The sequence below is a fragment of the Corallococcus sp. CA047B genome, assembly GCF_003612065.1.
GTDB classification, from domain to species: Bacteria; Myxococcota; Myxococcia; order Myxococcales; family Myxococcaceae; genus Corallococcus; species Corallococcus praedator.
On the sequence record NZ_RAWD01000016.1, the window covers coordinates 1 to 57,108 of the forward strand.

The window sequence follows — 57,108 nt, forward strand, 5'->3', positions numbered from 1 at the left end:
CCCATGGCCCAGGCCGTGGCGCGTCCTCCGTCGGGGACTTTCGCCGCGGTCCAGCCCTCGGCCGCCCCCGCTGAACCCGCGCCCGGGCCCGTGGACGCGGAGTCGGAGGCCCGCCGCGCCGAGCGTCAGGCCCGGCTCGCGCGCCACCCGTACATGGCGCGCACGCACAAGCTCACGGAGCTCGTCGCCCGGGGCAGGGCGGCCACCGCGCGCGGGGACTTCGAGCGGGCCTACCAGGACTTCAACCACGTGCTGGGCCTGGATCCGAAGAACCGCGAGGTCGCCGCGCTGCTCGTGGACGCGCGCCGCAAGCACGACCTGCACCGCGCGCAGGCGGAGGTGGAGCGGGGCCAGCAGATGGAGATGGGCGGGGACTTCGCCGGGGCGCACGCGGCCTACAAGCTGGCCGTGTCGCTCAACGGGGACAACCCGGAGGCGGCCTTCCAGGCTGCTCGTGTGGGCCGCGAGCTGGCGCATGACGTCAACGAGGTGCGGGCGCTCGCGCAGCGCGCGGTGGAATTGAAACCGGGCCGCGCGGATTACCACCTGCTGCTGGCCCACCTGCTGCTGGCGGCGGGGCAGAAGAAGCAGTCCAAGCATCACTACGAGGAGGTCGTGCGCCTGGATCCGGACAACGCGGAGGCCCGTGCGGCCCTCAAGAAGTTGCGTTGGACGTTCACGTGAGGTGCATGCGTCCCCATGGCTGAGTCCGGACCGCTGATTGGCATCGACCTGGGCACGACGAACAGCCTCGTCGCGACCGTGCAGGACGGCCAGCCGCTCATCATCAAGAACCGCACCGGCGCGCCCCTCACCCCGTCCGTGGTGGCGGTGTCGAAGAACGGCAAGCGGCTGGTGGGCGGCATCGCCAAGCGGCAGGCCATCACCAACCCGCAGGAGACGGTGTCCGCGGCCAAGCGCCTCATCGGCCGCAAGTTCTCCTCGCACCCCGTCCAGGACGCGATGCGCGCCCTGACGTACCAGGTGGTGTGCGGCGCCCACGACGACGTGCGCATCCGGCTGGCGGGCCGCGACCTGGCCGTGCCGGAGGTCAGCGCGATGATATTGGCCGAACTGAAGGCGGACGCGGAGGCGCACTTCGGCCGGCCCGTCACCCAGGCGGTCATCACCGTGCCGGCCTACTTCAACGACGGCCAGCGGCAGGCCACCAAGGACGCGGGCCGCATCGCTGGGCTGGAGGTGCTGCGCATCATCAACGAGCCCACCGCGGCCGCCCTGGCGTACGGCTTCGGGCGCACGGTGAACGGGAAGATCGCCGTGTTGGACCTGGGCGGCGGCACCTTCGACGTGTCGGTGCTGGAGATCAACAACGGCATCTTCGACGTGGTGGCGACAGGCGGCGACACCTTCCTGGGCGGCGAGGACTGGGACCACCGCATCATCGAGTGGATGGTGTTCGGCTTCGCCAAGGAACACGGCATCGACCTGCGCAAGGACCGCATGGCGCTGCAGCGGCTGAAGGACGCCGCGGAGAAGGCCAAGGTGGAGCTGTCGTCGGTGAAGGAGACGCAGGTGCACCTGCCCTTCATCTGCACGCCGCCGGGCGGAGGCGCCGCGCTGCACCTGCAGGCCACGCTCACCCGCGAGAAGCTGGAGGACCTGACGGCGGACCTGGGCGAGCGCCTGGTGGGCATCACCTCCGAGGTGCTGGGGGAGGCGAAGGTGCGCCCCTCGGAGCTCAAGGAGGTCATCCTGGTGGGCGGCATGTCGCGCATGCCCCGCATCGTGGAGCAGGTGCGCCAGTACTTCCGCCGCGAGCCCTGCAAGGGCGTGCACGCCGAGGAGGTGGTGGCCCTGGGCGCCGCCATCCAGGCGCACGCGCTGGTGGCGCAGGAGAGCGAACTGCTGCTGCTGGACGTCACGCCGCAGAGCATGGGCGTGGCCATCGCGGGCGGCTACGTGCGCCGGCTGATTCCGCGCAACACCACCGTGCCCACGTCCGCGACGGAGGTGTTCGCCACGTCCAAGGACTTCCAGCGCACGGTGAAGATCATGGTGCTCCAGGGCGAGCACGAACTGGCGCACCACAACGAGCTCTTGGGCGAGTTCCTCCTCACCGGCCTGCGCGAGGCGCCGCGCGGCCAGGTGGAGATCGAGGTGACGTTCGACATCAACGCGGAGGGCATCGTGTCCGTCTCCGCGAGGGACCGCGACACGGGCCTGCGCCAGTCCATCACCGTCACCGCGTCCAGCGGCCTCACGGAGGACGAGCTGCGCCGCATCATGGAGGAACAGCGCGACTGGCTCGTCACCGCGCGCGCGTCGGAGGAGCTGAAGACCCGGCGCGTGGAGCTGGACATCCTGGCCCGCGACCTGGTGGACGCGCTCTCCCGCGTGCGGCTGCTGCCCGGTGCCGGAGGGCTGTCGCCCGACGTCGTGGCCCGCGCGGAGCAGGCCCTGGACCACGCGCGGCAGGTGCGCGGAGGCGAGGACGTGGGCGCGCTCACGCGGGCCTGCGAGGCGCTCTCCCAGAGCCTGCCGCAGTTGCGCGCGGCCAGCCCGCGCGGGACGCCGGGACGGTAGCCGCGCATGCCCGGCCTTCACGCTCCGCGAGGGAGTCCCCCATGAACACGCTCCGGGCCAGGCAACTGGTCGAAGCCGGGTTGCTGTTGCGACTGAGTGGCGACATTCCGGGCGCGGAGAAGCTCTTCGTCCGGGCGCTGGAGCTGGATCCCGCAAACGCGCGCGCGCGCCAGCTGCTGACCCCGGGGGGCGGCTCCACCGCGCCGGTGAACATCGCCGCGCCCGACATGGAGGGGGACTGGGGCGCCTGGGCGGATGCGTCCAGCCCCGGCCCCGCGGAGCCGCTGCCCGAGTCCGTGAACCTGCCGGAGGGGACGGGGACGCCGGGCGACGCGTTGGACCTCATCGCGGAGGCGCACCGCACGCAGGAGTTCGGCCTCCCGGAGAGCTACGCCGGGATGGGGCCGCTTCCCCAGGGCTCGGAGGTGGAGTGCCTGCTGAAGGGGGCGGAGGACCTCCTGACGCTGGACGACCACTCCGGCGCGGTGGACCTGCTGCGCCGGGCCCAGTCGCTGGCGCCGGAGGATCCGCGCGTGGAGGCCCTGCGCGACCGCAGCGAGCGCATCCTGGTGGCCATGCTGGAGGCCCGCCTGGGGGACCTGGACCGGATGCCCCGCGTGCGGTTGCAGCCGGATGACATCATCTGGCTCAACCTGGATCACCGCGCCGGCTTCGTGCTCGCGCAGATTGACGGCGCGGTGAGCTTCGACGACCTCTTCGCGCTGTCGGGGATGTCGCGGCTGGACACCGCGCGCATCCTGGCGCAGCTGCTGGACGAGGGCATCATCGCCCCCGGCGGATCGCCCGTCTCTACGCGGGGCGGATGACGGCCGTCCACACGCCGCGCACCACCGGCTCGCCGCGAGCGTTGAGCGTCTCCGTGCTGACGACGAGGAAGTCCATCCCGGCCTTGCGGTAGAGCTCCCGGATGTGGCCCGTGGTGGTGAGCACGTCCCCGGGGCGCATCACGCCCAGCAGCTCCAGCTCCTGCTCCCCGTGCACCAGGCGCACGCGGTCCACGCCCAGCTCCGGATCCGCGATGGCGGCGCTGAAGGGGCGGATGGCGAACACCACCGCGAAGCTGGGGAAGGCGATGACGTCGCCGTAGGGCCCCGCCTTCGCCACGTCGTCCGCGTAGAGCAGGGGACTGACGTGCGCGGGCGGCTCTCCGAAGGTGCCCGCGGAGGGGACGGAGCCGCCCAGGATGAGGGAGAACTCGCGCAGCTTCTCCCGGCCGATTTCGTAGGTGAAGGGGCCGTACGCGCGGCCGACGAACTTCGGGTCCAGGGGCATGGCTATCCGAGCGAGGTTTCGACGACGGCGCCCCGGAGGACGGGCTCGCCGCGTTGGTTGGTGGCGGTGACTTCCGTGCTCAGCCGGCCCTCCGCGATGGCGGTGACGCGGCCCTGGAAGGTGACGGTGTCCTCCGGCAGCACCGGCCGGGAGAAGCGCACCCGGACGCGGCGCACGAGGCCCGGGTCCCCCACGAAGACGGCAACGGCCTCCACGGCCCAGCCCAGCGTGCAGAGGCCCTGGAGGATGACGCCGTCGAAGCCGGCGAGCCTGCCCACCTCCGGGTCGATGTGGATGGGGTTGTAGTCCCCGGAAGCGCCCGCGTAATACACCGGCCGCAGCCGGTCGCACTGGCGGACGTGCGTGAAGGTGTCTCCCACCTGGAACGTGCGTGCCATGAGGCGGGCAAGCCTACCGCCCCCCGTGCACGGGTGTCCGGTGGAAAGAAGAGAGGGGCGGCTCCCGTGTCGGGAACCGCCCCTCATTTACTTCAGGGCTTCAGTGCGACCGAAGCCTGGGTGCCTTACGCCGACTTGCGACGGCGCAGCATGCCCATGGCCGCGAACAGCGCCATCAGCGGAGCCATCCCGCCCACGGAGCCGCCGGCGGACGAGCAGCCGCCGCCCTCTTCCTCGAACTTCGGCACGTTGACCTTCACCTCGGCGGTGCTGGTGGCACCGGCCGCGTCCGTCACCGTCACGGTGAAGGAGTAGGTCTCCGCGGTCTTCTTCTTCGCCGGCGTGAAGCTGGCTTCAGCCGCGTTGGCACCCGTCAGGCTCACGGAGGAGCCGCCGGTCTGCGCCCACGCGTACGTCAGCGTCTCGTGGTCCGGGTCGGTGGACGTCGAGGCGTCCACCTTCACCAGCTCACCGCCACGGACGCCGGAGATGACCCGGGCCTTGGCGACCGGCGCCTGGTTCACCTGCTTCACCGTCACGGTGTAGACGAACGGACCGGCCGTCGCGCCGTCCGCGTCCGTCACCACCAGGCTGAAGGCCACGGCCGTGTCGGCCTGGACCTGCGGCGCGGTGAACTTCAGCACGGCCGCGTTGGTCCCCGTGGCGGTCACCGAGGGGCCACCGACCTGGGTCCAGGCGTAGGTGAGCGCGTCACCGTCCGGATCCGTGATGCTGGAGGCGTCCAGCTCCACGTTGCTGCCCTCGTCCGCGCTCACCGCGGCCGGAGCCTCACCCACCGGGTGACGGTTCAGCTTGCGCACCGTGACGTTGACCAGGTCCGTGGTGGACTGGCCCCCGGAGGTCACCGTGAACTGGAAGGTCAGCTCGGTGGCGGTGTTGACGTCCGGCGCCGTGAAGCTCGCCGAGGCCGTGTCGGCCCCCGTCAGCGTGACGGACGGGCCCACGGTCTGCTCCCAGAGGTACGTCACCGCCGTGCCATCCGCGTCCGAGCCGGAGCCCGCCAGCGTCACGCTGGAGCGGGCGTCCGCCTCGAAGTCCGCGCCGGCGTTGGCCACCGGGGCGCGGTCCACGTTCTTCACCGTCACGGCGACGGCCTTCGTCGACACCGCCGCGCTGCCGTCCTTCACGGTGACCGTGAAGGTGAGCTGCGTGTCCGTCGTCACCTCGGGGGCCGTGAACGTGGCCTTGGAGGTGGCGGCACCGCTCAGCGTCACCTTGGGCGTGCTGCCCGTCTGCGTCCAGGCGAACGTCAGGTTGCGGTCCACGCGGTCCGCGTCGGTGGAGCCGGAGGCATCCAGCGCCACCCCGGGGGTGCCCTCGTCCACCGTCGCGGGCGCGGTGGCCGCGGCGACCGGCGGCTGGTTCACGTTGATGATCTCGATCTCCACCGTCTTCGGCACGCTCGTCTTGCCGGCCGCGTCGGTGACGACGAGCTGGAAGGCGAGGGTGTCGCTGTAGTCCACGTCCGCGAGGAAGCTGGGGGCCGCGGTGTCCGCGCCCGTCAGCGTCACCGGCGTGGCGCCGCCCGTCTGCGTCCAGGCGTAGGTGAGGGCGTCACCCGCGGCGGCGTCCGGATCAATGCTGCCCGTGCCGTTCAGGACGATGTTCGTGCGCGTGTAGACGCCACCGACGCGGGTGGCCTCGGCGACCGCCGCCAGGCCCACGCGGGACGGTCCCGCGTTGGCGATAGGACGGAGGTTGCAGGCGCCCGCTTCGGCCGACTGCGCCCTCTGCGTCGGGAACACGGGCGTGGCGCCCGTGAACGTCACGTCATCCACGTCCAGGCCGTACGCGCCCACCCCGAGGTCCGCGCCAACGCGGAAGCGGAAGCGGACGTTCTTGAGGCCCAGGTCCGGGAAGAACGTGCCGAAGTCGATGCTCGCGGACGTGAACGCCGGGAAGCCCGCGCTGGTCAGACCCATGGCCGGGCGACCTTCGATGGGGTTCAGGCCACCCGTGGGGATGAGGTGCGTGTAGCCCGGATCCGCGTCCACCACCGGGTACAGATCCCAGGGGTCGATCCAGTCGATGCCGTCGACCGTGAACTCCAGCACCGCGCCGTCGTAGGCCTGGGCCGGGGAGGAGGAGTAGTCCTGCTCGAAGGAGTGGCGGTAGTTGTAGCTGATGGTGAAGGCTTCCGCTTCGGCCACCGTCATCCAGGGGCTGGTGAGGGTGATCTCCGTCGCCACCGCCGGGTTGATGCCGTGCACGTAGCGGTTGGTATCCGGGCCGGCGATGTTGAAGTCACCGGAGGCCGACAGGTTGTCCGACAGCGTCCAGGCCGACAGGCCGGACTCGAAGGACTCCGCGGCGCTGACGGACGGCACGTCGTCGTAGTTGACGCGAGCATCGAAGTTCACCGTCTTCGACTCGTCGGGGATTGACGGGGCGTCGAAGTCGATCTTCAGGCCCGCGCGGGCGTTTTCGTCGGACACCGCGATGAGGTTCACCGGCAGGGAGACCGTGGCCTCCGCGCCGCGCGACAGCGCGGGCACGGCGAGCTGGTTGCCGTTCGGGAAGGCCAGGGTGGCCGTGGTGCTGGCGGTGCTGACCGTGCCGCTGAAGGCGCTCAGTTCGCCACCGCCCACGTTGCGCACGGTGATCTTGAGCGACCCCTGCTCGCCGACGTCGAGGACGCCGTCCTGGTCGCAGCCCGCCACGGTGTCATCCAGCTTGATGCTGGTGATCTCGATGTTGCCACCGGAGGCGAAGCTCTCCACCACGCCGATGTGGTCGGAGGAGTTGCGGTCCGGCGCCTTGGCGCCATGGCCGGCGCCGCGCTTGGCGAACGCCTCCACGAAGAGCTTGTAGTCCTCCGCATCCGACGCCGCGGCCACGGCCCACAGCGCGTCACGCGCCTCGATGAAGGTGGGAGCGTTGGGCGTCGCCTTGTAGGCGGCGACCAGGTACCGCTTCATGCGGTCCTGGGCCTCCTGGAACTGGTGCTCGTTCAGGAGGGCGGCGTAGCACTCCCACAGCATGGACGCCCACACCTCACCGCTGTTGTGGACCTCGCTGTTGGACGCGCCCGTCGCCGCACCCGCGACCTGGTCGGCCGGCAGCGGGGTGTAGTTCTGGATGTGCTTGAACGTCAGGCCGTTCTTCGTGATGTCCGTCGAATAGGGGATGCGACGGATGCCGAAGTAGTAGCCGTTGTTCTTGCCACCGCTGGAGGTGTAGCCGGCGGCGCTGTAGACGCCCTGGAACTTGTCGTTCTTGTAGTCGGTGCCGTGACTGACGAGCTTGTCGCTCTCACGCACCTGCATGAGCTGCGCGGTGAAGTCGCCCCAGCCCTCGCCCATCGAGCGGCCCTGGTTGTTGATGAGACCCGCGGCGTTACCGACGAGGCGGTTGCTGATGTAGTGGCCCCACTCGTGGGCGATGATGCCGTTGTCGAGCGTACCGTCGCGATCCAGGGCCGCCACGCGGCGCATCTTGGCGGTGACGGTCTCGGTGGCCAGCGCCGCCTTCCACTCGGTGGCGGCGGCCTGCGTGATGGACTGCGCGGGGATGGTCACGGCGGCGTTCGTGCCGCCCAGGCCCGGAGCCTCGCCCGAAGCGTTGTTGCCGATGACCGTCGCGATGGCGCCGGCGTTCTGGGCGTTCAGCGTCTTGGCGGCGAAGTCGCAGCCGCCGCGGTCGATGAGGGCGATCTTCCCCGCGAAGGTGTCCGCCGGGAAGGCCGCGCAGCCGTTGGTGGTGGCCGCGACGACGTCACCCGTCACGTCGAACACCTGCTTGCCGAACGACGCCGCACCGGAGTCGTAGATGCCCGCGAGCGCCGCCGGCGCCGTCACGCTGAGCTCCGGCGTGCCGTTGAACACGTACATCTGCATGCGCGGCGACGCACCGTCGGCCGGCGTGCTCATGTTCGCGTTGTTGCGGCTGAGGTAGTCCTGGCCCTGCGCCTGGATGGGGTCGCCATCCACGCCGCCACGGCCGTAGTTGAACGCCTGGGCGTTGCCGGAGGCCTCGTCGAAGCCGGCGTCGTAGAACCAGTCGTGAAGGAAGTTGTTCACGTAGAACAGGTTCACCACCGCCGCCTTGATCTGCGTGGCGTTGGCGTTGGGCGCCAGGGACTGGTCGAAGACGTGGCCGAAGGTGTTCTCCGCCGTCGTCTCCGCGCGCAGGTCCGCGCTGCCGGGCGTGAAGCCGTCCGGCGCCGCGAGGTCCGCGTACGCGTCCACGTTGTTACCGGTGGTCTGCGACGCGTTCGCCGGCAACCACGGGTCGTTCTGGCTGTACGGCGAGTTCGCGATGGTGATGTCGTTCTGCGGGCGGTTCAGGGGGATCTGGAAGCCGTCGCGCAGGCCCGTGGGGTGCGGGGTCGCGGCGTTGCCCTGGGGACCGTCCTCCGGGATGAACGGAGAGGCCTGGTCCGCCCAGACCTTGTAGGTGAAGGGCGTGCCCGCCGCGTCCACCGTCAGGTCGTTGCGGAAGAGCACTTTGCCGGTGGTCGCCGACACCACGTAGGAGAAGTACTGACTGGAGCGCGCCGACTTCGGGCCGGCGTTGACCTCCACGTACCAGGCGGGCTCGAGCGTGTCGGCCAGCGTGTAGAACACCTGACGGGCGCGGGCCGGGATGGCCAAGTCCTGCGACAGCGAGGACTTCGCGGCCGGGGCCAGCTCGAAGAAGGTGTACTCGCCCTTCGTGCCGGTGTTGACGAACGAGGAGGCCTGCGTGCCGGAGCCCGTCAGGTCCTTGAACGCGCCGGACAGCGCGTCCGCGGCGCCCAGGCGGAACGACGCCGCGCTGCGGGCCTTCAGGCGCGCGTTGAGCGTCAGGTCGGACGGGGCCAGGTAGCCGCTGACGGCCACCAGGCGCAGGTCCTGGCCCATGATGACCTTGATCTCATTGCGGAAGACGGGGATGCCGGCCACCGTCTGGTGGAACGTGGCGATGATCGCCCCGGTGCCCGTGTTGTGCACCGCGCGCAGCGTGGCGCCGGAGACGTCATCCCGCGACAGGCGGTAGCTGTCCGCCACCGTCTGCAGGTGCGCGCGCGCCGCGCTCTCCGCCGTCATGCCATTGCGGATGACCGACTTGGACTGCACGCCATCCTGAGCCGCCCACGCGAACGTGGGCACGCCGAGCCGCTGCTCGGTCTGCTCGATGCGAAGCCCGCGCGACACGGCCGTGGCGGGGGCCACGGCCAGCTGGCGCGACTCCTTCTGCTCCAGGAACGCGTCGAAGTTCGACCGCTCCTTGGCCCACGCGCTGGAGCCCGCCATGGGCACCAGCAGCAGGCTGGTCAAAAGCTTTTCCCTGAGACGCATGCGCCTTCCTTCTTGGGGGTGATGAACTGCCGTACGAGAGGGGACTGCGGGAGACGACGACGGTGGAGCGGAGCGCGCCGGGGCGGCGGGCCCCCTACGGCTGATGGACCGTGGGTGGACAGCCCAATAGGGAACGCATCCCAACGTCCAAGGTCGCATGGATGCGACAGCCGGACGCGATGCGAGAAGTCAGGGCGGAGAGGGCGTGCGCGGAGGGCGCGATGCGCTCCTCGGAGGCGGACAGGCGGAACGCCACACCCACGGGCGGGGTGGCTGATGCGAATTCCGTGTCAACGATTCCTGGCAAAAGCTGCTCTCCAACTCACTGTTCCGAACGCGGTTGTCTTCACCGGATCGGATTCAAGTGGGAGCGCATGGTAACCAGGACACTGGATCGTTGAAAAGAGGGGGGGCTCACATCCTTGCGTTAGCAACCCAGTAACAATTGCCAGTCTGGAATAAGCCGCGCCAGAGGGGGAAACACCCCCTGCGGGCGGGCAGGCGGAGACACGGATGCGACGGCGCGCCGCCCCTTGCTTCCCGCGTGCATCCCTGCTCAGCGGCGCGTGCGAGGCGCGGGGCTGCTGTCCTCGACGGAGGGAAGGGGGGCGTGGTCGAGCGGATCCTCCACCTCCGCGCCCTCGCGCCGCTGCTTGTATTGATCCCTGACGTAGGCGACGAGCTGATCCAGATACGTGGACAGCGGCGGGCACCGCACGCCGGTGCCGTCGAGCAGCTCCAGCGTGTTGTGGCAGTTGTAGATGGCCAGGTGGTTCACGTAGCTGATGGCCGCGCGCTGGGGCCGGGCCAGCTTCTCCAAGAGGGGCAGCCGCAGCATCACGTCCGCGGCGCGCGCGGACAGGTTGAAGCGCGGCAGCTTCTTGTGGGACTTCTCCGCGATGAGCTCGTACACGCGCCGCGCGCTCATGGGGTTGGGGTCCACCAGGTGGAAGGTGCGGCCCTTCGCGCGCTCATCCCGCGACAGCCGCCACACCGCCTCCACCACGAAGTCCACCGGCACGACGTTGAGGGGCGCGACGCCGTTGCCCGGCAGGGGCAGCGGCACCACCAGCGGCGACGTGACGAGCAGGATGCCCAGGTAGTAGGGGCCCTCGAAGCGATCGATTTCGCCCGTGCGCGAGTCGCCCACCACGCTGGACGGCCGGAAGATGGTGACGGGGAGGGTGGCCGAGGCGCGCTGCACCAGCCGCTCCGCCTGGAACTTCGTCTCCTCGTAGGCGTTGCGGAAGGACTGGCCCCGGTCCAGCTCGTCCTCGGCGATGACGCCCACCCGGTCGCCGGACACGTAGCAGGTGGAGAAGTGGCTGAAGCGCGACAGGTTCTCGCAGTCGCGCGCCAGCTCCAGCAGGTTGCGGGTGCCGTCCACGTTCACCCGCCACGCGGTCTCCTTGGGCACGCCCAGCTGGGACACCGCGGCCAGGTGGAAGATGTCCGTCACCCGCTCGCACAGGCGCTGGTACTCCTCGCCGGACAGGCCCAGGTGCATGTCCACCGCGTCGCCGGTGAGCAGCTCCACCTTCGCGCCCTGCACCTTCGCCGCCAGGGCCTGCGCTTCCTTGAAGGCCTTGGGCTGCACCAGCGCGTAGATGTGACCCTTCGGGTCCTCGCGCGCGATGTGCTCCACCAGCCGCTTGCCGATGAAGCCCGGGTAGCCGGTGATGAAGTAGGTGCCTGCGGGACTCTTCCTGGGCGTGGCGCTCATTCGCGGCGCAGCATACCCGCCCGGTGTCAGCCGTGGGCGAGCATCGCCCGCCACACCGCTTCCACCTGGGGACGGGTGGACTCCGGGGCGCCACTGTTGTCGATGACCCACGTGGCGTGCGCGCGCTTGTCGTCCAGGGACAGTTGCGCGGACAGCCGCGCCTCCGCCGCCTGCGCGTCCAGCCCGTCGCGCGCCATCAGCCGCGCCTTCTGCACGTCCCGGGGCACCCACACCACGGCCACGCCCTCCATGGCCGCGTGCAGGCCCGTCTCGATGAGCAGCGGGACGTCATACACGGCGTGGGTGATGCCCTCCGCCTCCAGCGCCTGGAGCTTCGTCAGGAACGCGGCGCGCACCTGGGGGTGCACGATGGCGTTGAGGGCGGCGCGTTCAGCGGGGTCCGCGAAGATGTGGGTCCCCAGCTTCACCCGGTCCAGGCGGCCGTCGGGGCCCACCACGCCGGGGAAGCGCTCGGAGATGCGCTGGAGGCCCGGCGTGCCGGGCTCCACCACCTCCCGGGCGATGACGTCCGCGTCCAGCACGCGCGCGCCCAATTCGCGCAGCATCCGGCTCACCGTGCTCTTGCCGGAGGCGATACCGCCCGTGAGTCCGAAGACGTGCACGGGTTACTTCGCGGCCTTGGGCGTGGTGAAGACGAAGGACTGCACCGTCTTGCCGTCCTCATTGAAGAAGATGGCCACGCCCAGCTTCACGTAGAGGAAATAGGTGCGGAAGTCGTCCGTCAGCTTGCGCAGGTAGCAGGGCGTGGCGGGCGCCGCGCCGCCGGGGCACGCGGGGCCGTAGCTGTTCTCGATGGTGTCCTTCTCGATGACGGGCGCGGGGAACACGTCGATGCGCTCCACCAACTGCGTGGCCGGGTCCACCTTGAACTGGGCCTGGGTGGTGCCCTTGATGGCCTCCTTGGCGAAGTAGGCCAGGATCTCCTTTCCGTCCTGGGACATGGTCCGGGACGGTTCGCCGAACTTCTTCACGATGTCCTCCTTCTTGGAGGACCCGGGTTCAATGCCCTGCCACGGCTTGGCGGAAGCAGGCAGGGAGACGGCGATGGCAGCGACGGCGACAAGGACGACAATGACGGGGGTCCGCATCTCGACTCCTCCCTAGCGGATCAGGCAGGCGCGCCTCAAGGTCCGTTCCCTTTGAAGCACGCGCGTGTCCACCCGCTATTCAATCACGAATGAGACGCCTTGCCCCCTCCAGGGGGCTCTGCTACGTGCTCAGGCCATGCGTTCTCGTGCCTTCCGGGTCTTTTCCGCCCTCCTGCTCGCCGCTTCGGGCGGTCTTGCCGGGGCTGCGGACTTCACGGGTCCCGACAGCTGCAAGGGGTGTCATCCGGAGGCGTACGACGCGTGGATGAAGTCCAAGCACGCCCGGGCCACCGACACGCTGGCGGACGCGCAGAAGAAGGACGCGCGGTGCCTGTCCTGCCACGCCCCGGACCAGGCGGCGCAGACGCTGGCCGCCGTCACCTGCGAGACGTGTCACGGGGGAGGGCAGTACTACTCCCCGTCCTACGTGATGAAGGACCCGGAGCTGGCGCGGCTGGTGGGGCTGGTGGACCCCTCCGAGAAGCAGTGCCGCACCTGCCATGACGCCTCGTCTCCCTCCCTGCGCCCGTTTGATTTCAAGGAAGCGCTGAAGGCCATCGACCACTGGTCCGCCGAACGTGCCCGCAAGCAGCAGACCCGCGCGGACGCGGCCCCCTCCACGCCGGCACCCGTTACGGCGAAGAAGTGACTTCTTCTTGATCAAGATCCTCGACTCCCGCTTCGTCACCACCGCCGTGGAATTGAAGGGCCTGCCCACGGACCACGCCGCGGAGGTCGCCTTCGTCGGCCGCTCCAACGTGGGCAAGTCGTCCATGATCAACGCCCTGACGAACCGGCGAAAGCTGGTGCGCGTGTCCAACACGCCCGGGCGCACCCGCACGCTCAACTTCTTCGACGTGGACCTGGACCGCGACGGCCAGCGCCACACGGTGCGGCTGGCGGACCTGCCCGGCTACGGCTTCGCCAAGGCGAGCAAGGCGGACAAGGCCCAGTGGCAGGAGATGATCACCTCCTACCTGAAGAACCGTCACCGGCTGGAGGTGGTGGTGAGCATCATCGACGCGGAGGTGGGGCCGTCTCCGGAGGACCTGCGCACGCTCGACTACCTTCAGGAGCACAACCGCCGCATCCTCGTGGTGGCCACGAAGATCGACCGGCTGACGAAGGCGCAGCGCAAGCCCCGGCTCAACGCCCTCTGCACGCAGTTGGAGTTGCCCCGCGAGGCGCTGATTCCGTTCTCCTCCACCGAAAAGCTGGGCGTGGAAGAGGTGTGGGGCACGCTGCTGGACACCTTCGGCAAGGCCACCCGCGTCTGAGTCTCCCGGGTCCGGGCACGCTGTGGTAGCACCCCCGGCGTGTCCCAGAACGGCAAGACGAACGGTGGTGCTGCGCCCCTCGCTCCCCGCGAGGTGCGTCAGCGGTTGATGCAGCTGTCCCCCCGCAGGCGCGTGGAGGCCCTCTTCGACGCGGAGGACACGGCCGCGCTGGTGCGCTCGCTGCCCGCGGAAGACCTGTACGTCACCATCCAGGAAGTCGGCCTCGCGGACACCACGGAGCTGGTGCAACTGGCGTCGCCCGCGCAGTTCCGCACCTTCGTGGACCTGGGCGGGTGGGTGAAGGACAAGGTGGAGCCCCACGCGGTGCTGACGTGGCTGCGCGCCGCGCGCGGGGACGAACCGGAAGACTTCCTGCGCAAGCTGCACGCGGTGGACCTGGAGGTCGTGGAGACGCTCCTCAAGGAGTTCACCACCGTGTACGACCTGGAGGAGGATCCGGACGCGAACCCCCAGGGCATGACGGTGGAGACGCCCGAGGGCCGCTACCTCGTGGAGATCAAGCTGGAGGGCGTGGAGATGTCCGCCATGCGCGCCATCGTCAACGACCTCATCGCGGAGAACCCCTTCGAATCGGTGCGCCTCTTCGAAGCGGTGCGCTGGGAGATTCCCTCCGAGCTGGAGGAGACGGCCTTCCAGTTCCGTCGCGCGCGCCTGGCCGACCTGGGCTTCCCCTCGCTGGAGGACGCCCTGGCGCTCTTCAGCCGCGTGGATGTGCCGCCGCGCCTCACGGGCCCCACCGCCCCCGCGCTCACCGCCCCGGGCGGGCACGTGGACTACGTGGAGGCGGCCTTCCGCGACCTGTCCGACGTGGAGCGGATGAACGCGGAGGACGAGCTGCGCGAAGTGGCCAACGCGGTGCTCGTCGCGGAGCTGGGCGACCCGGGCGACCTGGACGCCGTGCGCCGCGTGGGTGAATGGGTGCGCGACTACCTGTCGCTGGGCCTGGAGCACCTGACGGGCGGGGACCCGGCCCGGTCGCCGGACGCGCTGCGCGACACGCCCCTGCGCCGCGTCTTCCAGGTGGGCTTCACGCTGACGCTCCAGCTCAAGTACCGCGCGGACCGGCTCTTCAAGCTGGCGTTCATGAAGCTGGACGACGTGCCGCTGGTGCTGCCGGAAGAAGCCGCGGCGCTGGAGGCCCTGCGCCGCAAGCGTCCCCGCCGCGCGCTGCGCGTGCCGGGCGCGGAAGCCGTGCCGTTCCGGTCGCTGCGGGAGGTGGCCGGTTCGGAGGTGCTGCTGGCGCGCGCGGAAGGACAGGTGGCCGCGCTGGGCGCGCTCCTGGGCGGCGCGGAAGGCCCCGCGCACACCGTGCTGGCGCGCTTCGGCGTGTCGCTGGACGTGCTGGGCGTGGAGCGGCTCTGGGCGGCGGTGGTCGCCATGGCCGTCCTGGAAGAGGGCGTGGACGTGAGGCCGGTGCCGCTGGGGCGCACGGTGGAGCTGGGGCAGCGTCTGTTCGAGGGCTCCCCGGAGGCTCCACGCCTGCGCGCGAGCGCGGCGGAGCGCGCGCTGGCCGCGCTGGGCCCGGTCGTGCCGGAGGGCGCCCGGGACGAACTGCGTCGGGTGGTGAACGTCACGCTGACGCGCCTGCTGTCGGAGCTGGGCACGCCGTGGCTTCGCGAGGGGCGCCTGGACCTCATCGCCTCCGCGGTCCTTCCCATGGAGAGCGCGCCGGTCCCGTAGCTTTTTCAGCCTTGCCCGGCCTGTCTGTCCGGGGCGATCTCGCAACCGCCCGTAGATACGGGCTTCTGTCGCCCCCAAGCCCTGGCACGCCCGCTGCTTTGCCCCCGCCCGCTGGCCTTGTGTCGTCGGTCCGCTCGCAGCTTCGCGAGCCGCCCGCGGCGTGAGAGGCCGGCCATCGGCTTTCCAAGAGGGCCAGGGGCACGCGTGTGACGGGACGAGCGACCGACAGCGAAGGGGTGGAGTTCATGGGACCGGGCGCACAGGAGCAGCGTCGCGACGTGCTGGCTTTCTTCCTGCTCGTGGGGTTCGCGGCGGTGATGTACGCGGTGCCGGGTGAGTGGATCCCCGCGCTGGCGCCGCTGCGACTGGCGCTGCTGACGTCGGGCCTCGCGGCCGGGCTGATGGTGATGCGGCGGCTGGGCAAGGCGGAGCCCGTCTATTTCGACGGCGCGCGGGGCATCGCGCTCCTCGCGTTCTCGTCGCTGGCGTTCTGCTCGGTGGCGTGGTCCGTCAATCCGGAAGTGACGCGCTACCAGGGCGTGGAGCTCTTGAAGCTCACGGCCATCTACCTGACGCTCGTGAACGTCATCACCACGCCCAAGCGGCTGGCGGCGATGTGCGCGGCCATGGTGGTGGGCGCCATCGTGACGTCCATTGGCGTCATCAACTGGTACATCGTCGGTGAGAACATGGTGGAGGGCTTCCGTTCGCGCTGGGTCGGCGTGTACGCGGACCCCAACCACATGGCGATGAACATGGTCGTCGTGGTGCCGCTCGCGGTGGCCTTCCTGGCGCGCAAGAGCACCCCGTGGTTCTTCCGTGTGCTGTGCGGCCTGTCCGCGGTGCTGTCGGTGGTGGCCATCGTGCTGTCGCACTCGCGCGGTGGCTTCATCGGCCTGTCGGTGGCGATGGCGCTGTGGGCCATCCGCGAGAAGCGCCGCATGCAGGCCATCGTGCTGGGCAGCGTGTTCGTGCTGGGCCTGGTGGTGTTCGCGCCCAAGAGCTTCTGGCAGCGCAACGAGACGGTGGCGAGCTTCCACGAGGACGCGTCCGCCATGGGCCGCGTGTACGCGTGGCAGGTGGCCAGCCGCATCAGCCTGGACAAGCCGCTGCTGGGCGTGGGCGCGGGCGGCTTCCGCTACGCGTGGTTCGAGTACGCGCCGCCAGAGGCGCACCGGGCCTACGTGGCGCACAACATCTTCCTCGACGTCATCGGGGAGCTGGGCTGGATTGGCCTGCTCTTCTTCCTGGTGTTCGCGGGAGGCTCGGTGGGCGGCGCGGTGGCGGCGTCCTCGGATTCGGAGATGGGGTGGATCGCGCGAGCGCTGTTCGCGTCGGTGGCGGGCTACCTCGTCTGTGACTTGTTCTCGGGCTACATCCTGTCCGCGCATTGCTACGTGCTCTTCGGCCTGGCCGCGAGCGCGCACCGCATCGCGCAGGCACGGGACAGAGCCCTGGCGGTGGGGAGGCAGCCGGCCCTGAACCAGACGCCGGCGGCCACGTGGGAGGGGTCTGGGCATGCGGCGTGAGGAAGCACGGATGGGGCGGGAGCCCCTCCGACTGGTGCAGTTCACCCGGTCGTTCCACATTGGCGGCACCGAGGTGCAGGTGCTGGAGTTGCTGCGCGGCTTGCCGTCCAGCTACCGGTTGCAGGTGTCGGTGTTGGAGGACGCCGGGCCGCTCATCGGTTCGGTGTGGAAGCTGGGCCACGCGCCCGAGGTGTTCTCCCTCAAGGGGACGCTCGCGCAGCCCAACACGCTCGTTCAAATCTACCGGCTGTCGCGCTGGCTGAAGCAGCACCGCGTGCACCTGGTGCACGTGCACGACTTCTACTCCAGCATCCTCGCGGTGCCGGCGGCGAAGCTGGCGGGCGCGAAGGTCATCGTCGGCCGCCTGGACTTGTCCCACTGGCAGGGCAAGGCCCGCCGCCTGCTGCACGCGCAGGTGACGCGCATGGCGGACCACGTCATCGCCAACGCGGAGGCCATCCGCACGCTCCTCGTGGAGGAGGAGGGGCTGCCCCGAAGCCGCGTCTCCGTCATCCACAACGGCCTGGACCTGGTCCGCTTCGACGCGCGCACCGCGGAAGGGCTCAAGGACCCGCTGCCCGAAACGCACGGCATCCCCACGGTGGTGCACGTGGCCAACATGAGCCACCCGGTGAAGCGGCAGGAGGATCTGCTCCTCGCGCTTGCCATGTTGCGTCATGAGGGCACCCGGCTGAACGCCTGGTTCGTGGGAGACGGCCCGCGCCGGCCCGCGCTGGAGAAGATGGCGCAGGAGCTGGGGGTGGCGGACGGGGTGCACTTCCTCAAGCACCGCACGGACGTGCCGGCACTCTACGGCCGGGCCACCTTTGGCGTCCTGTGCTCCACGGCGGAGGGCATGTCCAACGCCGTGATGGAGGGCATGGCCGCGGGCCTGCCCATGGTCGTCACGCGGGTGGGCGGCAATCCCGACCTCATCGTGGACGGCGAGCGGGGGCTCCTGGTGGACCCGGAGCGGCCCGCCCAGCTCGCCCAGGCCTTCCGCAGGCTCCTGGCCAACCCCGAGGAGGCCCGGAAGATGGGCAAGGCCGCCCGGGGCTTCGTCGCCCGGGAGCTGTCCCTGGAGAAGATGGTGCGTCAGCACGACGCCCTGTACCGCCAGGTCGCACAGCTGCCTTGAGCCTGAAACCCGCCCTCCAGGGCCGGGAAATGTCAGACCGATCCGGATAATCCGAGCCCGTCCTCAAGCAATTGGGGGCGGGCGCGTTCGTATGGAGGGGGAGGCGTTCCGGGGGCGGTCGCACCTTGTGCGTTTTGATTATAGATGGGAATAGCTCGTTTTTCGTGGAGATTGGTGGGAAGTCTGTGGTAATGGCGCCACAGGCGTTGCCGGCAGCGAGCGGCATGCCCACCCTGGTGGGCGTCGGATCAGGCGGATCAGGAATCGCCGCCGACGGGACGTGGTTTCAGAAGGAAGCGGACGTCGAGCGCGGGGCCCGGAAGGACGGGACGCGGGGCGGACGCGGAACATGAAGGTGGCGCGGGGTGGGCGTAAGGCCCTCACTCGTATCCGCCGCGACTTTACGAGGCCCTGCCAGTCGGCACGCGGCCCGGGGCGCTCGCCGGTAAAACTCCAAGGTGCCGGCGAGCGCTCTCTTTTTTGTCCCCGTGCAGGCACGCCCGGCGCCCTGACAGGTCGCACACGGCGGTCCGATGCTTCAGGTGGGATGGGGCACCGGCCCGGCTCCGCGGCCCGCGGCGACCTCTTGCGAGGTGCCAGCGGGCGCTCCGCCTGACAGCCGCGACGGCTACTTCAAGTTTCCAATCACCTGGAGGGTGGTGTCGCTCTTCAGCAGGTTGGAGACGTAGGCGACGGTCTCACTCTGCTTCTGGAGCATGATCTGGGCCTCGGCGCGGGTGCGATCATCGCCGGTGAGGCCCTGGAGCATCCGCTGCTCCACCGTGTTCAGGCGCTGGTGGGTGTTCATCGCGTCCATTGGCGCCGATTTCGGAATGTTCAAGCCCATGCGAGCCTCCTGTCCTGGGCCGCCCGGCAGGGACACCTCCGGGCGGAGAAGCGGGTGTAGGAGATTATCGCGAAATCCGGCGCGAGTTGCCCCCCTCCCGAAAAATTCGAGGTGGGTCAGGCGTCCCCGACGAGGTCGAAGAGCTGCCCGACGCCCTTCGCCCGGGCCACGTCGTAGAGCGCGCGGGCCAGGGCCACGTCCTGGACCGCCAGGCCGGTGGAGTCGAAGACGGTGACCTCGTTGCCCGTCCGTCCCGGCTTGCGGCCCGCGACGACCTCGCCCAGGGTGCCGGCGAGCTGCTCCTCCTTGAGGAGGCCGTCGTGCAGGGGCACGTTGACCTCGCCGGAGTGAAGCGCCTGCTCCGCGTCGTCAATGAAGACGCGCCCTTCGACGAGCAGGCGCGGATCCAGCTCCTGCTTGCCGGGGGCATCCGCGCCCATGGCGTTGATGTGGGCTCCGGGCTGGACCCATTCGCGGCGGACCACCGGGGCGCGGGCGGGGGTGGCGGAGCAGACGATGTCCGCGCCGGAGGCCTCCTCAAGGCTCACGACCCGGCCGCCCTTCTCCTTCTGGAGGGCCTGGGCGGCGGCGTCGGACACATCCGCCATGAGCAGCTCCAGGTTCCCGAAGAGGGCGCGGTGGGCGTCGATGAGCACTCGCGCCTGCACGCCACAGCCCACGAGGCCCAGCGTGCGGGGCTGCTTCTTCGCCAGGTACTTGGACGCGATGCCGCCCGCGGCGCCGGTGCGCCACGCGGTGAGCAGGGTGCCGTCCAGGATGGCCAGCGGTGAGGCGGTGTCCGGATCGCTGAGGATGTAGACGGCGCGCACGGTGGGCAGGCCGTGCTTCTGGGGATTGCGGGGATGGGCGTTGACCCACTTCACGCCTGCGGCCCCGTCCAGGAACGCCGGCATGGCGCGGAAGTCGCCGTCGTACTTCGGCAGGGACAGGTACACCTTGGGGGGCATGAGTGCGTCGCCACGGCCATGGGCCAGGAAGGCGCGCTCCACGGCTTCCAGTCCGAGTTCGACGGTGTAGAGGCCGCGCAGCTCTTTCGCACTGAGGAGGAGGGTGGGCATGGCGCCGCTATACCCAACCGGGAGAGTCCGCGCACGCGCCACGTCGATCGTCCCCGAAGGGCCGACACTTCGCGACGCGGGAATAGGGAGATGCCGCCTGGGCGCGGGATGGCTGGGATTGGCTTGCTTCGCAATCACTGCTCACCGGGGAACGGGCCCGTCACAAAAGAAAAGCATGACGTGTGCGCGACGGGTGATGCCAGACCCCACGCCGCGTTGAGCCTGGGATGTCCGCCTGGATGCTGACCATCCTGGCGGGGAATGCGGGGAAAGGCCGGATGGCACTAGGATGCCCGGCCGATGACCACCTCACGGCACCTCCCGGACACCGGGCCATCCTCACCCCCGAACACCGGTCACCCCACGGGTGACGGTGGCGGTCCGATGGAGCGGCCGCTCCATGCGACGCGGGTGGGGCGCTACGTGCTGCTCGCGCGGCTGGGGCGCGGCGGCATGGGAGAGGTGTTCGAGGCGTTCGATCCGGAGCTTCGGCGTACCGTCGCCATCAAGCTGCTGCACGAGCGCCGGCTCCCCGAGGAGGAAGAGGAGGCTCGCGCGCTGCGGCTGGTGCGCGAGGCGCAGGCCATGGCGCGCCTGTCGCATCCGAACGTGCTCACCGTGCACGACGTGGGGACGCACGACGGCCGGGTGTTCATCGCCATGGCCCGCGTGGAGGGCGGCACGCTGCGGCAGTGGCTGCGTGAAGGGCCGCACCCGCGACACCAGATTCTGTCCGTGTGCCGGGCCATGGGCCGGGGGCTCGCGGCGGCGCACGCGGCGGGGCTGGTCCACCGCGACTTCAAGCCAGACAACGTGCTGCTGGGGCGGGAGGGCGGCGTCTGGGTGACGGACTTCGGCATCGCGTCGGATGCGAACGCGGAGGCTGGCCCTGGCGTGCCGGTGACGGCGCTCCTCGAAGGGCCCACCGACGCGCGGCTCACGGCGACGGGCGCGCTGGTGGGAACGCCCGCGTACATGGCCCCGGAGCAGTACGCGGGGCGGGGGCCGGATGCCCGCGCGGATCAGTTCAGCTATTGCGTGTCCGTCTACGAGGCCCTCACCGGCCAGCGCCCCTTCGAGGAGGGGACGCTGCGGCGCATGGCGGTGACGTTGCTGGACTCGCAGCGCGCGCCCCAGGGAGCGGTGACGCCCCGGGTGGAACTGGAGCCGCCCGCGCATCCGTCCCTTCCGGGGTGGGTGCACCGTGTGCTCACGCAGGGACTCGCGGTGGCGCCCGAGCAGCGCTTCGCGACGATGGAGGCCCTGCTGGAGGCGCTGGAGCACGACCCGGAGGCGGGGCGGCGGAAGCTCGCGGGTCGGTCGCTGGCGGTGGTGGCCGGGTTGATGCTGGGCGTGGGGGTGGCGTGGGTGCGTCCCTCGCCGTGCAGTGGGGCTCCCGCGTTGTTCGCCCAGGTATGGGGATCCGCGCAGAAGGCGGCGGTGGCGGAGGCCTTCGAGCAGAGCGGCGCGCCGGACGCGGAGGGGGCCTTCGACCGGGTGTCGCGCGCCATGGATGCGTACGCGGCGCAGTGGAGCCGGATGCACCGGCAGGCGTGCGAGGCCACGCGCGTGACGGGCGAGCAGCCGGAAGCGCACCTGGCGCTGCGCATGGCGTGCCTGGACCGGCGGCTGCGGTCGGTGGACGCGCTGGGCACGGAGCTGGCGCACGCGGACGCGGCGCTCGTGCAGCGCAGCGCGGAGGCGGTGGACGCGCTCCGGGGCGTTTCTGGCTGCGCGAACGTGGAGGCGCTCTCCGCGGCCGTGCCCCCGCCGGAGGACGCGGCGGCCCGCGCTCGCGTGGAGTCCGTGCGCAAGGAGGTGACGCACGCGCAGGCGCTGCTCGACGCGGGCCGGTACGCGCAGGCCCTGCCCGTGGCCCAGGCCGCGGTCACCGCCGCGCGCGCCACGCGCTATCGCCCGCTGGAAGCAGAAGCGCTGCATGTGTTGGGCTGGGCCCACCACCGCCTGAGTCAGTCGCGTGAGGCGATGGCCACGTGGCACGACGCCATGGCCGCCGCGACGGCAGGACGCCATGACGAAGTGGCGCTCCAGGTGGCCACGGAGCTGGTGCTCGGGTTGAGCGAGGCCCCCGAGTGGTTCCCGGAGGCGCACCTGTGGAGCGCGCAGGCGCACGCACTGATTGAGCGGCTGGGGTCCGCGCCGGACCTGGAGGGGCGGTTGGCCAACCACGAGGGCATCCTCGCGCTGAGTGAGGATTCGCTCGACGCGGCGGCGGGGCACTACGCGCGGGCCCTGGCGCTGCGGGAGCGGAGCCTGGGCCCTCGGCACGTGGACACCGCGAAGGTCTACAACAACCTGGGCATGGTGCTGCTGCGACAGGGAAAGCAGGCGGAGGCCACGGCGCTGTACCAGAAGGCGCTCGCCATCTACGAGGACCGGCTGGGCCCCACGCATCCGCTGCTCGCGGGGACGCTCACCAACCTTGGCTTCGCGGAACAGGAGGCGGGACACCTGCCGCAGGCGCTTCAGTGGTTGCAGCGCGCGTACACGCTGCGCCAGCAGACGCTGGGTCCGCTCAATTCACAGACACTGTTGCTGCTCCACGACCTGGCGCTCGTGCAGGAGTCGCTGGGCGCGCCGGACCGGGCGCTCTCGCTGCACCGGGAGGCGCTGGAGGGCATGCGTCAGGGCTTCGGCGCGGAGAGTCGCGAGGCCATCGATTCGCTCAAGGCCCTGGCGGGTGCGGAGGAGCGACTGGAGCGGGACGCGGACGCGCTCGCGCACTTCCAGGAGGGACTGGCACTCCAGCGCAAGGTATTGCCTCCAGAGGAGTTCGCGGTGGACACGCTGGGCGAGGACGTGGGGCGGCTGCTCGTGGCGCAAGGAAGGCCGAAGGAGGCGGTGCCGCTCTTGCGTGAGGCGTTGGAGTCGAAGTCGCGGTCGCTGGGCGCGGAGCATGCGCGGACCATCCACAGCCGCACGGCGCTGGGGCTTGCGTACTTCCAGTTGGGGCAGGGCGATGCCGCTCGCGAGCTGCTGGAGACGTCGGAGCGGGTGCTGGCCCCGTTGGGATGGAATCCGACGGACGCGGCGATGACGCACTTCGCGCTCGCGCAGGCACTCTGGAGTCAGCCATCTGAACAGGCACGGGCTCGGACGCTGGCGCAGAAGGCTGTTGACGGCTTCACGCAGGGCGGAGCCATGACCCGGCGCGAACTGGCGCAGGTGAAGCAGTGGCTCGCGAGCCGGTAGGGAAGGGCACACCGGCTTCACGGACGGGCAGGGCGGTTCAACGAGACACCGGGGTCGCGACGCTTTGGCTCTGGACTCGAAGCAGCGGGCCCCAGCGCCTGACGCTCAAGGTGACGAGGTCAGCCGGAAGACCTTGAACCGCAGGGAGGCGAAGAGCAGGTGTGGCGCCGTCAGTCCGGCCTTTTCTAGCAGGGCGAAGAAGCCTTCGTCTGAGCCGAGCGATTCAAGCGTCGCCAATGCCTTGCGCCGCATCGCGAGCTTCTCGGGGGTGGAGCCGGCCACACGCAGGAACTCCTCCTCCGCGGCCATGAGGACGGGGTCCGTCTCAAAGCTGTCTCCGATGATGAAGGGCGCCCCGGGCTTGAGCCGTCGGACCACTTCACGCAGGAGTGCTAGGCGCGTCGCCTCACCTTGGACGTGGTGGAGGACGGCCACCATCTGCGCTCCGTCGAAGGAGGCTCCTGTGGGCAAGCCATCAAGGGTACCTTCATGCAACTGCATCCGTGCGAGCAGTCCCGCGCCGTTCAATCGCTCGCGAGCCACCGCGAGCATGTGTGGTGACGTGTCCACGCCGGTGATGCGCCACGCGGATCCGCCATACAGCGTATAGGGCAGCAATTCCTGCCCAGTTCCCACTCCCACGGAGAGCACCGAGGCAGTGTCATTCCCCTTCAGCGTGGAGGCCATCGTCGCCGCGACGACCTCGTGCATGGCGTGGTAGCCGGCAATCCCGGTGTTCGTGCCAGCGTCGTAGTGGGAGGCGTGCTCCGGTCCGAAAGGCCGCGGGTGATGATGCTCGTGAGAGGACATGGGGTCTCCGTCCGGCCGGAGGCGAGAGGCCGGCACGTTGACCTGGAAGATACGCTGGGTTTTTTGGGCTGCCAGAGCGGGTCTTCACGTCGAATCGGCGTCGATTTCGGTATCACGGCAGCATCCGAGCGTGCCCACCGTGACACGGTCCTTCATCCTGTTTCGCCTTCGCGCCGCTACCGCAGGTGTCTGGCCAGTGCCCTCTGCCGAACTGCCGGATGATGTGCGTGACGTTCACTAGTCCAACCTTCCGGAGTGGAAACGGCAGTGCATTCGGCTGTACGGAGATTGCCAGACCCAAGACTGGGCGGCGCAGAAGCGCTGCTTTGCATGCTTCGACACCTGCCAAGGTCAGAGGTCGTGGCCCTTCAACCAGCGCTGACCGAAGTCGGAGAAATAACGATGGAGGCGCGACTTGACTGGAATCCGATACACGCGCTCGCGCGGCAAGTCCTCCGCGAAGGAAATCCGCTGGTTGTCACGGATGATGTGCGTGACCTACTGCTACGCACGGCGCGCGAGGTTGCCCTCAGCGACGCAGATGTGAGCAACGATGCCAGTGCATTGACGGTGCTGCGCGAGTGCTCGCGGCGCATTACGGACGGTTCCAACCGGTTGGGGGATGCGCTCCACCGGAGGTACCACAACGAGGGCAAGGGCGATTACGACAGCGCACGGCAGGAAATGCGCGACGTGCTGTCCGTCGAAGTGGTGCTCCTATACCGCGAAATCGCGCAGGGCCCGCTCGCTGGACGCCATGGCCGACAAGCCGTGACGGTCGGGCATGCGAATCAAACTCGGCAGGGACGACTCTCAGCGCCCCTCACCGGTTTTGAAGCACCGCCACCCTGAGCCGTGAGGTGCCCGGGAGGATTGAGGGTTGGCCGGTTTCCCTCTGGAGCGGGGTAGGTGGAGCGTCCATGGAGGTCCACCCGCGTCCGTTCATCTTGGGTACAGCTTGGGTACGAACCCGGCCGGTCGTCCAGGCCCCTTCTTCAGGGGATGAGCAGGGCCTCAGGGAGGCTCTGGATGAAGTTCTTGAACTGGTCTTTGCGCACACGCACCGACCAACCGGCGCCGGGCCCAGAGCCGGGTGGATGCACCCATACGATGAGACTCGACGGGCTGTCGGGATCCTGCTCGATCGTCAGGTCGCGCGGGTCGAGCCCATTGGGCGATGTTCCTCGGAGGTCTGGCATGGAGGCAGGATAGCGCTACTTGCGCGACTTGCCATGGGTCTGGGTCCACTCGTGGTACAGGCGGTCCAACTCGCGGTGAAACCCCTCTGGGTCAGTGAACTCGTCGTATGCGCGCCGACCTTCCTCCGTGACCGTCCAGCGTCCGTGAGGCTGTTTCCGGAACCAGCCTGCTTTGGTCGCTCCGGTCGTTCCCCACGATGCCCTGCGGACCTCTGGCTCGCTCAGATTCATTTGCTCCATGAGCTGGCTCATGGCCACGGAGCCTTTGAGCCCGGGCTGCCCCATGACGATCCCGAACAGGGCTCTAACGATCTCGCCTGTACGTCGATGGTGGTTTTCTTTGGGCATGTTGGTGTGACCGACCGTAGAGCGGCTTCAGGCAGATCGCTGGATCTTTCTCCATCCCTGATTTTCGGTAGCTACCTCTCCGCGAACATTTGGGCTGTCCAGTCGAGCGGCCTTCTCAATCACTTCTAGTCGGCCGAGCGCGCGACCGATCTCGGCATGCGTGGCCAGGATTGGGTCCGGAAGGTGGACTCGCGAATACAACTCGCGCACATACTCCTGAGGGCAGGATCGCATGATGTGTCGAATGACATCATGGGAATCGAAAGTGTCATTCATGGCATCCACAGATGCGCGGAGCATGTCTGGAGCAATGTGGTGCATGTCAGATCTCGTTCATCGCGTTGAGGATCTTGTTGGCTACTCGTTTCGGATTCTTAAGAACCTCTTCGTTCGAGAAACGCATCATGCGGGTTCCCAACTTCTTGATGCGCCATTCACGAATAGCGTCGTTCTTCTGATTGAACTGGTGAGCTGGCCCATCGACCTCCACGACCAGATTCAAGGATTCGCAAAAGAAATCCACGATGTAGTTGTGATCGTCGATATTGAGGCAGTGCTGGCGCCAAAACGTGACGCCAAGATTCTTGTTCATAAGCTGCTTCCAGAGAATAGCTTCAGCCTCGGTAGGATTCTCCCTGTTCTCCTGGGCGAGATCCTTCATGTGTTCAGGCACATCGCCGGATACGACATTCTTTCTTTTGGGCATAAGACTCACAGGAAGGTGTTGGGGGATTATACACCGAAGAGTTGTTAATCGCGCCGTCTGCAACCCCACGGTCCTGGCCGGGTTCCCAGCCCCGCCACCCCGAGTCTCGAAGTGCCCGGGGATGGAGGGTCGGCCGGTTTCCCTCTGGGGCAGGCGGCGCGTCCATAGAGGCCCAACCGTGTCCGCTCGTCCTGGATACGACTTTGGGATGGAGCGGTTGCCGATGCATAGTCACCCCACGATCCGCTGCTTAAGACGGGAGCGGGCGCCGGGTTACCATCAGGCAGAGTTCACCAGGACAAAGGGTGGCGAAAGCATGAGTTCCGCTGGTTGGTCGTCGTTGAAGTGGAAGGCGCGCACGTTGCGTCCCTGGATGAGCACCCCCTCGGAGGAATCCAACTTTTTCTGAACTTGGTTCGCCATTGCCCCATTCAGGAACCCAGTTGCCTGGTTCACCAAATTCCCGGTCAACAGCACCCGGTAAAAGGCGCCCTTTTCGTGGACAATCTCGGGTGAACAGCTCATCGGGCCGAAGTACTCCGGCGTTCGCCCCACCCGGTAGACGTAGATGCTACCTTTCGAAGTGACAACGTCCACCACCGCCTGAGTGATCGAGCACAGCGTCTGGAGGCCAATGCCGTTCGGGTGCGCTTCGTTTCCCCAGTAATTCCCCTTGGCGACGTTGAACTTGAGGATCACAGCGTTCATCTGACCACCTCGTGAAATGAGAGCCCCCGGCAACACGCCGTGCGCCTTTATGGGAACGTCACCCCGGAGACGATCACGCTTCGGGTTCCATCCTCGTTCCAGAGCTTGAGCCTGAAGCTGCCCCGGGTCTCCTGCTCCGTCGCCTCTGCCTCGATCACAACCCGACCATCAATCACGCTGGGGTCAATGGGCTCACTCTGCCAGGCGGGCAGCGCGCGCAGCGTGCGGCGGCCAGGGCCCACCAGCTCGGCTCCGGCCGCAGTCCACGGTAACGCCCCGGCGGGCGCCTCCAGCGACACCACCACAGCCACGAGCCCGCTGGCGCGGTAGCTGATGGCGCTCTTCAAATTGAGGGCACTCGCTGGATGCTTATTGATGTCCTTCATGACGTCCTTGGCCACGACCCCGTTCCTGTCCATGCGCCTCGCGGCCAGGAGTCCCGTCAAGCCGCGTGGCCCTTCACACTCCGAGCGGAGCCGTACCGTCTCCTCGCGGCACTGCTGAAGCTGGAGGTCCTTCTCCTTCTCCGCCTGCTGGTAGGACGCCAAGGTGCGTTTCTGGCGAAAGACCTCCACCTGGCGCGTGGCACGGGCCGGATGCACCACCAGCACGAAGCTGATGCTCGGGGGGGACTCTCCGTCCGCGAAGCGGGCCGTCAGCTTCAGCCGCTCGCCAGGAACAACGTTCTCGGAGGGCAGGAGCGAGATGCTGCGCTTTCCTGCCTCCACCACGGTGAATCGGTCGGCTCCCTCCAGCGTCAGGTTCTCGCGCTTCAACTCGGCCGAGAAGAAGACAATCAGAGTCGCCAGGCCCGGGCTGATGCAGACTTCGTACACCCTGCCTTCGGGCTCGTCCGGGAGCGCGATCTGTTCCTGGGCCGAGTCGCAGGCTGGGAGTCGTGACGGCTCATCGGCGTGGGCCGTCCAGCCAAGGAGGGCCACCAGGACCAGCAGGGCGATGGGTGCTGACGCGGACACGAGACAAGTCCTCCGGAGTGGGCGCGAACATATAGGCCCGAGGTGCCGCCCCTACCACGCCCCGAGCAAACGACGCGTGCGCCCGGATGCGCTTACTCGAAGCGATCCACTGCCCGGACGTACCCGGTGTCCCAGACCTTCACGTTGCCCTCCGTGGAGCCGGGTTCTCGTTCCAGACCACGCTTGCCGGACCCGTCCCGCAGCTCCATGCACACGCGTACGGTGCCACCTCCCTTGGGCAGCCGGGCCTCGGTGAAGCGGCCATAGACGCGATCTCCGAAATGGAGCTTCCCGGACAGAATGGTATCTGGGTGCATTCCGATTTCGTGGCTGCCTGAGAAGACTCGGATGCTGGTCCACCCCTCCTTCACGGAGCGGCGCCCGGAGTCCTCCCCGCGCGCAGACCAAGTCACCTCTAGCTTTTCATCCCCCACCTTGATGCCGAGCTTTTCCATCGCCTCGACGGCTCCCGGGGGGCAGTCCTCGGGCGGGGGCGTCGGGCGCACCTGGGGGCCAGGGCAGGCCATCGTCAGGCAGGCCGCGATCCCCAGGCCGAGCGCCTTGCCAGGGGACACGCCGGTGTTCTTCTTCATCTTCACGGAAGCCTTCTCCTCGGAGAGCGTCGCGGGAAGGGCGACGGCCGCAAGGGTGCGCGCGCCATTGAGCGCGGCTGCGGCTTCCTGAGCTTCCGGTGGCATCCAAGGGGCCGCCACTTCCTGACCAGGAGCCCATAGCGCAAGCGTGAACGTGGAGGCGGCTGACGGTGAGAACGAGGCTGCGCTGGAACGAGGCTCCAAGGCGTGACGTGCGGCCGGAGCTGGAGATGAGGACCGCAGGTTGCGCGCGATCACGAGCACGCCCACTCCCACGCCCAAAATCACCAGCAGCCCCATCCAGATCGCCGCGCGCAGGTCATGGAAGTGGCGAGCTTGTGCCAGGGGCGGAGCAGGCGTGGGACTGGGGCGAGCGGGAACTGGAGGCGGCAGCTCGGCCTGGATGGCCGCTGCGTTTGACTCCGGATCGTGCGCGGCATCTTCCGCTTGCTGACGCGGACCCCGGCGAGGCCGGGCTTTGCGCTTCTTCAACCACTGCACGAGTTCGTCTTCGCCCGCGTGCGGCAGCTCGGCGAGCGTGGTGGCGGTGTCCGGGCCATAGGTGTCACAGAGCTTCACGTCCCAGGACCCGTCCGTCTGGGCCAGCAGCGCCTCCAACCCCGCGCACAGCGCGTCGGCGCCCGGGTGGCGATCCTCAGGCTCCTTCGCCAGCAAGCGCATGCACATGGCACTCAGGGCCTCGGGGACGCGCGGGTTGAGCACGTGGGGCGGTTTGGGGGCGCGGTTGATCACGGCCTCCACCCCTGCGGCCTCGTCCGGAAGAAAGGGCTGCCTGCCCGTCAGGAGCCAATAGAGAACGACCCCCAGCGCGTACAGGTCATCCGAGGGGCTGGGCTGGTAGGAGCGGCCACGCTCGTCCCCGTGCTCCTGCTGGAAGCGCCAGGCCTCGGGCGCGCGGTATTCCGGGGTGCCCGGTGGCAGCACGCCGCCGGTGATGCTGGGGGCGCTCTCGTACCCGCCCGCGCCGAAGTCCACCACCACCGCCTCGTCGTCCGATGCGCGCACGACGACGTTGCTCTCCTTCAGGTCTCGATGCACCACCTTCGCCCGGTGCGCGGCCCCCAGCCCGCGCGCCACGCCGAGCACCTTGAGTGCGACCTCGCGGGCCGAGGGATTCTCCCCTTTGGCCCACACGTCCAACCTACGTCCCTCCACGTAGTCCATGACGATGAAAAAGGATTGGGGCGCCTCGTCCGGCCACTGTCCGTGGCCCCGGATGCGCACCAGATTGGAGTGCTTGAGCCGCAGGAGGATGGCCACCTCACGCTCGGCCCACTCGGCCAGCCCCCAGAGCGGAATGAGCTTGAGCGCGTAGAGCCGCCCTCCACGCCGGGCGCGGTACACGGCACCGAAACCCCCGGCCCCCAGCTTCGCCTCCACGAGGTACCCGCCGATGTCCGTGCCCGGGGGCACAACGGGATGCAGACGCGGGCTCAAGTGTCCTCTCCTTGGGCGGGGCGGGTGGGTTCGGCGTTCCTGGCCATGCTCTCAACCGGCAGTGGAACTCGTACGAGTTCCCCCCGCGAAGGGGCGCGGGAGAGGGATAAATCCTGGGCGGATACTACGGTTGAACCTGATGGGCTATATGCTCGGAGTGCCGCCGAAGCGGCATTTCCCTCTTTCTCCCAGGTCCCCTCATGTCCGCGAAGCTCTCCCAGCAGATAGGAACCAATGTCCGCGCCGCCCGGCATCGCGCGGGCCTGTCGCAGGCCCAGGTGGCCGAAGCCATCCACGTGCCGACGCTGGTGTTCAGCCGCCTGGAGCGCGGCCGGTTGCTGCCCAGCCTCCCCACGCTGGTGGGCCTGTGCGGTGTCCTCCGTGTCTCCGTGGACTTCATCCTGTGCGCCAAAGCCATGGAGGCCCTTGCTCTCGATGGCTCCGGCACATAGGGGGAGGCGCCGCCACGTGACGGGGTGCGGATCGCGCATCGACATGATCGCCAAGATGCGGCAGGAAGGGGCGTCCCCGAGGCGCGAGCCCCTTGCCTGCGCCAGACCTGGTTCCCGGTGTTCCTGGTACCCCGACGCATGAACGAAGAACTGGCGACCCGTATTGGAAGTGCCGCCCGTGAGGCCCGGACGCAGCTCGGGCTCACGCAGGCGGAGGTGGCCGAGAAGCTGGGCTTGGCGCACATGGTCTACAGCCGCCTGGAGCGCGGGAAGATGCTGCCCAGCGTCCAGACGCTGCTGCGGATGTGCTCGGTGCTGCGCATCTCCTCGGATGAGCTGCTGGGGATCGCGGACGCGGAGGAGGGGGCGAAGTCCGGCAAGAAGGAGCGAGGGCAGGGCGGGGCGCCCAAGCTGCGCCAGCTCACCGGCCTCGCGCGCAAGATGGACGAGGACCAGCTCGATGCCCTCGTGACGGTGGCCCAGGTGTTGTTGCGCTGAAACGATGCGGGCCCACACCTGGGGCCCGCTTGCTTCCAGCAATGTTCGGCCGCCCGTTCTCACTCTTCGTTCGGTGCGGGCGTCGCCTCGTCGGCGTCCAGGCCCTCGGGGAAGATGCCTTCTTCGTCCAGCTCCACCCGGTCGCGCAGGACGGACGCCTCCGACAGCATCCGCGCCAGCTCCTCGCTCGCCTCCTTCCTCCCGAAGGGCTGTGACTCCGCCGCGAGCGCTGCCCGCAGCGCATCGCGCATCTCGGCGGCCGTGGCGTAGCGCTCGGAGAGCTTGCGCTGGAGGGCCTTGTGGACGATGGCCTTGAGCACGTCCGGCAGGCCCGCCATCACGTTCTCCACGTCTTCGGGGCGGTACCGGTTCACGAGCGCGATCATCTGCGTGAGGGGCACCGAGGGCGTCTCCTCCGTCTTCACGTCCACGGTGGCGTTGGGGGCCTTTTCGTCTTCCACGTCGAAGAGGTGCTTGCACGTCAGCATCTCCATGAGGACGAGGCCCAGCGAGAAGATATCGGACCGGCCATCCATGGGCTTGCGGTGCAGGTACTCGGGCGAGGCGTACGCCACGTCGCCCTTGAGCAGCAGGCCCGGAGTCTCCTCCCGGCCCACCATGAGCGAGTAGGTGGCGCCGAAGTCCGTCACCTTCACCTCGCCGCTCCGGGCCACGCGGATGTTCCGGGGCGCCACATCGCGGTGGATGATGCCCAGCGGCCGGTTCTCCGAATCTCTCAGCGTGTGCGCGTGGTGGAGGGCGTCGGCCACCTCGGCGGCGATATAGAGGGCGAACGGCGCGGAGAGCGGCTTCTCGCGCATGGTGGCGAGGCTGATGATGGTGTCCAGCGTGGGGCCGTCCACGTACTCCGCGATGACGTGCGGCCGGTCGGCGTGGATTTTCAGGTGATGGACCTGGGCGATGGCCGGGTGGTGGAGGCGGAAGGCGAGCTGGACCTCCTCGATCAGCCGCTGGCAGCGCTCGAAAGTGACGGGATTGCGCAGGCGCTTGATGGTGACGTGCCCGGCGAGTCCATGGGGGAGGTGACGCTCGGCCAGGAGCACCACCTCGCCGTTACCCCGGCGCTCCAACGCTCGGATGGTCTCGTACGTGGTGGTCTCGATGGTGAACTGGAGCTGGGGGCGGGCGCTCTCCAGGTCGGAGCTGTTCTCCGGCGTCGCGTCCTCGATCAGTGCTTCGTCGGTCGGCGTGCTGTCATCGGTCATGTGCGGTCTCCAAGCGGGAAGGGACTCGCGGTGGAGGCTGGCTCGGGCCTTCCGGCTCCCTGGTGTGGCCTCGGCTGCGGGAGATGGGGCCGGTGGTGCTCGCGGTCAGAGGTCTACTATTCATAAACCCAAGGGGTATTACAAGTGACCGTAGGGCTCGACCGAGCGCGTGCGGCGGATCGCCTGCCCTTGCTCAAGTTCAGCCTCTGCTCCTTGCCCGGAATCTTCTCTCTCAGCTCACGAGCTTCGGCGTCGTCCGCCGAGCTGCGCGCTATGCCGGTCTGGGCGCCCCCATGCCCTCCGCCGAGCGATTGTCACGTATCTCGTCCGTTCGAAGGTTCTTGTCCCGCCATGAGGGCACTATTCAGCTACCAGCGGCTGACGGGCACGGAGCCCTACGTAGCGGTGGACGTGGGCGACTTGCGCCGCACCATAAACCCTGCTCGGGAAGCGCTCGTTATTCCGAGCACGCCTCCGAGATGGGGCGCCAGGCGTGCCGCAGCAGCGACGAGTGGTGCCCGCTTGGCGTCGTCGTCTCGCACCGTCGAATACAACGAGCTTGGGCTCTTCGACACGAAGAAGAACGGCAACTTCCGCAGGTTCTCTGGAACGCGCTGGCCCGTCATGCGGCCCCAGGCAACAGTGGGTTGATCCTTCACGGCAACGCCACCTTCGCCGACGAAGTTGACGCACGTGTTCGCTCGCCAGAAGGTTTCGTCGAGCGTGATGCCCCCCGCCCGGTCGTCCTTGCCGGGGAACGAGGGCGCGAAGCCCAGGACCAGCGCCGCCTTGGTGCCGTTCTGATGGACGAGGCTCGACAGGAGCTGCACGAAGGTGTCAGTCAGCGAGTGCTCCATCCACGCGCGCACGTCTTCGCGCACCCGGTCCTTGATCTTGTTGTAGGTGGAATCCATCCCACTCGCCGTCACGATCGCGGTGAAGTCAACGTGCGCCGCTGTCGAGCCATAGGTGAGCCGCCCATTGGTTGCCTTCCTCAGCATTTCACCTGCGAGGGACCACCAGTTCTCATAGGGGTTGGCGAAGTAGTTGTCCTGCGCGACCCACTGCTTCTGGACGTCGTCCTCAATGGGGAGATGTTCAGGAAATTCCTCGGCGCTCGCGTTCAGCGCAATTGTGACTACGGGGACGTGCCGCTCGTTATGGGGCAGCCCGAACCCAAGGACCGGAGGGAAGGGCAGGCTTCTAGGCGGGAAGAACTCCGCGAGCTGCGAGTTCCCCCGGAGCTGGTCTCGATGCTTCTGCGCCTTGGCGTAGAGCGCGGCGAATTGTTGCCGTTCCATTCGTGCAGCGTACCTGATGCCATCGTTGGTTGCTCGCTCACCCTTGCCGCCACAAGACTGAGCCCTCACCTCGCATCCTGAAGCTCGTCAGAAACTGGCCGTAGGGAGCTTGAGCAGGACCGTGCGGTCCAGGAGCCGAATGATGTCGTGCTCGTCTGCGGTCGCCATCATCCAGTACACGATCATGGCCTCGAATGCGTCGCTGCGATTCTTGCCGCAGGAGACGATCTCGCGCGTGAAGTGGTTCGGTTCGTGGAACAAGACCAGCGGTAGATGGCGCCCGACATCGGCCAGCAGGCGCGGGGCCATCAATCCCAGGAGAACGCCGGTCGCTTCGAGGGCACAGGCTCGGTGTTTTCCCCTACGAGCACACGACCCTCGTGATCACCGGGGGAGGGTCCGGCAACCTGGTCCTGCGGCACCACGCGCGGCTGTCCCGGCTCCGATGCTGGCGGCCCGGTCGCGGTCGGCGAAGGGGCTTCGGTTCCGTTTGCCACATGGCGATCTCCAATGCCGTGGCCGTTGGGGTCGCTGACGGTTGCCGCCCGGCAACCACCAGGGACCAACGCGCTCCTTTCGAGCATCGATCGGAGCGTCGCGTTTTCATCCCGAAGCCGCTGAAGCTCTGCGTGGATCTCCTTCTCTTTTCGCTGGCGGTGCAGCCGTAGGGTACGCGCAGGCAGCCCTGGCGCGGACGTGGCCGTGAACTGCTCCGAGGTCAGCCCGGACTTCTCCCAGGCCGCGATCATCGCGTCCAGGTCCTCCGTGCTCCAGCGGGTGCCTCGGCTCATACACGGAAGGTTGCCGTCCGGTGTACGCCGCGAATCCCCTGGCCGGTCCACGGCTCAGGATCGCGCGGTTGGGCAACTGAGCCTCGTGCCTCATGCGCACTCACCGCATGGATGCGCTCTGAGGCTCACATGCTCCCTTGCCCACCAAGAGGGAAGCCTGGAGCCTGAATTCGATACATCCATATCGACGCCCTACCGCGCGTGGTGCTCGGTGTCGCCCCTGGGGGCGCAGTGGGCCATCAACTCGATTCGATATCTCTTCGATATGGATAACTCGACGAACCTCAATGAGTGCAGCAGCAACACCCACACCGACACGGGGAACAACACGAACACGCCAAAGTTCTCTGCCGCATCGCAGGCGGCTCTGACTGAGCGTGGCATCACCGCCGAAACCGCGAGCAAGGCCGGGATTCGCGCGTACTGGACACCGGAAGAGGGAGCTGAACTTCTCGACCGGCGTGGTGGCCACCGGTCCATCCCAGCCCCCGGACTCGTGATTCCGTACCCGGGATACGCCGGGTACGTGAAACTGCGGCCCGATGATCCTTGGGTGCCGGTTCCCGAGGACCAGGTGCCGAACAGCATCGCGGCTGAGTACATGCGCGACCCGCCGCCGCAGTTCATTGAGGGCCCGAAGTACCTGTGCCCATGCGGCAAAGGCTCGCCCGTGTACTACCCGTTCGGCGTGGATGACTCTCTCCTGCACTCGACCACGAGGATCTGGATCTGCGAGAGCGAGTTCAAGGCACTGGCGCTGCGTCAGGCGGGCCTCGCGGCCGTTGCCATCCAAGGGGCGCAGAACGGCGGCGATTGCAATGCGCGCTGGATCGCGAAGTGTGAGGGCAGGGACGAGCGCGTGCTCGCCGAGGGGCTGAAGCGGCTCGCCGTCGCGGACAAGACCTTCATCATCTGCTTCGATTCCGACGTGGACACCAACGGGAACGTCCTCTCGGGCCTCCACCAACTCGGTGTGCTCCTTGCCGGAGAGAGTGCCACCGTCGAAGTCGCGTACCTGCCGCACGAGAAGGGGGAGGAGAAGCTGGGGATCGACGATTACCTCGCCGTGTCCTCTCCGGAGCGGGAGTGCCGTCTGGAGCTTCTTCAGGACTCGGTTCGACCATTCAACGTGGCCGAGGCCCTGGACTGGCTGCAGCAGCATTGGGACGACATGAACCGGAAGCAGCAGATGCTCGACTTCGATCGGGTTGCGAAGCTCGCGCGGCTCTTGCTCAAGAGGCACGACTTCAACCGGTGGCAGAGGGAGGCAAAGAAGAGGCTCAGCGGTATCGACGAGGACGAGATCGCGAACCACGCATCTCCTGCCGAAGTGCTCACCGCCGAGGCCGCGTACACGAACTTCGGGACAGCGAAGCTCGTGGAGCACTGCGTCCCGGTGCTGAACAAGCGGTTCGCGCTCCTGCGGGCCGAGGATGGCATCGAGCGCATCTTTTCGATGAACGCCCGCCGGGAGGTGAACCTGCTCCACGGTGACGCACACCTGCGACAGGTTCTTCATGACCACCTGAAGGCGCGCTTCGGTCAGATCCCGCCGGACAAACTCCTCGGCGATGCGATCCTGCTCTGGAAGAAGGAATGCCCGCGCCTCGTGGCTGAGCCGGAGCCATTCTGCTTCGAGGGGGACCAGCGGCTCTGCTTCAAACGCTTCGACTGGCAGCCCACCCAGGCCCCTTGCCCGGCATGGAGTGAGTTCCTGGAGCGGCTGAGTGACCGCGAGACGTTCATGGCCTACGTCTGGTCCTGCTTCGAGCCGAAGAACATGGGACGCCAGTATCTGTGGCTACGGGGCGAGGGGCAGGATGGGAAGTCCGTGGTGCTCGGTGTGTTGATGGAGGTGTTCGGCCCGGCTGCCACGGGCATCACGAACAGCCACTTGAAGGGCAACCAGTTCGTCTACAGCGCCTTCTACGGCAAGCGCCTCGCGGTCTACGCCGACTGCAAGAACCCCCGATTCGGCATGATGGAGATCGTCCGGAACCTCACGAGCGGCGATCACGTCCTGGTCGAGTACAAGGGCCAGACGCCGTTCTCGTACCCGCTCAAGACCAAGCTGTTCGTGGCCAGCAACCCGAAGCCGGAGATCAGCAGCCAGAACTCGGACCGCTCCAGGATGCTCTACATCGAGATCGCCGAGAGCAAGCGCAAGGACGACCCGACGTGGCGGTCCCGGCTCATGGTCGAACTGCCGGGCTTCCTGTGGATGTGCAGGCTCATCTACCAGCGCCTGTGTCCGCATCATGGTGACCTGCCACTGACGGACACCACGCGCGCGCTCCAGGATGAGCGCGCTGCCTCCTTCGAGCAGAAGTTCCAGGACTTCTTCGACGAGAACTTCGTCTTCGCCCAGGGCGCGAAGCTCACGGCCAACATCGTCTCGAAGCGAGCGCGCGCCGAGCACCTGAGCGACAACGAACTCAGCGATTTCAAGCAATGGATGGAGCGCACCCATGGCATCAATTACCGGCGCTCCAACTCCGAGCGGTATTACGAGAACCTGGCCGAGGGGAGGAATGAGCTACAATTCCCTCCGGAGGCGTTTCCACAGGTGCTGCGGGGACCGGCTCGCTGATGACGACCGTGACGGCCGGAGTGACAACCGGAGCCGTTGAGGCTGTCACTCCGATCTCGCTCGGGTAGCGCGTCGGTGACACCCGTGACGACCCTTTGGTTGAGTCAGAAGAAGCAGAAGAGAAAAGGAACTGCCCCCTTCTTCTGGCCCGACCGAACCGGGTCGTCACCGGGCGTCACGAGCGCCGTCCTCCACCGCCGTGGTTGTTTGGGCCCTCGGATCGATCCACATCTTCGCAACCTTTCACCGGCTCCGATGGGAACCGGTCGAGTGCACGTCCATGACCGAGAATTTCAGCTACATCCGTACAGGCTCCTTGCTTGCTCGGCCGGAACCACCGTCGGACCTCATTCCCATTCCATTCTTTCGACCTGCCGTGTCCTTTGAAGACCGCGAACCCGCGCCCGTGGACTGCGCCATCCTCCAGGAACTGGCCGAGATCAAGCGCGAGGTTCGAGCGCTTCGCGTCCAATCCGCCACGCAGAACGCCTCGGCCGTGTCGCTGGAGCGAGCAGCGGAGATGCTTGGCTGCAAGCGGTCACAGGTCTTCAAACTCGTGGCGCAGGGCCGGTTGGAACGGGCACCGAAGGTCGGGCGGTCCACGATGATTCTGGTGGCGAGCATCAAGGCGATGCTCGCGGAGGAAGACCCACGGAAGGGCCACCGGTCGTGCAGGCCACATAGGCGTCGACCTGCGTCGGCCAATACGAGGACACCGATGCACAAGAGTGGGAGGCAGACCAGTCAAGCAGTTCGGGATCCGGGTGCAAAGATACGCAAGCTTGATATCTAGAGGACGAACATGTTGCAAGGCATATCGTCTGTGAGAAATCCCAGTGGATGGCTTGGGGGTAGCACGTATTCAGGCCATCTATTGGCAAGCGTTGCGAGCCAGGATCTGCTCGTTGGAGAAGGGAAACGCGCGTACTTTGAGCATACCTCAACGAATCGCTCTATCGTTTTCGTGACTGTGTCTTCGCCGACTATCGCTGGAACTGACACTTCCATGCTTCTTGGGCCGCTCAGGGCGATGTGAGTGCAATTCTTGTGTACGGATTGCGTTTCCTGAAGAACATGCTCATGCGCCAGCGATCCATCCCCAGCGCGCAGTGCCATAAAACTCACGCGATAGATTACCCCAGCATGTCCCATGATTGAGGGTGGGGTCAGTGTAGCCCAATTGCGAACTGAATACCGTAGGAAAACGCCGAGAGATGGGTTGAGACGATCTCTGGCATAAAGCCAATGCTCACCATGTCCAGAGTCTGCAATGACGTTCATTTCGACAACGGCGCGCACGGGATGGGTTTTGGCGAAGTATCTAGTGGCTGGGTCGGAGAATCCTTTGGGCAGGCTGCCCAATTGTTCATTGTAGCTAGTGCAGAATTTCCAGATTCCAGTGTCGATATCCTTCAGCAACAATCGGACGCGATCTAGATCGTTGTCATGAGGGGCGCGAAAGTGTGCCACGCGGTTGCGAATCTGCTTTATTTCGTCGATCTTGGCCAAAAACAGAGCCTTCTTTGGGAAATAGTCCTCAAAAAGGTTCCAATTTTCGTCATCGCAGATGATGTCGAATAGTTCGCCTGTCGTTAGGTATGACACTGCGCTCTGGTGGCGAGTTGACATGTGCCAGTATGCCTTGTCGTTCGTCTGGGATCTGGGTGGCCAGTTTTTGACACGCTTTTTAATGGCCGTCTCCCAGGCGGCATCCCGGGTGCGTAGTTCCACGTAGACCATTTCTCGAAGCCACGCCTCCAGCTGCCAGAGCACGTCGTACAATTTTTGGATCGTGGATGGCGGTCTGAGCGGATTCCGCATCCTCGGCTCGCTCTTGCTGGCTTTCTTTGTTGTGGCTTTCTTCGTGCCGCTCTTTTTTATGCTCATGTGTGTTTATCTGTAGGTATTTGTTGCGTGTGTGCCTGGGATGCGAAGTGGTCACGGGGCGTGGGGCTGCATCTGAATCCTATCCGATGTGGTCTGCATCGCTTGAATTGCAATCGGATCCTCGGGATGCTCAAGTCGAATGGGGACGACGTACATCGGCGGCACCGTGGCGCTCACGTAGTGGAGGGCCGTGGTCCTCGTGCTGCTGTGGTTGAGCGCCTGAGCGACGGCTTCCAGAGACAAGCCACCGCCCTTCGGATTGTAGATGCGGCCCCGCTCGACCAGCCACGTTGCGAAGCTGTGCCGGATCGCGCCGAAGTGGATGAACTCCAGACCCGTGCGCGCGCCCACTCGCTCCACGGCCTCGCGGATGGTCTGGCGATCTGGCGCTGAGCCCCGGGCCTGGAGGCGCTTGGCGGCGGCGAGCCCCTGCGCATCGAGCGACAAGGTGAACCGCTTCCCGGTCTTGTGCTTGAACGTGACGGTGGCGGCGATCTCGCCCTGGTCCTTCAGCACCGTGATCTTACCGTCACCGCTCGCGAGCCGGTTTACCTCGGTGCCGTGCATCCCGGTCTTGGCCTGGAGGCACAGCACGTCGCGGATCGCCTGCGAGCCGAGGGCCGCGTAGAGCTTCTGGACGTGCTCGATGCTGTAGCCCTTGAGTTCGTGGTTCCGGCGGGCAGGGGGGACCTTCAGGAAGCGCCCGGGGTTCACCATCGGGTCCAGCTCGCCCGCGTCCTGAAGGAACGAGGTGAAGGACTTGAAGACGATGATGCGCCACTTCTTGCCGGTGTCCCAGGTGGCCAGGGTCTTCTTCAACGCCGGTCCGGTCACCGCGCGCAGGTCCTTGTCCGCGAGCGCCGTTGCCCACGCGGCCAGGTAGCTGCGCGTGCTCTTCAGGTACTCGTCGGACCTGCCGCTGGCCTTCAGGTGCTGGAGGAACCGCCGGGCGCGATCCTCGTCCAGGAACACTGCCTGCGCGGCGTCCTCCTGGGCCTGCTGGGCCTCGTCCTGGCGCTCCTGGCTCGCGGTCCGGTACGCGGCCGGGTTGCGGCGGAAGGCCGCCAGCTCGGCCAGGGCCTCGGCCTCGCTCCGCACGTCCAGCGTGACGTTGTGCGCGACCCCGGCGACGGTCTTGCGGATGATCCAGCGCGCGCTTCCGTCGGTGGCCGTGTACGTGCGACCCCCGCTCCACTTCGTCATGCGCGACTCCCATACCCCCTTACTTGGGTAAAACTTGGGTACGAGAGGTACAGGAGGGTGGGGCGTCCCGCAACCCGATCAGGGCCGCGTCAGAAAACCCCAAGGAATACATGGCGGTAGGGCACGGGAATCGAACTCGCCAGGGACGCCTCTCAGCGCCCCTCACCGGTTTTGAAGCCCAACAATCTCGACACCGCTTCGTCTCACTCCCAATCGGGACGCCACACGGGCCTCGCCATGCGAACCCGCACCTGGATCAGCTCAGCCACCAGGCCGCCGCCGCCGCGAGCAGGCTTCCCGTCACGGAGAGCGCCACCCACTTGCGCCAGGGCTTCTCCGGCGCGCGTGCCGTGAAGACCCGGGGGCCCACGAACTGGGTCGGTGACTCCGAGCGGGGCGGAGGGGCCGCGCGCTCCACGGGCCTCGTGGGCAGGGCCTCCGTGCGCATCACCTCCGTGGCCGGCGGAAGCACGGGCGCCGCTGCCGGCACGGGCCCAGGTGGCGCCCGTCGCGGCTTGGGCGGCATGGGGACGGGCGGCTCCATCAGCCGGGAAGGGAAGAGCGGAGATTCACCCAACGTCGCCAGCTCCGCGCGCAGCGCCTTGGCCACCTCCGTCGCTTCCGTGGGCCTTGCCCGTCTGTCCTTCGCGAGCAGCGTCTCCACCAGCGACACCAGCGACGCCGGAATCCCGGGGCGCAGCGGCGTGAGCGGCGGGGGCGCGTCGTACAGCACCGACTCCATCACCGCCCGGCCCCTCTGGATGGGGAACGGCCGCCGTCCCGCCAGCAATTCATAAAGACAGACGCCCAGCGAGTACAGGTCCGCCCGCGCATCCAGCGGCTCGTCGCGGATCTGCTCCGGGGACATGTACGCCAGCTTCCCCATCACCACGCCCGATGTCGTCTGCGTGCCCTCGGATGTCTTCACGATGCCGAAGTCCGCGACCTTCACCGTGCCGGTGAAGGACAACAGCAGGTTGTCCAGCGACACATCGCGGTGGATGAGCTCCATCCACTTGCCCGACTCTGGATTGACGAAGCGGTGCACGTACGCAAGCCCGTCACACGCCTGCGCGATGGCATCCAGCACCGGCGCCAGCGGCAGCAGCTCCGGCCGGCTCGCCGCGTGGACGTGCGCGAGGCTGGAGCCCGCCACGTACTCCATGGACAGGTAGAGCTGGTCGTCGATGACGCCCGTCTCCAGCACCCGCACCACGTTGAGGTGGTGCAGGCCCGCGGCCACCTCCGCCTCCCGCAGCAGACGGCGGCGGAAGCGGATGTCGGCCGCGTGCTCGGAATGGATGCGTTTGAGGACGACCGGCGCGTCCCAGCCCTCGCGCTCCGCGAGCGAGACGCGCCCCATGCCGCCTTCGCCAATCTCCCGCAGGACGCGGTACGGCCCCAGTTGCTGGACGTCATTCATTCCGGGGCAAGTCTACCGCCACTGACGCCAGGGCCGCTCGGGGAGGACAGACGTTCTTCCCGTCAGCCGTTGGAGGCCACCCGGGAGCTGTCCTGGGGCGGGGCCGCGTCTTCCTCGGCTCCCTCGCGCGCCTGGGAGCCCTTGGAGTGCGTCGTCCCCGACGACCGGCTGCTGTCGCCCGTGGAGATCCGACCGCCGCGAGCCCCCTCGGCGGGCTCCTCCGTCGAAGGCTCGGCCTGCAGCGTCTTCACCAGCTCCGCCACCGCCCGGGCCAGCTTCGAGCTCCACTCCGCGCCCTTCGACTTCGGCGCGGCTTCCCCCGCCTTCCCGTCGGGATCCACGAAGTTCGCGCAAACGGTTCCGGAGTGGCCACCAGACCTCACGCTGGAGCCTGACGCGAGCGGATCGGTCCCTGCGTCCACGGGGCGGAAGGGATGCGAGCCCCCTTCGAAGTGGTCCGGCTTCGCCTGAATGGCACTCTCGGGCTTGAAGGACGACAGGACTGCGTTCGAGGCGCCACGCCCGCCGACCGCGACGCTGTTGCCCGAGGCACCCAGCACGCGATCAGAGGGGGCGCTGGGCGGGGAACCGGGACGGTCGAAGAGGTCCTGCTTCACCGGTGCCAACCGGCCCTGCGGAGGCGGGACCGCTGGAGGATCCAACCGCGGAGGGGACTGCACGGACGGCGTGGCACTCGACGGCGGGCGGATGATCTTCACGGAGCACCTCGGACGACGGATTTCCCTCTCCCATCATCGTTCCGGGAGTGTCCGGAGTTTCCCCTGTCTCCCTGGAAAGCGAATTTCCGTGCCCTACCTCCCACGGCGGGCCGCGTCAGGGCCGGCCGGGGAGAGGACGACACGGATCCGGATCAGGGTTTTCCCCTACGCCGGAGCCGCGCGAAGTCAGCTACCCGGCCTCGGGGGCCAGTGCAGGGCAGGTGACGTGGGCGGGCATGGACCACAGGGCGTTGCCCGGAGGCCCACCGTTGGCGACGAAGAAGATCCGGTCCCCGACGCGCCTGAACGACTGGGGACTGGAGCCTCCGTCTGGACCGATGTCCGCGACGCGGCCCGTGTTGGCGACCGTGCCGTCCGTCACCCAGGGCTCCTGGCCGTCGTTGGGGCCCGCGCTGGTGAAGAGGAGGGTGCCGCTGCCGGTATTGAAGAGGGTCGACCAGTTCTCATCCGACGTGCTCAGTCCCTGGTTCAACTGCAGTGTCCCCGCCGCCGTGCCATCCGTCACCCAGAGGTCCACCCTGCGAGGCGCGGGCCCCGGCGAGCCGATGGCAACCGAGAGGTAGAGCTTGCTGCCCACTGGTGTCGCGATCTGGAGATACGGCTGCGCGCCGGGCTGTCCCGCGAAGGGGTTGGGCAGGGTCGTCACGGTCGCCTTTCCTCCCCCCGACAAGGACACGCGCGCCAGTCTCAGCCGGTCATCCGTCGTGCCGTAGGAGACGTAGACGTGGGAGCCGAGGACGCCGAGCAGGCTCGACACGTGGCCGAACGTCTCCAGACGCACGGTGCCCGCCGCCGTGCCATCCGACTTCCAGATCTCCGTGTTGCCCGCATCCCGCAGCGCGAACACGATGCCGCCGGTCGTGCCCCGGAGGTCGCTCACCTGGGGCTCGCCCGCGTCCAGCGCCTTGATGGCGGAGGTGCCCACCGCCGTGCCGTCGGTCCGCCACAGCCGCGTGCCATTCACCGCGTCCTGGAGGAAGAACAACTGCACGCCTCCCGCGATCACGGTGCTTGCCTGTAGTGTGGCCTGCGTCCCGAAGTCCACCACGCGGACCGTCCCGGCGGCCGTGCCATCCGACCGCCACGACTCCAGCCGGGTCCCGGAGGGCGCCAGGGGCACCCCGCGGAAGAAGCTCAGCGCGCCGCCCAACTGCGCGAAGGACGAGAACTGCGTGCCCTCGGCCCCCGGGGTGAGGTCCACGACGGGTCGCGTGCCCGCCTCCGTGCCGTCGGTGACCCACAGCTCCCGGCCCAGCACCGTGTCATTGATGCTGAAGAAGAGCTGGGAGCCCACGGCGGTGAAGCCGCCCAGCTCCCGGTCGCCGGTGGTGCCCTGCGCGGGGAACTCCTTCACCACGACGGTGCCCGCGGTCGTCCCGTCGCTCTTCCACAACGAGGCCTGGCCTCCGACGACTTCCGTCGCGAAGTAGAGCGTGCCCTGAAGCTCCGACAGGCCGTAGGGACTCGGACGCCAGGGCGGCGGAAGCGGGGTCCCCGGAGCGATGACGTCCTTCACCTTCACCGCCACCCCGGGGGCGCACGCCTGGGCCTGGACGGTCGCATCCCGTGGGGCCATCTCCGCTTCCGCCTCGGGCTCCACTCCGCCACATCCCACCAGCCCCACACCGACCACGGCCCACCAGGCCTTCACGCGCATGTCCGCTCCTTGGCTTCACGACAGCCGACGGACGGTGGGGGGCCTGGGATTGGACGGACACCCGTCCTCGAGGGCATGTGGGTGCTGCCTTTGCGACATTCAAACCCGCCACCGGAGTGCAGAGACAGTCCGGTGGCAGATGTCGCAGGGCAGCGTTTCCTGCGCGGCGCGGCTAAGGGGAAGCCGCGACAGGCGCGCCCGGATGGGCGTCCACGCCAATCACGTCGCGCACGGAGGCGAAGCCGTCGCGGGCCAGCAGCGCACCCAGGTCCATCAGGATGCGGCCCACCATGCCCGGGCCTTCGTAGATGAAACCCGTGTACACCTGCACCACGGTGGCACCCGCGCGCAGCTTCTCGTAGACGTCCTGGGCGGTGAACACGCCGCCCACGCCGATGAGGGGCAGGGTGCCCCGGCTGCGCTGGTACGCGCGGCGGATGACGGCGTTGGACAGCTCGCGCACGGGGGCGCCGGAGAGCCCGCCGGCCTCCTTCGAGTGCTTGTGTTCGAAGGGCCGGGTGATGGTGGTGTTGGTGGCGATGAGGCCGGACAGCCCCCGCTCCAGCGCCACGTCCACCACCTCGTCCACGGCCTCCGGCGTGAGGTCCGGGGCGATCTTCAGGAACAGCGGCGTGCCCGGCGCCACCTGGCCCATGCGCTCCTGCACCGCGCGCAGCAGGGCGGACAGCTGCTCCGGCTCCTGCAGCGTGCGCAGGCCCGGCGTGTTGGGCGAGGACGCGTTGACGACGACGTAGTCACCCAGCGGCGCGAGCGCGTCCACGCACGCCACGTAGTCATCCACCGCGCGCTCCAGCGGCGTGTCCTTGTTCTTGCCGATGTTCACGCCCAGCGGGCCGGGCTTCCACGCGCGGCCCGTCAGGTGGGCCGCGGCGGTGGCCGCGCCGTGGTTGTTGAAGCCCATGCGGTTGATGACCGCGCGGTGCTCCGGCAGCCGGAACAGGCGCGGCTTCGGGTTGCCCGGCTGGGGCTTCGGCGTGACGGTGCCAATCTCCACGGCGGAGAAGCCGCAGGCGAAGAGCCCGTCCACGGCCTCCGCGTCCTTGTCCAGCCCGGCGGCGAGCGCCACCGGGTGGGCGAAGCGCAGCCCGGCCAGCTCCACGGACAGGTCCATGGGCGCCTGGCGCAGGGTGCGCTCGCGCATCGACTGGCACAGGGACGGCATGCGTCCCAGGGCCGCGAGCCCGGACATGCCCAGCCGGTGTGCGGGCTCCGGGGGCAGGGTGAAGAGCAGCGAGCGCGTGAAGCCGTACATGCGTCAGGCCGGGATGAAGGACGCCTCGCGCGCCCACGCGAGTGCCTGGTCCACCTGCTCGGTGGTGAGCAGGCCGTTGGACTCGACGATCTCAATCTCCCGCCGCATGTCCGTCTCCAGCAGGTAGGGGCCGTCCGTGTTGATGGTGAACTTCACCTTGCGGTCCCACAACGTCTGCATGATGTGCTTGAGCTCCGCCAGGTCCGCCACCGCCTTGGTGTGGATGTTGGACGTGGGGCACAGCTCCAGCGTGATGTTGTTCTCACGCAGGACCTTCATGGCGGACTCGTCGTAGGCGGCGCGGATGCCATGGCCGATGCGGTTCGGCTTGAGCTTCTCCACCGCTGCCATCAGGCCCTCGGAGCCCGTGCCGGCCGTCTCGCCGGTGTGCACGGTGCACTTGAGGCCGCCCTTGCGCGCGCGGGCGTACAGGTCCTCGTACTCCGCGAGCGCGGGCTTGTGCTCCATGGCGTCGCGCTCCGTGCCGGCCAGGTCGATGCCGTACACGCCGCGCGAGCGGTACTTGATGGCCTTCTCCACGATGATGCTGTTGAGCTTGTGGTCGAACTCGCGGGCCAGGCAGAAGATGAAGCCCACCTTCACGCCGTACTCCAGCACCGCGCGGTCCATGCCCCGGAGCGCGGCGTGGATGATGTGGTCCAGGTCCAGCTCGGAGGACAGGTTGCGCTTCATCGGGTTGAAGCGCAGCTCGATCTGCGTGACGCGGCTGCCCCGGTACTCCTTGCCAATCACCTCGTAGACGGAGCGCTCGATGGCGCTGGGAGAGGATTGGATCTTCTCCGTCCAGGTGTGGAGGATCTTCAGGTAGTCGTCGAGGCTGCCCACCTTGCCCGGACGGGAGGTGATGAGCTCCACGAAGTCGAAGTAGTTTTTGACCGGGAGCTTGAAGCCCTGCTGGTGGGCAATGGACCACAGGATGTGCGGGGCTACCGCGCCACCCACGTGGATATGAAGGTCGATGAGGTCGCGAACCATGGCGGCATGTATGCACAGCCACGGCCACGCGTAAAGCTATCGGCGCAGCAGCACGTACACCGCGCCCGTCCCGCCGTCCTGCGGACGTGCGCTGGCGAACGCCAGCACCAGCCGCTCCATCCGCTTCTGCGCCAGCCACACCTTCATGCCCTCCTTCAGCACGGGCACCTGGTCCTTGGAGTTCAAACCGCGCCCATGGACGATGAGGACGCAGCGCTTCTTGGAGCGCTGGCTGTCGGACAGGAAGCGCTCCACGGCGCCCCGGGCCTCGGCGGCCGTCTTGCCGTGAAGGTCCAGCGTGTCCTGGACGGAGAAGTCCCCCCGGCGCAGTGAGCGCAGCAGGTTGCGGTCCACACCGGGCGCGGCGCCCTCGATGAACTCGTTCGAGTCCGCGACGTCGAAGCCGCCCTCACCGGCGACCAGCTCCGACAGCTGGGCCAGGGCCTCCGCGTTGTCGTCGATGATCTCCGGCAGGCGCGGGTTCACCTTGGGGGCCTCTCCCCGATTGGTGATCTGGTGCACGCCGTCCATGGCGGAGAAGAAGAGGCCCACGTCGTCGTCCTCGGGACGGGCCTTGGCGGCCTTCACGGGCTTCGCGACGACCTTCTTCTTCGCGGCGGCTTCCGCGGCGGCCTTCTGCTGTTCCTGCTTCTCCTGGTCCTGGAGCGTCTTGATGGCGGACTTGAAGGGGTTGTTCTGGAAGGCCGCTTCCTTCTTCTTCGGGGGCTGCTTGCTCATGGGGTTCCCTGTTTCTAACCCGGCTACAGGTCGCGCAGCTTCCGGATCGTCTCGTAGGCGTCGCGGACTTCCTGGAACCGGCGGGCGGCCTTCTCGGCGGCCTTGGGGCCCAGCTGGGTGAACTTGTCCGGGTGGTGGGCGGCGGCGAGCTTGCGGAAGGCGGCCTTCACCTCCGCGTTGGTGGCGTCCGGCTTGAGGCCCAGGCACTCGAAGTGGGGGGCGTCGTCGCCCAGGTGCTGGCGGGCCAGGGCCTGGATCTGCCCATCCGGGATGCCCAGGCCGTCCGCCGTGCGGCGCAGGACCTCCGTCTCCGAGCGCTGCATGTGCCCGTCCGCGAGCGCCATCCCGTAGAGCGCGTCCAGCAGGCGCAGCCGCTCGTCCGCGGGGAGGGCTTCCTGGCAGGCCTTGAGGGAGGCGGCCGCCTTGAGCGAGGCGGGCTTGGCGATGAACGCCTTGAGGTACCGGCCGACCGCCTGGATGGTGTGGGGGTCGGCGTGGAGGACCTCCTCGAAGTAGCGGCGGATCTCCCGGACCTCCTCGCGGCGCAGCTCCCCGTCCGCGCGGGCCACATCCATGAAGACGGCGACGATTTCCCGGTCGAGCGGATCCTCCGGCGGGGTCTCCACGGCGCGGTGTTCCCCGGGCATGGGGCCGTCCCCCCTGGGGGAGGGACGCTTGGAGGCGGTGGGGAAGTCGGAGAAGTCGGAGAACAGCTCCGGGTTCGAGGGAGGAGGGGCGTTCTGCTCGTCGAAATAATGGCCGACGGCGACGCCCGCGATGAGGGCGAGCACGATGGCCAGGGGCCCGCCCATGAGGAGGCCGACCACGAGTCCAAGCATCGCCCCGAGAACTTTTCCAGCGCCCATGCCTTCGCTTCGCTCCCTTGAATCCGCCCAGTTTTGCATAAGGTGGGCCGCATGACGGCCCAGTTGATCGACGGCAAGGCAGTGGCGGCGCGCGTGCGGGCGGAAATCAAGGAGGAGGTGGCGCGCCTGAAGGCGGAGCGCGGCATCACCCCCGGGCTCGCGGTGGTGCGTGTAGGTGAGGATCCCGCCTCCAAAATCTACGTGACGGGGAAGAAGAAGGCCGCCGAGGAGGTGGGCTTCAACTCCTGGGAGCACCACCCGGACGCGTCCATCACCCAGGACGAGCTCCTGGCGCTGGTGCACCAGCTCAACGAGGACCCGGCGGTGCACGGCATCCTGGTGCAGCTGCCCCTGCCCAAGCACCTGGACGCGGACGCCATCATCTCCGCGGTGAGGCCGGAGAAGGACGCGGACGGCTTCCACCCGATGAACGCGGGCAACCTGCTGCTGGGCCGGCCGGCCACGCGCGCGTGCACGCCCTGGGGCGTGATGCGGCTGTTGGAAGAGGTGGGGTGCAACCCGGCGGGCAAGCGGGCGGTGGTGGTGGGCCGCAGCAACATCGTGGGAAAGCCCCAGGCGCTGATGCTGCTCCAGAAGGACGCGACGGTGACGGTGTGTCACCGCAAGAGCGACCTGCCGGCGGAGGTGGCGCAGGCGGACATCCTGGTGGTGGCCGTGGGCGTGCCGGAGCTGGTGAAGGGCGCGTGGATCAAGCCCGGCGCGGTCGTCATCGACGTGGGGATGAACCGCAAGGCGGACGGCAAGCTGGTGGGCGACGTGGAGTTCGCCGCGGCCGCCGAGCGCGCTTCGTTCATCACCCCGGTGCCCGGCGGCGTGGGCCCGATGACCATCGCCATGCTGATGAAGAACACGCTGGAGGCGGCGCAGCGCGCCGGGAAGTAGGTCGCGCGTGGTAGGCCTCCCTGCCCGTGTCTGGCAGGGAGGCGGTCATGCCCTGGAGCGTGTCTGGAATCACCACTCCGGACAGACGGGCGGGCCTCCGGCGTTCTTGCGGACATCCGCGTTGGTGCACCCGCCGTCGGGCGTCTGATCCGCGAACATCTGGATGCCGTTGTTGCAGGTGACCTTGTTTCCGGACACGGGACACCAACCGTCGTCCTCGAACGGGTCACAGCTGTCGGGTGGGGCCATCGCGTGGACCCGCCCGTCTGTCATTGAAGTCCCGGCAGGCGGCTCTCCGTCGGCTGGCGCTTCCGTCGCGCCGGGCCCTCATCCCGGTTGCTCAATTGCTACTTGTGCTACCTGCTGTGTGGCCCATCAAGGAATTGCAGGGCTGTCGAGGTGAATGGAGCCTCGGGATCATCAATGGGAACGTGGTCGCCGCCAGGAATAATCCATAACGCCGCATCCGGTATGGAACGGTAGATGCTTACAGGAATATCAACGGGGAAAAGCTGTCGCGATCACCGTGCACAACGAGCGTACGCGCTGCAATGGTTGATAGGCTTTTCGCACTGAAATTCATATCGTCGTGGTCTTCGCTTAACGCATTGAACTGCGCAATGAGTTGACGAATCTGTTCATCACCGCGGTGTGCGCACTCCCGATACATCTCTTGCACTTGTTGGGGCATGGTGCCAAACGAAGCTCTCCGCATGATGGTCCTTGCCTGAGTCGGGAAAATGGGAGGTTGCACTGATCAACACCATTGACTCGATGCGCTTGGGTTGGCTCGTCGCCATATGAAGGAGCGTCATGCCGCCAGAACTCATACCCATCGCCGAGAAGTGACCGACCCCCAGCTTCTCAAGCAACCGGTGGGGGCAACCACCTTGTGCAACAGCGGCCCGTCCTTCTGACGCGGCCCTCTTCAGGGCGACGGACTCCCTGTAGAGGGCCATGGGCGTCCGGTACTCGAGCGCTTGGTGGGGGCGCTCCTGGTTGAAGAAGCGCATGTCGCCGCCGATACCGCCCCGGGCCACCCGCACGTCCTCGTAGGCGAGGAGGTATACCTCCTCGTACTGAGGCTCCTCCACAGCCACGCTACCAGCACGTTCGAGGTGAAGTGGCTGGCCACCGCGCAGTGCGCCGTTGCAATCACAGCCGGAGCAGAGGTTGGCTCCAGGTGCGACGGACCGTTCGGCCTCGCTCAGGGACGCATCGCAACCGGAAGGCCCCACGTTGAGCCGAGCACGCCGCGTGGTCCTGCACCCGTGTGGAATACGGCCTCAGTGGAGGTGAGGTCGGGTCAGGCGCGTGCGCGTCTTTCGGTGCGCCGCGCGCGAAGCACGCGGCGCACCGATTCTCCTACCGAGACCGCGCTGAAATCAGGGCACACCGTCCCATCGCGGCATCGCGGACAGCGACTTAGAGTCCGTTGGGGACCACGGTCACGGTGCCGGAGCCCCTGTTGGTCAGGATGAGGTCGGCGTACCCATCCGCGTCCATGTCCGCGGTGGCGATGGCGTTGAGGCCAGGCGAGGCGCCGGTCGTGACGACGGTGCCCGCGGTGAAGCCTCCGTTGCCGTTGCCGGTCATCGGGCGGACGCCGCCCGAGGCCGCTGTCACGAGGATGTAGGCGTCGAGCTTGCCATCGCCGTTGAAGTCACCGGCCACGACGCCCAGCGCCGAGTTGGCGCCCGTATTGGTCGCGGCGGTTGACTGAACGCCGCTCGCGAAGGTGCCGTTGCCGTTCCCTCTGAAGTAGAAGAGGAACCGGCCGGCCGCGCCGTTCGAGAGGATGTCGAGCGTGCCGTCGCCGTTGGCGTCTCCGAAGGCGATGCCCGCTGTCTGGCCGCTGGCGGAATTGCTGTAGGCGACGGGTGCGGCGAACGTGCCGTCTCCCTGGTTGATGAGGACCGACAGGCGTGCGCTGGCGGGGCTCGTCACCACGAGATCGGAGAAGCCATCGCCACTCAGGTCACGGCAGGAGATCGTCGACTGCACGCCGCCGGTGCTCGGGATGCCGATGAACGTGGGCGCGCCGAAGCTGCCCGCGCCGGTGCCGAAGAGCACGCTCACCTGGCTCAGGGTCACGCTCGTCGTGGCGATGTCAGCCACCCCGTCGTGATCGAAGTCCCCGGTGCAGAGGTGGACGGAGCCCGGGGTGCCGGTGGTGAAGCTCGTCGGCGCGCCGAAGGTCCCGGGCGCGCTCGGGCCCAGGTTCTTGTAGACGCTGATGTTTCCGTTGATGAGGAGCAGGTTGGTCTGGCCGTTGACGGTGACGGCGTCGAGCCACCCGTCGCCGTCCACGTCCACGGCCACGACCGCGTTGCTGGAGAGCGAGGCGCTCCCGTAGTTGACCTCCGACTGGACGCTGGCGTCGCCGTTCCCCAGGAAGACGGAGAGCGAGCCAGAGGGGAACAGGATCGACCCGGATTCGGCGTTGGCCACCAGGATGTCGAGCTTGCCGTCGCCATTCACATCGGCGACCGCCGGGGCCAGCGGGTTGTGGTTCGCGGGGGAGCTGACCGGCGTGCCGGGGACCTGGCCGATGGGGGCGGTCTGGCAGGTGGCGTTCGAGCAGATCTGGCCCGTCGAGCACACGATGCCGCAGGCGCCGCAGCTATTGGCGTCGCTCTGGAGGTTCACCTCGCAGCCGTCGGACGAGTTCCCGTTGCAGTCCCCAAGGGTGCCGGAGCAAGACTGGCAGATGTTCCCCTCGTAGGTGGGCGCGCACTTGCAGGTGTAGCTCCCCACGCCGTCGATGCAGGTGCCACCGTTCAGGCAGGGGCTTGCGGCGCACTCGTCGATGCTGGTGCAGGTCACGCCGTCGCCCTCGTACCCCGCATTGCAGGCGCAGGTGAAGGAGCCCCCGCTGTTGGTGCAGGTGGCGTTTTCGTTGCAGTTGTCGGTACCGGCGGCGCACTCGTCGATGTCGGTACAGGTCACGCCGTCGCCCTCGTACCCCGCATTGCAGGCGCAGGTGAAGGAGCCCCCGCTGTTGGTGCAGGTGGCGTTTTCGTTGCAGTTGTCGGTACCGGCGGCGCACTCGTCGATGTCGGTGCAGGTCACGCCGTCGCCCTCGTACCCCGCGTTGCAGGCGCAGGTGAAGGAGCCCACGGTATTGGTGCAGGTGGCGTTTTCGTTGCAGTTGTCGGTACCGGCGGCGCACTCGTTGACGTCGGCGCAGGTGCCGCTCTGGCACGTGAGGCCGTCGCAACAGGGGACCGTGGCGTCGCACGGCGCGTTCACGGACAGGCAGCCCTGGCCGCTGCACGTCGGGTCGTAGAGCGGCGAGGTCGGGTCGAGGCTGGTGACGTAGTCGCCGTTGTGAGCGCTGTGCGCGTTGATACACGCCTGTTCGCTAACACGGACGATCGTGTAGGGATGAACCGCCGAGCTGGTCTTGTGGCAGATCTGGACCTTACCTTGGACATCAAAGTAATCGCACTGCTCGGCGGTGAGGGCGGAGTCGGCCGAACCGACGTACGCGTCATTGTCTCCGACGGAGATCGGGCTGCAACCGCCGATGAGGCCGAGCAAACCGGCCCCCGCGAGCATGACGAGGAGAGAAGAGGATTGACGTTTCATTGGGAACCTCCTGAAAGAACGCACCACGGCCTGCGCGGAGGTCGCGGGTACCCAACAGACTGTTGTTGACTGCGGGTCCGCCTGAATTCACCCCCAGAGAAACGTACTACAGCCTCGCTGGCAATTTCAACAAGCACTACTTCATGCCGCGGCCGGAATCCTGCCAAGTCGGCACAATGACTGCATTTCCGCACAGCGACATTCGTGCATGCTCCGGCGCAAACCCATCACGTTCGACGTGGGGCCGGACGCGCGTCGGCGGCGACGAATGATTTGTGAATGAATGAATGGAGCGGGGGCTCAGTTTCCTGGCCATTCTTTAGATTGGCAGATGCTTGTTCGAGCGGTGCGGCCCTCCACCGGGCGCGGTTGTCACCTCGTCCGGGTGGCACGTAGACGCAGCAATCGTATGGGCCCAGCCGCTGTCCCGTGCGGGTCTGGGCGAGGAGGATTCGCTCGCCGACACGCCCTTGCCCCAAGTCCCGGAAGAACTCGTGGGAGGTGTCGCCATTCGTGAAGAGGACAACGCTCCCGGCATGCCGAGCGTCAGACGGATTGGACATGGGCGGGAAGCTCCGGTGCCCATGCGCGAGGGATTCGCGCAAAGGCACGCAAAGGTACTGCCGGCCCATGCCGGGAGGAACGACGTGGCCCACGTCCCGCGCGTGAAGCTCTTCCGGACGGAGAAGCCCGCCTTCGATCTCCTCACCTTTGAGGAGGCCGAGCGGCTTGTCGCCGACGCCGAGCCGGAGTGGCGGCCGGTGCTGCTGGTGGCCCTCAAGACGGGGCCGCGGCAAGGAGGCTGATCGGGCTCCATTGGAGCGACGTGGACTTGCAGCGCGGCAAGCTGCACGTCCGGCGCACCCTCTGGCGCGGGGTGACGGGCTCCCCCAAGGACGGGCGCGAGCGGACGGTGGATCTGCCAGTCTCGGCGGTGGACGCACTCAAGGGACACCGGCACCTGCGCGGCCCCTACGTGTTCTACCTGCCGGACGGCCAGACTCTTACCGATCTCCTGAGGAGGTCATCAAGGCGGCCATCCGGCTGGGCCACGACACGGACACCACGGTGGCGGGCGGCATCGCGGGCCTCCAGTACGGGCTGAAGGGGATTCCGCACCGGTGGCGGTCGATGCTGCGGGGAGAGGAACTGGTGGAACCGCTCCTCGCCCGGTTGCTGAAGCCCGCTCCCTGACCGCGAACCTCAGTCCGGGAAGATCTCCAGCACGTCCTTCAGCATCGCGGCGCCCGTGCCCCGGGCACCCTGTTCCGCGTTGATGATCGTGTTCACGCCGTGGAGGTCGCTGCGCAACACCGCGCCCATCTCCATCGCGCCCAGCCGGGACAGGGGATGGGACGCGTCCACGACGGTGGGCCGCACGCTCCAGTCCCACCGTCCGTCCCCCAGGGGCTCCGCGCGCGCCAGCAGCAGCACCTGCCCGCCCTTCGCCCGCGCCGCGTCCAGCTCCGCGCGCGTCACGCCGCGCATCCCCGTCACCGACACGTCCTTCAGCGTCGTGGGCACGCGCATCACCGCGTTGGCCAGGATGACCAGCTTGCTCGCGGTGTCCCAGCCGTCCACGTCCAGTGACGGATCCGGCTCCGCGATGCCCAGCGCCTGCGCTTCCGCCAGCGCCGCCTCGTACGTCCGGCCCTCCGCCATCCGGCTCAGGAGCAGTTGGCTGGTGTTGTTGAGCACGCCCTCGAACCGGCCCAGCTTCCCCAGGGCCAGGTCCCTCATGCCCATCGTCACCAGCGGCATCGCCGCACCCGCCGCGCCACTGAAGCGCAAGGGGGGCCGGCCCGGTGACTCCAGGTCGCTCATCGCCGCCAGCTCCTGGTAGCCCAGCACCAGCGGCCCCTTGCTCGCGAGCACCGCGGGCATGCCCCGCATCAGCGCGTCCCGCGTGATGTCCAGCCCGGGCTGCCCGTCCTTCAGGCTGGTGGGCGTGGCCTCCAGCAGCAGGTCCGCCTTCACCTCGCGCACCAGCGCCTGCCCGGTCATCCCCGGACGGCCCACCACCGGCAGCGACGCCACCGAACACTTCGCCCGCTTCGCCGCCAGCACCGCCGCCACGTCCAGCCCGTGCGGCGACACCGCGGCCCCGCCGGAGTCCGCCAGCCCCACCGGCAGCAGCTCCAGCCGGTAGCGCTCCATCAGCAGCGACGCGCGCGACTGGATGATTTCGAGCAGCGGCACGCCCACGTGCCCCACGCCCGTCAGCAGGAAGCGCACCGTGCGCACGGCCCGGGGATTCATGGTTCGAAGGCCTGTCGCACCCCGTCCCGGCGCAGCGTGAAGAGCATCCACGCCGCCACCGGCACCCCTACGAAACACCCGGGCGTCAGCGTGTACATGGCGCAGATGGCGCCCACCATGGCGAGCCCGTACCCCTTGAGGTTCATCGCGCTCCACGCTCCCCAGATGGCCAGCACCCCGCAGAGCACGCCGCACACGATCGCCAGCGTGAGGCCCAGCGTGAACTCCAGCACCGCGGGCGCCTGGCCCGGGGCGGAGAAGGGCGATGCCACCTTGAGCGCCGCGAGCACCGCCGCCAGCAGGCTGAAGGTGACGTGCAGCACGCCCACGATGAGCTGGAAGAACGCCGGGAAGCGCACCATCTCGAAGATCCTGATGCGCGGATCCCCCGGCGCCAGCTGTGGTCCCGGGCCGCTCATGAGCGGGCCCTCAGCGCGCTGACGATCATCCGCGTCGCGGGGGACTTGTTGAGCGTGTAGAAGTGGATGCCCGGCACGCCGCGCGCCAAAAGCTCCATGCACTGCACCGTGGCGTGCGCGACGCCCAACTGCACCACCGCGTCCGGTTGATCCTTCACGCGCTCCATCTGCAGCGCCAGCCGCATGGGCACCGTGGCGCCGCACATGCGCGTGAAGCGCTGGACCTGCTCATAGTTGGTGATGGGCATGATGCCGGGGACGATGGGGACGTTGATGCCCGCCCGTCGCGCCCGCTCCACGAAGTCGAAATAGAAGGCGTTGTCGAAGAAGAGCTGCGTCACCACGAAGTCCATCCCCGCATCCACCTTCGCCTTCAGGTGCTTGAGGTCGTCCTCGCGTGAAGCCGTCTCCACGTGGCCCTCCGGATAGCACGCACCCCCCAGGCAGAAGTTGAAATCCTCTTCTCGGACGAATCGCACCAGCTCCTCCGCGTAGCGGAAGCCCCCCGGCACCGGTTCGAAGGTCTGCTGCCCCTGCGGTGGGTCCCCACGCAGCAGCAGCAGGTTCTCGATGCGCGCCGCGTCGAGCCGGCGCAGCACGTCACGAAGCTCGTCCCGGGTGTGCCCCACGCACGTCAGGTGCGCCATGGCCTCGATGCCGGTGTGCTTCTTGATGTGCGTCACCAGGTCCACCGTCCGGTCCCGCGTGCTCCCGCCCGCCCCGTACGTCACCGACACGAACCCCGGATTCAGCGGCGCCAGCTCCTCCACCGTGCGCAGGAGCGAGGCCACGCCCGCGTCCGTCTTGGGAGGAAAAAACTCGAACGAGAAGCACGGCTGGGAGGGATTGAGGCAGTTGCGGATCTTCATGTCCGGAGCAGTTTAGACCCTTCCGCGTCGGCCTTGATCGGAGAAGGTGCGTCGCTATAGTCCGCGCCGTTTCGCCACCCCCTGCCATGGAGAAGTCAATGACCCGGCGTACGCCCCTCAACGAGGCCCATCGAAAGCTGGGGGCCCGGATGGTCGACTTCGTGGGGTGGGACATGCCGGTGCAGTACAGCTCCGTCATCGCCGAGCACGAGGCCGTGCGCACCGCCGTCGGCCTCTTCGACGTGTCGCACATGGGCGAGGTGGAGTTCCGGGGCCCCGGCGCGCTGGAGACGGTGAACCGGCTCATCTCCAACGACCTGGCGCGCATCCAGGACGGTCAGGCCGTCTACGCGGGCCTGCTCAACGACCTGGGCGGTTTCGTGGACGACGTCGTCGCCTACCGCTTCAGCCCGGAGCACATCCTCATCTGCGTCAACTCCAGCAACCGCGAGAAGGACTTCGCCTGGATGAAGGCGAGAGCGGAGGGGGTGACGCCGGTGGACCGGGGGGACGACTTCGCGCAGATCGCCATCCAGGGCCCCAAGGCCTTTGGCCTCGTGCAGCGGCTGACGAAGGCGGACCTGTCCAAGGTGGGCACCTACCGCTTCACCGAGGGGGAGGTCGCGGGCGTGAAGTCCATCATCTCCCGCACGGGCTACACCGGAGAGGACGGCTTCGAGCTGTACTGCCCCACCGACGACGCGGTGAAGCTCTGGGACGCGCTCCTGGAGGCCGGCCAGCCGGACGGCGTGAAGGCCTGCGGCCTGGGCGCGCGCGACTCGCTGCGCACGGAGATGAAGTACGCGCTGTACGGCAACGACATCGACGATGCGCACACCGCCCTGGAAGCGGGCCTGGGGTGGATCGTCAAGCTGGACAAGCCGGGCGGCTTCATCGGCAAGGACGCGCTCGTCGCGCAGAAGGCCGCCGGCGTGCAGCGCAAGCTCGTGGGCTTCGAACTCACGGGCGCGGGCATCCCCCGCCACGGCTACCCCATCCTCAAGGACGGCGCCCGCGTGGGCGAAGTCACCAGCGGTACGCAGGGCCCCACGGTGAAGAAGCCCATCGGCATGGGCTACGTGCCCGCCGCGCTGTCCACCGAGGGCTCCACCTTCGACGTGGAGATCCGCGGCCGCGCCGTGCCCGCCGTCGTCGTGAAGACCCCCTTCCTGAAGAAGTCCTGATTCATCCCTTCCATCCCTCCGCACCTTCGCGAGGAGCAACCTCCATGTCCGATTCCATCCCGCAGAACCTGAAGTACACGAAGGAACACGAGTGGGCCCGCGTCGAGGGCAAGACCGTGGTCGTGGGCGTCACCGCGCACGCGCAGGAAGCGCTGGGCGACGTGGTCTACGTGGAGCTGCCGAAGCTGGGCACCCAGCTGGTGGAGGGCAAGCAGTTCGGCGTCATCGAGTCCACCAAGGCCGTGTCGGACCTGTACGCGCCCATCAGCGGCACCGTGGTGAAGGTGAACGA

The 57,108-nt window shown here is 67.9% G+C and carries 49 protein-coding genes, 1 tRNA gene and 1 pseudogene (1 of these 51 only partly in view); 19 read left to right on the top strand and 32 right to left on the bottom strand.

Going from position 1 to position 57,108, the window contains the following annotated elements:
* The 3 genes from D7X74_RS04770 to D7X74_RS04780 all read left to right on the top strand — a co-directional run.
* On the top strand, positions 1-684 hold a 684-nt coding region (locus tag D7X74_RS04770), incomplete at its 5' end, for a lipopolysaccharide assembly protein LapB (RefSeq protein WP_370450710.1).
* Between the two features lie 15 nt (positions 685-699).
* Complete coding sequence (gene dnaK / locus D7X74_RS04775; protein WP_120531722.1) at positions 700-2,544, top strand: molecular chaperone DnaK; 1,845 nt, start codon at positions 700-702, stop codon at positions 2,542-2,544.
* A gap of 41 nt (positions 2,545-2,585) precedes the next feature.
* Positions 2,586-3,371, top strand: a complete 786-nt coding sequence (locus D7X74_RS04780; protein ID WP_120531723.1) for a hypothetical protein — start codon at positions 2,586-2,588, stop codon at positions 3,369-3,371.
* Here the strand turns inward: D7X74_RS04780 and D7X74_RS04785 are convergent.
* The 6 genes from D7X74_RS04785 to D7X74_RS04810 all read right to left on the bottom strand — a co-directional run bounded on the left by D7X74_RS04785 (position 3,355) and on the right by D7X74_RS04810 (position 12,367).
* A complete protein-coding gene (locus tag D7X74_RS04785; protein ID WP_120531724.1) occupies positions 3,355-3,837 on the bottom strand; it encodes a MaoC family dehydratase N-terminal domain-containing protein in 483 nt (160 codons plus the stop codon). The two genes, D7X74_RS04780 and D7X74_RS04785, sit on opposite strands and share 17 nt — an antisense overlap.
* A 2-nt stretch (positions 3,838-3,839) precedes the next feature.
* Positions 3,840-4,235: a MaoC/PaaZ C-terminal domain-containing protein gene (locus D7X74_RS04790; RefSeq protein WP_120531725.1), complete on the bottom strand. Its 396-nt coding sequence runs from the start codon at positions 4,233-4,235 to the stop codon at positions 3,840-3,842.
* Positions 4,236-4,360: 125 nt separating this feature from the next.
* Positions 4,361-9,535: a myxosortase-dependent M36 family metallopeptidase gene (locus tag D7X74_RS04795; protein ID WP_147446473.1), complete on the bottom strand. Its 5,175-nt coding sequence runs from the start codon at positions 9,533-9,535 to the stop codon at positions 4,361-4,363.
* Between the two features lie 556 nt (positions 9,536-10,091).
* Positions 10,092-11,258 (bottom strand): SDR family oxidoreductase, encoded by a 1,167-nt coding sequence (locus tag D7X74_RS04800; RefSeq protein ID WP_199732917.1) that lies wholly within the window; start codon positions 11,256-11,258, stop codon positions 10,092-10,094.
* 26 nt (positions 11,259-11,284) lie between these two features.
* Positions 11,285-11,881 carry a dephospho-CoA kinase gene (coaE, locus tag D7X74_RS04805; protein WP_120531728.1) on the bottom strand — a complete coding sequence of 199 codons (597 nt, stop codon included), beginning with the start codon at positions 11,879-11,881 and terminating at the stop codon, positions 11,285-11,287.
* A gap of 3 nt (positions 11,882-11,884) precedes the next feature.
* Complete coding sequence (locus D7X74_RS04810) at positions 11,885-12,367, bottom strand: hypothetical protein (protein WP_120531729.1); 483 nt, start codon at positions 12,365-12,367, stop codon at positions 11,885-11,887.
* A gap of 265 nt (positions 12,368-12,632) precedes the next feature.
* On the opposite strand from D7X74_RS04810, the gene D7X74_RS04815 reads away from it, so the two are divergent.
* The 5 genes from D7X74_RS04815 (at position 12,633) to D7X74_RS04835 (ending at position 18,012) form a co-directional block, all read left to right on the top strand.
* On the top strand, positions 12,633-13,016 hold the full coding sequence (locus tag D7X74_RS04815) for a multiheme c-type cytochrome (RefSeq protein ID WP_233595873.1): 384 nt from the start codon (positions 12,633-12,635) through the stop codon (positions 13,014-13,016).
* A gap of 7 nt (positions 13,017-13,023) precedes the next feature.
* On the top strand, positions 13,024-13,644 hold the full coding sequence (yihA, locus tag D7X74_RS04820; protein ID WP_120531731.1) for a ribosome biogenesis GTP-binding protein YihA/YsxC: 621 nt from the start codon (positions 13,024-13,026) through the stop codon (positions 13,642-13,644).
* A 39-nt stretch (positions 13,645-13,683) separates the two neighbouring features.
* On the top strand, positions 13,684-15,345 hold the full coding sequence (locus D7X74_RS04825; RefSeq protein ID WP_120531732.1) for a DUF6178 family protein: 1,662 nt from the start codon (positions 13,684-13,686) through the stop codon (positions 15,343-15,345).
* Positions 15,346-15,590: 245 nt separating this feature from the next.
* Entirely contained in the window at positions 15,591-16,874 is a 1,284-nt protein-coding gene (locus tag D7X74_RS04830; RefSeq protein WP_120531767.1) for an O-antigen ligase, read from the top strand.
* Positions 16,864-18,012, top strand: a complete 1,149-nt coding sequence (locus tag D7X74_RS04835) for a glycosyltransferase (protein ID WP_120531733.1) — start codon at positions 16,864-16,866, stop codon at positions 18,010-18,012. Before D7X74_RS04830 ends, D7X74_RS04835 begins: the two co-directional genes overlap by 11 nt.
* A 628-nt stretch (positions 18,013-18,640) precedes the next feature.
* Here D7X74_RS04835 and D7X74_RS04840 read toward each other — a convergent pair.
* Positions 18,641-18,859: a hypothetical protein gene (locus D7X74_RS04840; RefSeq protein WP_120531734.1), complete on the bottom strand. Its 219-nt coding sequence runs from the start codon at positions 18,857-18,859 to the stop codon at positions 18,641-18,643.
* A 116-nt stretch (positions 18,860-18,975) separates the two neighbouring features.
* On the bottom strand, positions 18,976-19,938 hold the full coding sequence (locus D7X74_RS04845) for an ornithine cyclodeaminase family protein (protein ID WP_120531735.1): 963 nt from the start codon (positions 19,936-19,938) through the stop codon (positions 18,976-18,978).
* 384 nt (positions 19,939-20,322) lie between these two features.
* On the opposite strand from D7X74_RS04845, the gene D7X74_RS04850 reads away from it, so the two are divergent.
* Entirely contained in the window at positions 20,323-23,151 is a 2,829-nt protein-coding gene (locus tag D7X74_RS04850; RefSeq protein WP_158622182.1) for a serine/threonine-protein kinase, read from the top strand.
* 105 nt (positions 23,152-23,256) lie between these two features.
* Here D7X74_RS04850 and D7X74_RS04855 read toward each other — a convergent pair whose 3' ends face one another.
* The gene (locus D7X74_RS04855) at positions 23,257-23,862 is read right to left on the bottom strand and encodes a class I SAM-dependent methyltransferase (protein WP_233601974.1); all 606 of its coding nucleotides are present in this window, start codon (positions 23,860-23,862) and stop codon (positions 23,257-23,259) included.
* Between the two features lie 501 nt (positions 23,863-24,363).
* On the opposite strand from D7X74_RS04855, the pseudogene D7X74_RS04860 reads away from it, so the two are divergent.
* Positions 24,364-24,708: pseudogene (locus tag D7X74_RS04860) on the top strand (DUSAM domain-containing protein); the annotation flags it as partial.
* A 1,122-nt stretch (positions 24,709-25,830) separates the two neighbouring features.
* Here the strand turns inward: D7X74_RS04860 and D7X74_RS04870 are convergent.
* The 4 genes from D7X74_RS04870 to D7X74_RS04885 form a co-directional block, all read right to left on the bottom strand.
* Complete coding sequence (locus D7X74_RS04870) at positions 25,831-26,169, bottom strand: endonuclease domain-containing protein (protein WP_158622183.1); 339 nt, start codon at positions 26,167-26,169, stop codon at positions 25,831-25,833.
* Between the two features lie 324 nt (positions 26,170-26,493).
* Complete coding sequence (locus D7X74_RS04875) at positions 26,494-26,922, bottom strand: hypothetical protein (RefSeq protein ID WP_120531741.1); 429 nt, start codon at positions 26,920-26,922, stop codon at positions 26,494-26,496.
* A 47-nt stretch (positions 26,923-26,969) separates the two neighbouring features.
* The gene (locus tag D7X74_RS04880; RefSeq protein ID WP_158622184.1) at positions 26,970-27,899 is read right to left on the bottom strand and encodes a DUF2381 family protein; all 930 of its coding nucleotides are present in this window, start codon (positions 27,897-27,899) and stop codon (positions 26,970-26,972) included.
* A gap of 92 nt (positions 27,900-27,991) precedes the next feature.
* Positions 27,992-29,893 carry a serine/threonine-protein kinase gene (locus tag D7X74_RS04885; protein ID WP_233601975.1) on the bottom strand — a complete coding sequence of 634 codons (1,902 nt, stop codon included), beginning with the start codon at positions 29,891-29,893 and terminating at the stop codon, positions 27,992-27,994.
* Between the two features lie 257 nt (positions 29,894-30,150).
* Here D7X74_RS04885 and D7X74_RS04890 point away from each other — a divergent pair, with 257 nt between their 5' ends.
* Complete coding sequence (locus D7X74_RS04890) at positions 30,151-30,402, top strand: helix-turn-helix domain-containing protein (RefSeq protein WP_233601976.1); 252 nt, start codon at positions 30,151-30,153, stop codon at positions 30,400-30,402.
* Positions 30,403-30,540: 138 nt separating this feature from the next.
* Positions 30,541-30,900: a helix-turn-helix domain-containing protein gene (locus D7X74_RS04895; RefSeq protein ID WP_120531744.1), complete on the top strand. Its 360-nt coding sequence runs from the start codon at positions 30,541-30,543 to the stop codon at positions 30,898-30,900.
* A 59-nt stretch (positions 30,901-30,959) separates the two neighbouring features.
* Here the strand turns inward: D7X74_RS04895 and D7X74_RS04900 are convergent, their stop codons facing one another.
* The 3 genes from D7X74_RS04900 to D7X74_RS04910 form a co-directional block, all read right to left on the bottom strand.
* The gene (locus D7X74_RS04900) at positions 30,960-32,126 is read right to left on the bottom strand and encodes a serine/threonine-protein kinase (RefSeq protein ID WP_120531745.1); all 1,167 of its coding nucleotides are present in this window, start codon (positions 32,124-32,126) and stop codon (positions 30,960-30,962) included.
* Positions 32,127-32,521: 395 nt separating this feature from the next.
* Positions 32,522-33,427, bottom strand: coding sequence for a hypothetical protein (locus tag D7X74_RS04905; RefSeq protein WP_120531746.1), 906 nt, complete (start codon positions 33,425-33,427; stop codon positions 32,522-32,524).
* Positions 33,428-33,514: 87 nt separating this feature from the next.
* Positions 33,515-33,736, bottom strand: coding sequence for a hypothetical protein (locus D7X74_RS04910; RefSeq protein WP_120531747.1), 222 nt, complete (start codon positions 33,734-33,736; stop codon positions 33,515-33,517).
* 747 nt (positions 33,737-34,483) lie between these two features.
* On the opposite strand from D7X74_RS04910, the gene D7X74_RS04915 reads away from it, so the two are divergent.
* Complete coding sequence (locus tag D7X74_RS04915; protein WP_120531748.1) at positions 34,484-36,808, top strand: DUF3854 domain-containing protein; 2,325 nt, start codon at positions 34,484-34,486, stop codon at positions 36,806-36,808.
* Between the two features lie 280 nt (positions 36,809-37,088).
* Positions 37,089-37,601: a helix-turn-helix domain-containing protein gene (locus tag D7X74_RS42595; RefSeq protein WP_147446474.1), complete on the top strand. Its 513-nt coding sequence runs from the start codon at positions 37,089-37,091 to the stop codon at positions 37,599-37,601.
* Here the strand turns inward: D7X74_RS42595 and D7X74_RS42600 are convergent.
* From D7X74_RS42600 to D7X74_RS04955, 10 genes are all read right to left on the bottom strand, one after another.
* Entirely contained in the window at positions 37,598-38,695 is a 1,098-nt protein-coding gene (locus tag D7X74_RS42600) for a hypothetical protein (RefSeq protein WP_147446475.1), read from the bottom strand. The two genes, D7X74_RS42595 and D7X74_RS42600, sit on opposite strands and share 4 nt — an antisense overlap.
* Positions 38,696-38,746: 51 nt before the next feature.
* Positions 38,747-39,898: a tyrosine-type recombinase/integrase gene (locus tag D7X74_RS04920; RefSeq protein WP_120531749.1), complete on the bottom strand. Its 1,152-nt coding sequence runs from the start codon at positions 39,896-39,898 to the stop codon at positions 38,747-38,749.
* A gap of 111 nt (positions 39,899-40,009) precedes the next feature.
* Positions 40,010-40,109 (bottom strand) — tRNA-Sec (locus tag D7X74_RS42925).
* 45 nt (positions 40,110-40,154) lie between these two features.
* Complete coding sequence (locus D7X74_RS04925; RefSeq protein WP_120531750.1) at positions 40,155-41,321, bottom strand: serine/threonine-protein kinase; 1,167 nt, start codon at positions 41,319-41,321, stop codon at positions 40,155-40,157.
* Positions 41,322-41,383: 62 nt separating this feature from the next.
* Positions 41,384-42,040 carry a hypothetical protein gene (locus D7X74_RS04930; protein WP_147446476.1) on the bottom strand — a complete coding sequence of 219 codons (657 nt, stop codon included), beginning with the start codon at positions 42,038-42,040 and terminating at the stop codon, positions 41,384-41,386.
* A gap of 190 nt (positions 42,041-42,230) precedes the next feature.
* Positions 42,231-43,718 (bottom strand): hypothetical protein, encoded by a 1,488-nt coding sequence (locus D7X74_RS04935; RefSeq protein ID WP_120531752.1) that lies wholly within the window; start codon positions 43,716-43,718, stop codon positions 42,231-42,233.
* A gap of 172 nt (positions 43,719-43,890) precedes the next feature.
* Positions 43,891-44,991 (bottom strand): quinone-dependent dihydroorotate dehydrogenase, encoded by a 1,101-nt coding sequence (locus D7X74_RS04940; protein WP_120531753.1) that lies wholly within the window; start codon positions 44,989-44,991, stop codon positions 43,891-43,893.
* Positions 44,992-44,994: 3 nt separating this feature from the next.
* Positions 44,995-45,987: an adenosine deaminase gene (gene add / locus D7X74_RS04945; RefSeq protein ID WP_120531754.1), complete on the bottom strand. Its 993-nt coding sequence runs from the start codon at positions 45,985-45,987 to the stop codon at positions 44,995-44,997.
* 36 nt (positions 45,988-46,023) lie between these two features.
* Positions 46,024-46,725: a Smr/MutS family protein gene (locus tag D7X74_RS04950; RefSeq protein ID WP_120531755.1), complete on the bottom strand. Its 702-nt coding sequence runs from the start codon at positions 46,723-46,725 to the stop codon at positions 46,024-46,026.
* A 23-nt stretch (positions 46,726-46,748) separates the two neighbouring features.
* A complete protein-coding gene (locus tag D7X74_RS04955) occupies positions 46,749-47,564 on the bottom strand; it encodes a TerB family tellurite resistance protein (protein ID WP_233601977.1) in 816 nt (271 codons plus the stop codon).
* Between the two features lie 78 nt (positions 47,565-47,642).
* Between D7X74_RS04955 and folD the strand changes: the two genes are divergently transcribed.
* Positions 47,643-48,494, top strand: a complete 852-nt coding sequence (gene folD, locus D7X74_RS04960; RefSeq protein WP_120531757.1) for a bifunctional methylenetetrahydrofolate dehydrogenase/methenyltetrahydrofolate cyclohydrolase FolD — start codon at positions 47,643-47,645, stop codon at positions 48,492-48,494.
* Positions 48,495-48,563: 69 nt separating this feature from the next.
* Here folD and D7X74_RS44820 read toward each other — a convergent pair whose 3' ends face one another.
* From D7X74_RS44820 to D7X74_RS04975, 3 genes are all read right to left on the bottom strand, one after another.
* Positions 48,564-48,692 (bottom strand): hypothetical protein, encoded by a 129-nt coding sequence (locus D7X74_RS44820; protein ID WP_255424361.1) that lies wholly within the window; start codon positions 48,690-48,692, stop codon positions 48,564-48,566.
* 443 nt (positions 48,693-49,135) lie between these two features.
* The gene (locus D7X74_RS45200) at positions 49,136-49,507 is read right to left on the bottom strand and encodes an alpha/beta fold hydrolase (protein WP_370450713.1); all 372 of its coding nucleotides are present in this window, start codon (positions 49,505-49,507) and stop codon (positions 49,136-49,138) included.
* Positions 49,508-49,919: 412 nt separating this feature from the next.
* A complete protein-coding gene (locus D7X74_RS04975; RefSeq protein WP_120531759.1) occupies positions 49,920-52,085 on the bottom strand; it encodes an FG-GAP-like repeat-containing protein in 2,166 nt (721 codons plus the stop codon).
* Between the two features lie 647 nt (positions 52,086-52,732).
* Between D7X74_RS04975 and D7X74_RS45205 the strand changes: the two genes are divergently transcribed.
* Positions 52,733-52,891 carry a hypothetical protein gene (locus D7X74_RS45205; protein WP_370450711.1) on the top strand — a complete coding sequence of 53 codons (159 nt, stop codon included), beginning with the start codon at positions 52,733-52,735 and terminating at the stop codon, positions 52,889-52,891.
* A 10-nt stretch (positions 52,892-52,901) separates the two neighbouring features.
* Positions 52,902-53,279, top strand: a complete 378-nt coding sequence (locus D7X74_RS45210) for an ADP-ribosylglycohydrolase family protein (protein ID WP_370450712.1) — start codon at positions 52,902-52,904, stop codon at positions 53,277-53,279.
* Between the two features lie 9 nt (positions 53,280-53,288).
* On the opposite strand, the gene D7X74_RS04990 is transcribed toward D7X74_RS45210, so the two are convergent.
* The 3 genes from D7X74_RS04990 to metF are packed head-to-tail and all read right to left on the bottom strand — an operon-like array spanning position 53,289 to position 55,632.
* Positions 53,289-54,344 carry a hypothetical protein gene (locus D7X74_RS04990; RefSeq protein ID WP_199732676.1) on the bottom strand — a complete coding sequence of 352 codons (1,056 nt, stop codon included), beginning with the start codon at positions 54,342-54,344 and terminating at the stop codon, positions 53,289-53,291.
* Positions 54,341-54,763, bottom strand: coding sequence for a hypothetical protein (locus D7X74_RS04995; RefSeq protein WP_120531761.1), 423 nt, complete (start codon positions 54,761-54,763; stop codon positions 54,341-54,343). Before D7X74_RS04995 ends, D7X74_RS04990 begins: the two co-directional genes overlap by 4 nt.
* Positions 54,760-55,632, bottom strand: coding sequence for a methylenetetrahydrofolate reductase [NAD(P)H] (metF, locus tag D7X74_RS05000; RefSeq protein WP_120531762.1), 873 nt, complete (start codon positions 55,630-55,632; stop codon positions 54,760-54,762). The genes D7X74_RS04995 and metF overlap by 4 nt, the downstream gene beginning before the upstream one ends.
* Before the next feature lie 98 nt (positions 55,633-55,730).
* Here metF and gcvT point away from each other — a divergent pair, with 98 nt between their 5' ends.
* Both gcvT and gcvH read left to right on the top strand, forming a co-directional pair.
* Entirely contained in the window at positions 55,731-56,816 is a 1,086-nt protein-coding gene (gene gcvT, locus D7X74_RS05005; RefSeq protein ID WP_120531763.1) for a glycine cleavage system aminomethyltransferase GcvT, read from the top strand.
* A gap of 44 nt (positions 56,817-56,860) precedes the next feature.
* Positions 56,861-57,108, top strand: partial view of a glycine cleavage system protein GcvH gene (gene gcvH / locus D7X74_RS05010; RefSeq protein WP_120531764.1) — the 5' portion only. It continues 136 nt past the right edge of the window; only the first 248 of its 384 coding nucleotides appear in the window; its start codon is at positions 56,861-56,863; its stop codon lies off the right edge, out of view.

Excerpts from the sequence above, each read along its gene's own strand:
- gcvT (WP_120531763.1), top strand. The coding sequence starts at position 55,731 with ATGACCCGGCGTACGCCCCTCAACGAGGCCCATCGAAAGCTGGGGGCC.
- D7X74_RS04920 (WP_120531749.1), bottom strand. The coding sequence starts at position 39,898 with ATGACGAAGTGGAGCGGGGGTCGCACGTACACGGCCACCGACGGAAGC.
- D7X74_RS04850 (WP_158622182.1), top strand. The coding sequence starts at position 20,323 with ATGGAGCGGCCGCTCCATGCGACGCGGGTGGGGCGCTACGTGCTGCTC.
- D7X74_RS04975 (WP_120531759.1), bottom strand. The coding sequence starts at position 52,085 with ATGAAACGTCAATCCTCTTCTCTCCTCGTCATGCTCGCGGGGGCCGGT.
- D7X74_RS04780 (WP_120531723.1), top strand. The coding sequence starts at position 2,586 with ATGAACACGCTCCGGGCCAGGCAACTGGTCGAAGCCGGGTTGCTGTTG.
- add (WP_120531754.1), bottom strand. The coding sequence starts at position 45,987 with ATGGTTCGCGACCTCATCGACCTTCATATCCACGTGGGTGGCGCGGTA.
- folD (WP_120531757.1), top strand. The coding sequence starts at position 47,643 with ATGACGGCCCAGTTGATCGACGGCAAGGCAGTGGCGGCGCGCGTGCGG.
- D7X74_RS04840 (WP_120531734.1), bottom strand. The coding sequence starts at position 18,859 with ATGGGCTTGAACATTCCGAAATCGGCGCCAATGGACGCGATGAACACC.
- D7X74_RS04855 (WP_233601974.1), bottom strand. The coding sequence starts at position 23,862 with ATGCACGAGGTCGTCGCGGCGACGATGGCCTCCACGCTGAAGGGGAAT.
- D7X74_RS04835 (WP_120531733.1), top strand. The coding sequence starts at position 16,864 with ATGCGGCGTGAGGAAGCACGGATGGGGCGGGAGCCCCTCCGACTGGTG.
- D7X74_RS04935 (WP_120531752.1), bottom strand. The coding sequence starts at position 43,718 with ATGCGCGTGAAGGCCTGGTGGGCCGTGGTCGGTGTGGGGCTGGTGGGA.
- D7X74_RS04800 (WP_199732917.1), bottom strand. The coding sequence starts at position 11,258 with ATGAGCGCCACGCCCAGGAAGAGTCCCGCAGGCACCTACTTCATCACC.
- D7X74_RS42595 (WP_147446474.1), top strand. The coding sequence starts at position 37,089 with ATGACCGAGAATTTCAGCTACATCCGTACAGGCTCCTTGCTTGCTCGG.
- D7X74_RS04815 (WP_233595873.1), top strand. The coding sequence starts at position 12,633 with ATGAAGTCCAAGCACGCCCGGGCCACCGACACGCTGGCGGACGCGCAG.
- D7X74_RS04925 (WP_120531750.1), bottom strand. The coding sequence starts at position 41,321 with ATGAATGACGTCCAGCAACTGGGGCCGTACCGCGTCCTGCGGGAGATT.
- D7X74_RS04905 (WP_120531746.1), bottom strand. The coding sequence starts at position 33,427 with ATGGAACGGCAACAATTCGCCGCGCTCTACGCCAAGGCGCAGAAGCAT.
- D7X74_RS04955 (WP_233601977.1), bottom strand. The coding sequence starts at position 47,564 with ATGCTTGGACTCGTGGTCGGCCTCCTCATGGGCGGGCCCCTGGCCATC.
- D7X74_RS04830 (WP_120531767.1), top strand. The coding sequence starts at position 15,591 with ATGGGACCGGGCGCACAGGAGCAGCGTCGCGACGTGCTGGCTTTCTTC.
- D7X74_RS04845 (WP_120531735.1), bottom strand. The coding sequence starts at position 19,938 with ATGCCCACCCTCCTCCTCAGTGCGAAAGAGCTGCGCGGCCTCTACACC.
- D7X74_RS04915 (WP_120531748.1), top strand. The coding sequence starts at position 34,484 with ATGGATAACTCGACGAACCTCAATGAGTGCAGCAGCAACACCCACACC.
- metF (WP_120531762.1), bottom strand. The coding sequence starts at position 55,632 with ATGAAGATCCGCAACTGCCTCAATCCCTCCCAGCCGTGCTTCTCGTTC.
- D7X74_RS42600 (WP_147446475.1), bottom strand. The coding sequence starts at position 38,695 with ATGAGCATAAAAAAGAGCGGCACGAAGAAAGCCACAACAAAGAAAGCC.
- D7X74_RS04940 (WP_120531753.1), bottom strand. The coding sequence starts at position 44,991 with ATGTACGGCTTCACGCGCTCGCTGCTCTTCACCCTGCCCCCGGAGCCC.
- D7X74_RS04950 (WP_120531755.1), bottom strand. The coding sequence starts at position 46,725 with ATGAGCAAGCAGCCCCCGAAGAAGAAGGAAGCGGCCTTCCAGAACAAC.
- D7X74_RS04790 (WP_120531725.1), bottom strand. The coding sequence starts at position 4,235 with ATGGCACGCACGTTCCAGGTGGGAGACACCTTCACGCACGTCCGCCAG.
- D7X74_RS04890 (WP_233601976.1), top strand. The coding sequence starts at position 30,151 with ATGTCCGCGAAGCTCTCCCAGCAGATAGGAACCAATGTCCGCGCCGCC.
- D7X74_RS04875 (WP_120531741.1), bottom strand. The coding sequence starts at position 26,922 with ATGAACGCTGTGATCCTCAAGTTCAACGTCGCCAAGGGGAATTACTGG.
- D7X74_RS04995 (WP_120531761.1), bottom strand. The coding sequence starts at position 54,763 with ATGAGCGGCCCGGGACCACAGCTGGCGCCGGGGGATCCGCGCATCAGG.
- D7X74_RS04910 (WP_120531747.1), bottom strand. The coding sequence starts at position 33,736 with ATGGCCCCGCGCCTGCTGGCCGATGTCGGGCGCCATCTACCGCTGGTC.
- D7X74_RS04895 (WP_120531744.1), top strand. The coding sequence starts at position 30,541 with ATGAACGAAGAACTGGCGACCCGTATTGGAAGTGCCGCCCGTGAGGCC.
- D7X74_RS04785 (WP_120531724.1), bottom strand. The coding sequence starts at position 3,837 with ATGCCCCTGGACCCGAAGTTCGTCGGCCGCGCGTACGGCCCCTTCACC.
- D7X74_RS04795 (WP_147446473.1), bottom strand. The coding sequence starts at position 9,535 with ATGCGTCTCAGGGAAAAGCTTTTGACCAGCCTGCTGCTGGTGCCCATG.
- D7X74_RS04900 (WP_120531745.1), bottom strand. The coding sequence starts at position 32,126 with ATGACCGATGACAGCACGCCGACCGACGAAGCACTGATCGAGGACGCG.
- dnaK (WP_120531722.1), top strand. The coding sequence starts at position 700 with ATGGCTGAGTCCGGACCGCTGATTGGCATCGACCTGGGCACGACGAAC.
- D7X74_RS04810 (WP_120531729.1), bottom strand. The coding sequence starts at position 12,367 with ATGCGGACCCCCGTCATTGTCGTCCTTGTCGCCGTCGCTGCCATCGCC.
- D7X74_RS45200 (WP_370450713.1), bottom strand. The coding sequence starts at position 49,507 with ATGCGCTTCTTCAACCAGGAGCGCCCCCACCAAGCGCTCGAGTACCGG.
- D7X74_RS04870 (WP_158622183.1), bottom strand. The coding sequence starts at position 26,169 with ATGAAGGATCTCGCCCAGGAGAACAGGGAGAATCCTACCGAGGCTGAA.
- D7X74_RS04990 (WP_199732676.1), bottom strand. The coding sequence starts at position 54,344 with ATGAATCCCCGGGCCGTGCGCACGGTGCGCTTCCTGCTGACGGGCGTG.